Source organism: Alishewanella sp. HL-SH06, from assembly GCF_052656265.1.
The window spans coordinates 2,789,559-2,846,590 of the sequence record NZ_CP199752.1 but is presented as its reverse complement, the minus strand read 5'-3'; the positions used below and the strand labels follow the sequence as shown (position 1 = coordinate 2,846,590).

Below are 57,032 nucleotides of genomic sequence, written 5' to 3'. Positions count from 1 at the left end.
GGGTGATGCCGCAGTACCTTACATCGCACACATTTTGCGTAAGAGATGTCTTGTTTAATGATGAGATCACTAATATCGGTAGCACCGCAAATTGCACAAGCATTAGTTTGAATGACTGCATTGCTCATGGCCAAGTTCCTTAATTAAATTTCGGGTAGTTTAATAACGATTGCTTGGCCTGTTGCGCCAGAGAATGTAGAGTCCAAAGGCGATCTGATGAAACGAGAGTAAAAGAGTCGATTTGTTGTTTCAAACGTGAAAAATCACTTTCCTCGGCTAGCCAAGGTGAATAATTAGGTTGATAGAGTAAAGCATCAGGTAAAAACCGGGTTTGCTTAGTGATTTCAGGCGTTACTTTTTTTTGCATACAAAACAACCTCTCTACCAATACCAAGTTTTGACAACGCGGAATATAACTCCGAAAGTAATTCGTGTTGTCCATTGTTCAACATATTTTTTTCAAAAGTCATGCGTTTGGTGTGACAAGCGCGGCCAACATCATCATTGCCAATGTAGTTATCACCCATTGTTAAGAATAGATCGATTGGAAAGGTAGCTTCTTGATGGACAACGTCAAAACCACAGTGATTTAATAACCTGCTTAATGATGTAAAATTAAAATAATTTAAATGATGTGGCGGTGCTACCCACCATTTGGCATAGTCCAAATGCTGGTTTAAAAGTGTTTGAAAAGGGTTAAAGTCATTGGGTACGATGATGCAAAGCAGGCCATCTTTGTTCAGTTGCTGATGAACTAAGGTCAAAAATGCGGCGGGATCGGGGATGTGCTCGAGCACTAAACTCATGTTGATTGCATCAACTTTGCCAAAAGTATCTGCCGTAGCAGGTGAAAAGAAGCCATTGAAAACGTCTAATCCAAGTTGTTTGCTAAAAGTTGCTGCTTGAACAGAAGGTTCAATACCAAAGACTTGCCAATTAAGCTCTTTGCCTTTTAATAAAAAATATCCAGGCCCTGAACCAATATCTAATATCGTTCGCTGTGAAGAAGACAAATGTTGAGACAAGATCCGATAGCGTTGTTCATAAACAAGATTCCACCATGGAAGGTCTTGTTGATATCGACTTAAATAAAGTGGTTTTTCCTGATCATAGTAATCATGCTGATAGACATCGATTAGCTCCTCAGGTGAAGGCAATGGCACAACATGCTTAAAACCACAATCGGTGCAATCAATAACATCAAAACCGTTATGGTTACAAACGAGAGTGCCGTGATGGCTTTTCCAATGTATGATTTTTGGTTCGGAAGTCATAGCAGTCTTTCTCCCGAGGCGGCATCCCTTTTTAGTGCTTTAAAAAGCCATTCGGCTCTATCCCAATCTTCTTCTGTATCGATATCTTGCACTTGCATTCTGGGCAGTTTATAGGCTAAAGCGTCTGAAGAAAAAGCAGATATTTGCTGTTGTACTGCAGTAAAACTTGACCAATAAAACTGACCAGCATCATGAAATGCCGGTTCTAGATCTTGAGAACGACTTGAATAATACTCAGGTTGAAACATGGTTACAGAGTCATCAGCAAGAATTTTGACAGCGCGCTGAATGGGAAAAGCATATGAAGTGACACTAAAAATAATTTGTTTGCTACTTCGCTTTAGTAGTTGCAAACTTTTGGCTAAATCGGCTGCTTGTACAAAGGGTGCGGTGGCATATAACGTGCAAATATAAGTAGGGTGCCCTAAGTGCTGTGCTACCCATTCTGTTGCATGTTTAACAACAGCGCCAGTACCCGTAAAATCATCAGCTAAGGTGTCAGGTCTAACGAAGGGAACTTCTGCACCATACTGTTTTGCTATAGCGGCAATTTCGGCATCATCGGTGGAAACGATAATATGTTGGAAAACACCCGAGCTCTTCGCTGCTTCAATAGACCACGCTATCATAGGCTTACCACAAAAATGTTTAATGTTTTTTCGTGGTATGCGTTTACTGCCTCCGCGTGCGGGGATAATAGCGATATTCATATGGCTTTCCAAATCTAAACAAATAGGATAATAATTATTTATGCAACCTGCGTTGATGCATAAATAAGCTCTTGTATTATGTAAAACTGCTGCTCAGTTGTTAATTCGGGAAACAATGGCAAGGTAATCGCTTGTTGATAATAGTGTTCGGCTTGTTCGCAATAACCTCTTTGAAAGCCCATTTTTTTATAAAACGGCTGGAGATAAATCGGAATATAGTGCACATGGCCGACAATACCTTTATTGCGTAAATGTTCCACACAGGCTTTATGTTTATCGGGAGTTATTCCTGATAGTTTAACGATATACAGATGGTAACTGCTATAACACGCAGCCTGCACTTGCAAAGGGATAATACTGGGGTGTGCATGCAGTAGTTGATTATATTGCAAAGCTAATGTGTTACGTGCAGTGATAAATTGCGTTAATTTTTTAAATTGGCTTAGACCTAAAGCGGCTTGGATATCGGTCATCCGATAGTTAAACCCTAACAGCAGTTGTTGATAATACCAGGGGCCGTGACTTTCTTCCGTGAACTCTTCACTTTCTGAAGTAATCCCATGACTGCGCAACATTTGCATTTTACGCGCTAAATCGCTCTGATTCGTCAGCGCCATGCCACCTTCACCAGAAGTAATAATTTTTACCGGGTGAAAACTAAAAATACAGATGTCAGAATACTGACAACTGCCCACTGGTCTATCTTGATATTGAGCGCCAATAGCATGCGATGCATCTTCGATAACCTTAAAACCGTATTTCGAAGCCAATATTGCGATTTTTTCCATTTCACAGGATTGACCTGCAAAATGCACCGGGATCACCAGTTTGGGTAGCATGTTGCTTTTATTCGCTTCAACAAGCTTTTCTTCTAACGCGTGAATGCTCATGTTGGCGGTATTAGGGTCGATATCGACAAAGTCGACAGTTGCACCACAATACAATGCACAATTTGCCGAGGCGACAAAGGAAATGGGGGAAGTCCAGACACGATCACCAGGTCCAACGCCAAGAGCTAAACAAGCAATATGCAAAGCTGAAGTAGCGCTGTTTACGGCTACTGCGTGATTCGCCCCACAATATTCACTGATAGCTTGCTCAAAAGCGGGAACTTGTGGCCCTTGAGTTAGCCAGGTTGAGTGTAATACTGTTGTGACTGCCGCGATATCTTCGGCATCGAGTTGCTGCTTACCATAAGGGATCATAGAGCCGCTTCCAAATTAAATTGTGCAATTTGGGCAACGGATAAAAAATCTGGGTTAGTGTCAGAAACATACTCAAAGCCATCTTCAACGGGTTGGCCTTGTTCGTTAAGCCCGTTAGAAGTAAAGTCATTACTGCGATTAAAAAACTTAATTGCAGGCGCAATCACAAAATGGTCTGAAAACTCGTAAGTATGATAGGACATGTCACCCGGACACATCATTTCATGTAACTTTTCACCAGGGCGAATGCCGACAATTTTAATGGGTAAATCAGGGGCCATAGCTTTGGCTAAATCAGTAATGCGGATAGAGGGTATTTTGGGTACGAAGATCTCACCGCCAAGCATCCGTTCGAAGTTTTTTAATACAAAGTCAACACCTTGCTGCAAGCTGATCCAAAATCGCGTCATATCTTGATGCGTAATAGGGATATGGTCGCTGCCTTTTTCAATGAGTTGTTGAAAAAACGGCACTACCGAGCCACGAGAGCCTACGACATTGCCATAGCGCACAACGGAGAAACGGGGGCGACTTCCTCCCACCATATTATTTGCGGCGACGAATAATTTGTCAGAAGCGAGTTTGGTGGCACCATATAAATTAACTGGGTTAGCGGCTTTATCAGTGGAGAGGGCAATGACTTTTTCAATATTACAGTCGATTGCAGCATTAATCACATTTTCTGCACCATTGATATTAGTTCGGATACATTCAGTAGGGTTATATTCTGCTGCGGGAACTTGCTTCAGTGCAGCGGCATGTATAACGTAATCAACACCATGCATCGCTCTAACTAAACGGTCACCATCCCTGACATCACCAATAAAATAACGCATGCAGCTTTGGTTAAATCTTTGCTGCATCTCATATTGTTTCAGTTCATCGCGTGAATAAATGATGATTTTTTTTGGTTTAAAGCGGTCAATAAGCGTTTGGGTATATTTATGCCCGAAAGAGCCGGTACCGCCAGTGATTAGGATCGTTTTACCATCAAACATTGTCTGCCCACCCATTTTTCTCGTTATTTACGGTAAAGCATAAGACATGCCATTTGTAATTACTCTAAAGCAAAAATATAAAAAGTCTTGTAAAAACAGCAGGTCAGTTAAATTAGTTTAACCCGTTTCTGAGCAGATGCAAGTTAATCGCTGCAGTTGTATTTTAAGTAGGGCCTTAAGATGTTTCTGCAAGTATTTTGACAGTGTCACTCATTTGAGTTAACACCACTTTAGGGCTAAACTTAATTAAGATTTGATAACGAGGCATGCTGATGAAAATTACAACGCCAAGCAATAACATCTTAAATAATGTGTTGCAGCAACAACAGAAATTAGCCCAGCAAGAAGCCAGTGGTAAGCGTATTACCAGCGCTGCCGATGATGCGGCGGGGTTGCAAATCAGTAATCGGTTGAACAGCGCGATAAACGGTCAGCAGCAAGGGCAGCGAAATATTGCCGATGGTGTTGCTTTTGCGCGGGTTTATGAGCAAGCGGTGCAAGGGGTTAGCGATAACGTGAATGAAATTGAGCGGTTGGCAATTGCAGCCGGTAATGGCATTTACAGCGATGCTGACAAACAAGCGCTGCAAAGCGAAGCGAACGGTTATTTGGCTAATATCCAACAAGGTTTAACCACGGAGTTTGCCGGTAAGAAACTTTTTGAAGATACGGCGCTTAGCTTTAATGCTGGCAATAGCAATCTACAATTACAAACCCAAGACTTAGGCGCAGCGCTGAACAGTCAAAACTTGTTCAGTATTGATTTAACTCAGCCACAAACGCTGACAGCCGTGCGCGCTGTGGCAGAGCAGTTAAATGCGTTGCAAACTGAGGTCGGGGCTAGCATTAATGCCTTTGATAGTGCTTCTCGTGCGGTATCAGGTCAGCAAGTTGCCACCTCTGAAGCGCGTTCACGTATTGCTGATCTTGATTATGCCAAAGCTAGCAGTGAGCGGGCGGCGAATAATATTTTATCGCAAAGCTCGGTGAATGTGGCCATGCAAGCGCGCGTGAGTTCAGAGCAGGCGCTGTCGCTGTTAAGTTAAACAGGATGATGCTTCATTTTACTAAACGCTAATTTTTTGACGCCCTGTCAAAAAATTAGCGTTTTACCTTGCAAGGCTGCACACAGCTTGTACAATAAAGTCAATTATACTTATAAACTGTGCGCTTATGTCTGATAACCCTCATCTTTATCTGGTTGATTTACAACTAAATCGCTGTGAGCGTTTGTCTACCGTCTGCAGTTTTATTGGTGAAGCTCATCAGCTTGTTAGCCCTGATGATTTAGCCAATACCCTACAACATCATCCGGCTTCGGTGGTTGTGTTAGGGGCGACCGATCAATTAGATGCCAGTGCGATTATTCGGCAATTTCCGGCAAGTGCGTTTTTAGTTATTGGTGACAGCCAAAGTTATTTATTAGAGCAAGCCAACGTGATTGGCGTGTTAAGTGAGCCTTTTTCCTACAATAGCTTAACGCAGCTTTTGCGCGATGCGCAGCAATACCATCGTTTATTACCTACTCACAAACAGCAAGATAATCAAGTACGCTTCGATGGTATGGTCGGGCAAACACCGGCCATGCAAAAAATTCGTTTTTTGATCCAGCAAGTAGCCAAAACAGAAGCAAACGTTTTGGTGCTTGGGCCTTCAGGTACCGGTAAAGAAGTGGTCGCTCGGAATATTCATTTATTATCGAACCGCGCCAATGGGCCCTTTGTGCCAATTAATTGCGGGGCAATTCCGGCTGAATTGTTAGAAAGTGAGTTATTTGGTCATGAAAAAGGCGCCTTTACTGGGGCTATTTCTACCCGCAAAGGCCGTTTTGAGTTAGCACAAGGCGGCACCTTATTTTTAGATGAAATTGGTGATATGCCACAGCCCATGCAAGTGAAATTGCTGCGGGTGTTGCAAGAGCGAATTTTTGAGCGCGTAGGCGGCAGCCAAACGCTGAAAGCCGATGTGCGAATTATTGCGGCAACCCATCGCGATTTAGAAGTGATGATTACAGACGGCGGTTTTCGGGAAGATTTATATTACCGTTTAAATGTGTTTCCTATCGATACGCCTGCGCTGTGCGATCGTGCAGACGATTTACCGATTTTAATTACTGAATTACTTAACCGCCAATATGCCGCACATCAAGCAAAAGTGAAGTTTACTGAACGCGCACTCGACAGTTTAAAGTTACACAGTTGGCCAGGTAATGTGCGCGAGTTGGCTAATTTGCTCGAACGTATGGTGATTATGTATCCGGATCAGATCGTCGATGTGGCTGAGCTACCGAAAAAATATCAGCACCTAGATGTTGAATCTTATCAGCCGGTGTATCCAGAAGCGTTACAAGAGCGTGATCTGTTAAATGCGTTATTTCAAAGCGATGACAGCAGCGACAGTGAGGAGGCCGCCGGTTTTGAGACAATCGCTACATTTACCTCTGTTATCACTCAAGATACCTTGCCGGAAGAAGGCTTAGATTTAAAAGAGTTTCTCGCTGAATTAGAAATTCGTTTTATTTCCCAAGCACTAGAGCGCCACGATTTTGTAGTGGCACGGGCAGCCGATATTTTAGGTTTGCGCCGCACCACCTTGGTTGAAAAAATGCGTAAATATAATCTAGGTAAAGAAGAGTAACTCTGCAGCACTTTGAGCCTGCTGTCAGATTGTTGACGCATAAAGCTGTTTAAACTCAATGATTTAATCATGGCACATTCTCTGCATTGCTCCTGTTAAGATCCGCCAACTGCTTCGCCGTTGGCCCTTAGCAGCAGGAGCCACTCTATGTCAGTATTAACCGCAACCAGCCACTTGAATGAAGTATCAAGTGCGACTGTGCATCCTTTGATCGCGCCCGCAAAAAGCAGTGCGCGCTCGCAAGAGCAGCGGTTAAAACATATTCTGCAATGCTTACCCTCTGGCGTGGTGTTGCTTGATGGTTGGGGACGCGTGATTGAAGTGAATCATGTCGCGGTAGAGATGCTTGGCGAGCCTTTGCTCGGTGAATCATGGCTTAATGTGATTAACCGCTGCTTTCGACCTCGCAGTGATGATGGCCTAGAAGTGTCATTAACGGATGGGCGGCGCGTAAAACTGCAAATCAGTGCTTTAACGCCAGACTCTGGGCAGCTTATTGTGTTGACTGATCTCACCGAAACGCGTGAGCTGCAAAATCGCTTAAGTCATCTGCAGCGTTTATCCACACTGGGTAAAATGATGGCGACGCTCGCGCATCAAATTCGCACCCCTTTATCTTCTGCCATGCTGTATGCAGAGAATTTACGTAGCCCAAAACTGCCTAATCAATCACGTGAACAATTCCAAGATAAGTTACTGGCGCGCTTGCACGATTTAGAGCAGCAGGTGAACGATATGCTGTTATTTGCGCGCTCAGGTACGGCACAAGCTGTTGCGAGTATGACATTGCAGCAATTATGCGATGAACTCGTACTGCGCAGTGAAGCATTACTTAACCATCATCATGCCGTGTTTAAAATTAGCCTGACGACACCGCAAGCCAGTTTATTAGGTAATAAAAACAGCCTGGTTGAAGCCTTATTAAACTTACTGCAGAACAGTTTACAAGCTGCAGGCGATAACGCGCAATTGTGCTTAGCGCAGCAAATTGGCAAGGCGGGGCAGTTAACCTGGCAATTTAGTGATAATGGCCCGGGTATTCCCCCAGCCGTGCAAGCGCAGATGTTTGAGCCGTTTTATAGCAATAAAGCCGGTGGCAGTGGTTTAGGTTTAGCGGTGGTGCAAGCGGTGGTGCATAGCCATCAGGGTAGTATTAATTATGTTGATTTAGCAGCAAGGCAAGAGGGAGCGTTAAGTGGCGCCTGTTTTGAGATCAGCTTACCTATTCATCATAGTGCCTCAGCTGCTAAGACTAAGGAGTAATGCCATGTCAGATCTGAAAATATTAATTGTGGAAGATGATGCCGGTTTACGCGAAGCCTTAATCGATACACTGAGTTTGGCTAATTATCAGGTGCTCAGTGCCGCCAGTGCCGAAGAAGCCTTGCTGCTATTAAAAAAACAAAGTGTGCAGCTGGTGATCAGTGACGTGCAAATGGGCTCGGTATCCGGTTTAACCTTGTTAAAAACCTTACGCGAACAATATCCGCAATTACCCGTACTGATGATGACGGCCTATGCCACTGTGCAAGATGCGGTTGAGGCGATTCGTTTAGGGGCGATTGATTATTTATCGAAACCGTTTTCACCTGAGGTGCTGGTCAGTACGGTAGCGCGTTATGTGGTCGCTGAGCCAACAGACAGCTTTACGCCGATTGCCGCGGCCGAGCAGAGCAAAGCCTTGTTACAATTGGCCGAGCGGGTGGCGCATTCTGAAGCCAGTGTGATGATCTTAGGCCCCAGTGGCTCGGGAAAAGAAGTGCTGGCACGGTATATTCATCAACAATCAGCCCGTGCAGCTGAGCCTTTTATCGCCATTAATTGCGCAGCGATCCCCGATAATATGTTGGAATCTACCCTATTTGGTTACGAAAAGGGTGCGTTTACCGGCGCGGTGGCGGCGTGTCCGGGTAAATTTGAACAAGCACAAGGCGGTACCATCCTGCTGGATGAAATTACTGAAATGCCGATGAATTTGCAGGTGAAACTCTTACGAGTGCTACAAGAGCGCGAAGTAGAGCGGTTGGGCAGTCGTAAGACTATTAAGTTGGATGTGCGCATTTTAGCCACCAGTAATCGAGAGCTTGCTCAAGCGGTAGCCGATGGCCTGTTTCGTGAAGATTTGTATTATCGTTTAAATGTCTTTCCGTTAAGTTGGCCTGCATTAGCCCATCGCCCGGAAGATATTGTGCCATTGGCGGAGCATTTATTGCGCCGGCATTGCCATAAACAACAACGGCCAACCTGCCAGTTGAGTAAAGCGGCTAAGCAGCGTTTAACCCAGCACAGCTGGCCAGGGAATGTGCGCGAGCTCGATAATGTGATCCAGCGTGCTTTAATTTTACAAGGCGGTATTGAGATTGCGGCGGCTGATATTTTATTAGAAGTGCCGGGTTCACTTGGGCAAAGTGCCGTGCCACGCGTGCAAGGTATTAGTGCGACCATGGCAGATAGCACTGATTTTAAAACTGAAATTCATGAGCAAGAGCATAAGCTTATTCTCGCCACGCTACAGGCTTGTGCTTTTAAACGCAAAGACGTAGCAGAAAAACTCGGTATCAGTGATCGCACTTTGCGTTACAAATTAGCGCGGATGCGCGAGTCAGGTATTGATATTCCGGCTTAAGCTAGCCTCATACGTCATTTCACTACAAAGCCTTACGCTGCTTGGCAACGAATGCCGATGCTGCGTAAGGCTATCTTGTTATAACCCCTGTTTTCCCTGTGTTTGGCGAGTTGGCACAACTTCTGCTTAGTCTGTTATATCCTCGTAAATAACAAAATTTTGACAGGCAGCATTATGGAAATTAAAGGTCAGGCGTTATATGCCCAAATGCAAAGCATGGCAACCCAAGCACGTGCTTTGCCCTTCGAAGCCGATCCAAGCATGGCGGTGCAGCCGACAAACAGCAGCCAGTCAGATTTTTCTACCTTGTTTAAAAACGCGCTAGGCAGTGTTAATGAATTACAGCAACAAGCTGGTGCAATGCGAAATGCCGTTGAATTGGGCGATCCAAAGGTGTCATTGGCGCAAGCCATGATTGCATCACAAAAATCCTCTTTGGCTTTCGAAGCGACCGTGCAAGTTCGTAATAAAGTGGTCGAAGCCTATAAAGAAATTATGTCGATGCCGGTCTAATTAGACAGACAGCGCAAGCAGGAGAAGTATGGTGGCAGATAATCAATCGACAGAACTGGCGTTAACCAACACCGATTTTAGTAATGACAATCAAGCGCAAAACAAGGCGGGCTTTTTAAGTTCCCTGGGTGGAAGTGGTGATTTGCTAAGACAGGTGACGTTGATCGTGGCGTTAACCATTTGTTTGGGTATTGCCATCTTGATTATCCTGTGGGCTAAAACCCCTGAAATGCGGCCACTAGGCACTTACAACACGCAGGAGCTTATCCAAACGCTCGATCATTTAGACGCGCAAAAAGTGAAATACAAATTAGAAGGTAACGTTATTTTAGTGCCTGAAGATTCTTTACAAGATGTGCGCTTAGGTTTGTCTCGTGCAGGTTTAAACCAAGAACCGTCATTGGGTACCGAGTTTTTATTACAAGACAGCGGTTTTGGGGTGAGTCAACGTTTAGAAATGGAACGGCTAAAACACAGCCGTGAGCAACAGCTAGCGAGAACTATTGAAGAGCTTCAAAGTATTGCCAGAGCTCGGGTACTACTGGCTATTCCTAAAGAAAACGTGTTTGCTCGACAACAATCCTTACCGTCCGCCACGGTCTTAGTCACTGCACGTGGCGGCCGAGTGATCCGCGATAGTGAAGTTGATGCGATTGTCGATTTAGTTGCCTCAGCCGTACAAAGTTTAGAGCCAAGTCGTGTCACCGTTACCGATCAAAATGGCCGTTTACTAAATAGCGGTTCTCAAAGTGGCAGTTCAGCCCGCAATCGTCGTGAATTAGAAATGCAACGTAGTCATGAAGATGAGTATCGTCAGAAAGTTGATTCCATCTTATTACCGGTACTGGGCATGGGAAATTATACTGCGCAAGTTGATTTAATGATGGACTTTACCGCTGTTGAGCAAACCCAAAAACGCTATAACCCAGATTTACCAGCAATTCGCAGCGAAATGGTGATTGAAGAAAACAGCGTTGGCGGCGGCAGTGGCGGTATTCCTGGCGCGTTGTCCAATCAACCGCCGATGCCTTCGGCAATTCCTGAACAAGCTACTGGGGGCAGTTCACAAGCGGTGATCCCGGGGCGCAATAGTCGTGAGTCTACTCGTAACTTTGAGCTTGATACTACAATTAGCCATACCACTCAGCAAAGTGGTGTTATACGTCGCTTAAGTGTGTCGGTTGCGGTCGATTATAAACAAGGCGTCCCTCAAGACGACGGCACCCTTGGCCCCGCCACTCCGATGGCGCAAGCAGAATTAGAGAATATTCGCCGTTTATTACAAGGTGGCGTTGGCTTTGATGTTCAGCGCGGTGATACTATTGAAGTGATTTCGGTACCTTTCGTTCGTGAACAAGTCGAAGCATTAACTGATGTGCCGATTTATGAACAAGATTGGTTCTTGCAAGTCGTTAAGTTGGTGATGGGTGGTTTGGTTATCATTGTGCTGCTACTCTTTATTGTACTGCCAATGCTGAAGAAACTCATGAACCCAACTGAAACCGTTGATACTTATGATGAACAAGCTATGACAAATGGTTTAGATCTGGGTAATGATGACGATATAGCTGTGGCACAATTTGATGAGAAGTCAGTCGGATTTGCCCCAGATGGCACCCTGATGTTACCCGATTTACATGGTGACGAAGATTTATTAAGAGCGGTGCGTGCCTTAGTGGCAAACGAACCAGAGCTGTCCTCATTGGTAGTTAAGAATTGGTTATCTGAAGATGAATGAGAAAAAAGAAGTTAAAATCTTTGATGTCAATAAGTTAGATGGTGTCGAAAAGGCCGCTATCTTATTACTGAGTTTGTCAGAAGAAGACGCCGCGCAAATTCTTAAGCATTTAGAGCCGAAGCAGGTTCAGCGGGTTGGTATGGCGATGGCGCAAACTACTGATTTGAACCAAGGTAAGATTTCAGCGGTACATCGGCGTTTTATCGAACAGATTCAGAATTTCAGCACCATTGGTTTCCAGAGCGAAGAGTTTATCAAGCGAGCATTAACGGCGGCGTTAGGTGAAGAGAAAGCGGCAAACCTGATTGACCAAATTGTTCTTGGTGGAGGGGCCCGCGGCCTCGACTCGTTAAAATGGATGGATTCAAAGCAGGTTGCCAATATTATTCGCAACGAGCACCCGCAAATTCAAACTATCGTTTTATCTTATTTAGAGCCGGAGCAATCGGCCGAAATCTTATCGCAGTTTTCAGAAAAAGTGCGATTAGACTTAACCATGCGCATTGCAAACCTTGAAGAAGTTCAACCCGCTGCGTTGCAAGAGTTGAATGAGATTATGGAGAAACAATTTGCCGGTCAAGCAGGTGCACAAACCGCGAAAATGGGCGGCTTAAAAGCAGCGGCCGATATCTTGAACTACCTAGATACCAACTTAGAAGGTCAGCTGATGGATTCTATCCGTGAGCATGACGAAGAAATGGCGCAACAAATTCAAGATCTGATGTTTGTGTTTGAAAACCTGATTGACGTTGATGATCGTGGTATCCAAGCCATTCTGCGTGAAGTACAACAAGATGTATTAATGAGAGCCTTAAAAGGCACCGATGAGAATCTGAAAGAGAAAATCTTGAAGAACATGTCGAAACGCGCAGCTGAATTATTACAAGACGATCTAGAAGCGATGGGCCCAGTTCGGGTAAGTGAAGTTGAAACCGCGCAAAAAGAGATTTTATCGGTGGCACGACGCTTGTCTGATGCCGGTGAAATTATGTTAGGCGGCGGCGGTGGCGAAGAATTCGTTTAAGCGCGAGGGCTAGATGAGTAAAGATGCGTTTCGATATAAAAAACCTTTTTCGCCTGACGAAGAGGTTTCCGATCTGCTGCAAACTTGGGATACCCCTGATATGACGGCAGATACCGAAATGCTGCCAGGGCATACTAATGCACTGAATTTAAGACGCCCAAGCCCAACAACTACCTCTGACCCAGCCGAGGAAGAAGAAAGCTTTAAACCGCTCACTGCGGCCGACATGGAGCAACTGCGCCAATCGGCTTATGATGAAGGCTTTGCCGAGGGTAAAGACGAAGGCTTTAGTAAAGGGTACAACGAAGGCCGTGAACAAGGGCAACAAGATGGCTTAACGCAAGGTTTGGCTGAAGGCAAAAAACAAGGCCTAGCGGCGGCGCAGCCCGATATCGATGAAAAATTGGCGCAACTAACGGCGTTAATCGAACAATTACAGCAACCGCTGGCCGATTTAAATCAGCAAGTTGAGCAGGCATTAACCGAGTTAGCTTTAGCAATGGCCAAAGTAGTGATCGGCGTTGAAGTCAAAACCAATCCTCAGGTGATTCTGCAAGCCTTGCAAGAAGCCACTGCGGCCTTACCGATGCAAGCGGGTCAACTGCTGATTAAACTGCATCCAGAGGATTTAGCCATTATCCGCGAACATTATTCTGCAGATGATTTACAGCAACGCCAATGGCAATTACGTGCTGAGCCATTGGTAGAACAAGGCGGTTGCTTGGTAGAAGCCGAAAAATCCAGTGTCGACAGAAGTTTGACGCAACGTCTACAAAGCAGCTTGGAACACTTCCTGCATCAGTCCTCTCCAGAGTAAACCGCTTTTTATCTGACAATGCTGCTTATGCAGCACAACACAGGGGTTTTATGACTGAACCTGTCAGCTTGCTTAACCGTGTTAAGCAGCAACATCAGTATATACATCAGAGCCGGCCGATGGTTTCTGGCCGCTTAGTGCGTGTAGTTGGCTTAACGCTGGAAGCCGTGGGCTGCAGCGCGGCTATTGGCCAAGCCTGTTTAGTCGACAGTGCTCGCGGCCAAATTATGGCGGAAGTGGTGGGTTTTGCCCAAGAGCGCGTGTTTTTAATGCCGCAAGATGATATTGACGGTGTGGTGCCGGGCGCTCGGGTCACGCCGCTGTTGCAGCACAAAGGTGTGCCGCTCAGCATGGCATTGCTGGGGCGGGTGATTGATGGTGTGGGCCAACCGCTGGATGGCAAAGGGCCAATTACAGCAACACACTATGCTACAGGTAAAGGTAAACCGATAAATCCGCTACATCGGCGGCCAATTAAGCAGCCGCTAGATGTCGGGATCCGCTCTATTAACGCCATTTTAACCGTTGGCAAGGGTCAGCGTATGGGTTTATTTGCCGGCTCTGGCGTTGGTAAAAGTGTGCTGCTGGGCATGATGACGCGCGGCACGGCTGCGGATGTCATTGTGGTGGGCTTAGTAGGTGAGCGGGGACGCGAAGTAAAGGAATTTATCGATGAAATTTTAGGTGACGAGGGTAAGAAACGCTCTGTCGTAGTTGCCGCACCGGCCGATGTGTCACCGTTAATGCGTTTAAAAGGTTGTGAAACGGCGGTGCAAGTCGCTGAGTATTTTCGTGATCAAGGCCTTGATGTATTACTGCTGATTGACTCTATTACGCGTTATGCCCAAGCGCAGCGCGAAATTGCTCTAGCTGTGGGTGAGCCACCCGCCACGAAGGGCTATCCACCTTCTGTGTTCGCCAAATTACCGGCACTGGTTGAACGTGCAGGTAATGGCTCGGGCAATCAAGGCTCAATAACCGCTTTTTATACCGTGCTATCAGAAGGTGACGATCTACAAGATCCGATCGCCGATGCGTCACGCGCTATTTTAGATGGCCACATTGTGTTGTCGCGCAGTCTTGCCGATGCCGGGCACTTCCCGGCAATTGATATTGAAAAATCGATCAGTCGAGTCATGCCCGCGGTAACCAGCGAGCAACACCAGTTGATGGCGCGCAGTATTAAGCAGTTATATGCCAGTTATCAGCAAAGCAAAGATTTAATTGCCATAGGCGCTTATGTACGAGGCAGTGATCCGCAGTTAGATTTGGCCATCAACATGTTGCCGCGCATCAATACCTTCTTACAGCAAGGCATGAAAGAAATTGTGCAATATGATGAGTGTCTGACGCTGCTTAGTCAGTTGGCTCCCCAACCGAAGCGAGCTAACTAATGGCCAATGAACGTTTAACGTTGTTAATTAAAGTACAAAAAGAGCGTGAGGAAACCTTGCAGGCGCAATTTGTACGAGCACAGCAAGCGTTTGTGCAGGCTGAGCAAAAATATCAAGGCTTAGCTGATTATCGCACTGAATATATTCAGCAAAGCTTGCAGCAAGGCAGTGCCGGCCTCGGTGGTCGCCAATATAATCAGTATGTAAGTTTTATCAGTAAGTTAGATCAGGCATTAACTCAGCAAGGTCGGGTAGTACAGCAAAATCGTAACGCGGCAGAGCAGCGGCGGCAAACCTGGTTAAAAATGCAGACCAAGCGTAAAGCTTTAGAGATCTTGGTTGAACAAGCTCGACAAAAAGAATTTCAACTAGCAGAAAAACAACAACAAAAACTGGCCGATGAATACGCGGCGCAACGTTTTTATCAACGTACTAAACAGACAGAGCAGTACTAAACCATTACAAACAGTTAAAAGTGGCGCGGTTTTTGTATGGTATTTGCATATAAATAGGCTTACACAGCAGCTTAGATGCAGGCGGAGTAACAGATGACTCAAGGCTTACAGTTTTCCCTAATGTTTAACGGCTTAGACAGCACGCCTTCTGGCGAGCAGGCTGCACCTGGGCAATTTAATGACCCGGCCAGTGCGCAGCAAGCCGGCGTGTTTCAACAATTGCTGCAAGATAAGCAACAAAAGAGTACTGCAGGGCAAAATGTTGCCGCCAATTCGCGCCAAGCTGACAAAGCTCAAGCGACTTCTTTAGAAAGCAGCGAGTCCACAAAGTCTAGCATTACTAAGCCTGCTGTAACGACAGCCGATAATCGTGCAGTTGTTGCTGAGCCGAAAATGTTAACCGATCCCATGCTATTGGATAGCGTTGACGCATTAAGCGAACTCGCCCCTGATTTAGATATTGCCGAGCAGTGGTTGGGGTTAATTAAACAATCTACGGATACCAGTACACAGTTACGTTACCGAGCGCAGGTGGCTGCTGAGTTTTTTCAAATTCAACCCAAACCAGATTTTCAAACTATCGGGCCTGTACCCTTACCCGAAGATAGCCTTTTTAGCGAAGTAGATGCGCAGTTTTTTAGTTTAGACATGCCTGCTGGCGATGTTGAATTAAACACTTTTACTGCGGCACAATTGGCCGCGAGTATGCTACCCAAAGAGGCACTAACTGCTGAACAGCAAGCGTCAAATGCAGCAGCAACCGATGTAATAGACACCAATGCAGCCGTATTAGCTAAGCTCTCGTCAAGCGACGAGCAAAAGGCCACAGCGCTTGGTCATGATAGCGCGAAATCGGCATTGAGTAATGCCTCAGCGGCAGCAACTACCTTGAGTGATAAAGCGCTTACTCAAGCTCAGCAGGATGAGCAAGCGCAAGCTGCGGCATTGTTAGCCTTAAAGCAAAAAACCAGTGCCACACAATTTACGCTAAATGACAGCCCAGTAACTGATCGCCTGACACCGATTATCCCGATAACGGATGATGCGGCGCTGACCGAGGTTATTGACTCAAACTTAGGTGATGTTGCGCCAGAGAAAGCGGCCGATAAAGCCGCAGCGCTGGCGTCGTTAGAGCCTTTAGCAGTAAAGGCAGAGACCAAAGTGGTGCTGGATGAGCAAACGGTTCAAGCGTTAACGGCAAAACAACAAAATGAACAAAGTTTACAAACCGCTGAGCTTAGCTCAGTTGACCTTGAGCTAGAAAACTCGCGCATTACGTTGCCAGAGCAAGCGGTTGCAATTAAGTCAGCGGCCAGTAATCAATCTGAAACCGGCGCTTTAAATAAGATGGCCAGTCAGAGCAACTCTGTCAACACCATAGCGAGTCAATCCGTTAGTTCACTGGCCGCTGCAGCTCAGCAAAATGACAGTAACGCCGACATTTTGACCGCTGAAGCGGAGCAAACCGAGCAGGCGTTAGCCGACTTAGAGACACAATTGGCCGCCAGTAACAGCCTAAATAGCAAAACCAGTCAGGTAGAGACGCCGCAGGCGAGCGTCTCGGCAGTAAATTCTACCGCGATACCTTCAAGCGATCAGAGCGCAGCAACTGCGGCTATGCAAAGTGCGCCGTTACAACCTGTTTCGCTAAATAATGTGACGGAAGATCAAGCTGAGCCTATTATTGTTACTGCCCCGACAGCCGAGTTAACTAAAGTGCCTACAGCCAGTGTCGAGACTGCCGCAAACACCAAGTTAAACACCCTTGAGAATGTGGCCAAAAATGCCACTAACAGCGAGCAACAACATGAGCAATCGGGCCAGCAACGCCAAGATGCTCGCCAGTTTGCCACGGTAAACCTAGAAGTGAGTTTGGCCCAGCAAGCGAATAACGTGCCAGTCGCCAGTAGCAGCTCACCGACAGCAAGTGAATTAGCCAATAATATGCTGCGCGCTGAGGGTTTCGCTGGCGCTTTAGAACAACAAACGCGCGCTAATCAAAGCAAAGCCCCTGTAGCAACCTTACCCACCAGTATGCAGCAGCTACAATTACAGCAAGATGCGGCTGGTCAGTTACGAGAACGCGTGCAAATTATGGTAAGGCAAAATATTCAGGTGGCGGATATTCGTTTAGATCCCGCCGAATTGGGGCAAATGCAAATTCGCGTTAACTTACAGCAAGAACAAGCTTCGGTGCAGTTTATAGTGCAACAAGCCAATGCTAAAGAGCTATTAGAGCAACAAATGCCGAGATTACGTGAATTATTGCAACAACAGGGCATTCAATTAGGCGAAGGTCAGGTGCAACAGCAATCGCGACAAGACCGGCAATCTGCTGATTCTGGCTCGCAGCAAGGCCAGGGCCAAGGTTCGGCGCTGTTTGATGATATTGATGGCCCAGTGCAAGAGCGCAGTGTCGAGGTGCAACATAGTGAGCGTATCGTGGATTACTATGCCTAAGCAGACTGAGATGATTTAGCCGTTTGGCGGCTGAAAGTAAGTCGATTTCACAGTTATCACGGCTTTTCGTTTACAACAGCCGTGACTGGTGAGCATAATACCAGTAATTTAGTCAGTTTTTTGACGGCAAAGGGAGCCATACAGAATGGCAGATAATGAGTTAGAGATTGTTGATCAGGGAGCCAAAAAGAAAAAGCTTATGATGCTGATTGCGCTCGTGGTGGTATTAGCGGGTGCCGGTGGCGGTTATTTTTTCTTTATGGGTTCAGATACACCCGCTGCCAGTGCTGAAGTGGCTGAAGAAGGGAGTGGAACTGCTGCCGACGGTACATCGGTGGTGCAGGGTACGGCGCTTTATGTGCAATTGCCGCGACCATTCGTATTTAACGTAGCCGGTTTATCGCGAGATCGCTTAGTGCAAATCCGGGTGCAATTAATGGTGCGAGGCGAAGCAAATCAAGCGCTGGCGCTGAAGAATATTCCGTTAATTGAAAGCGCCTTATTAGCCACCTTTAGTGCTGCTAATGCTGACGAGTTAATTTCAGCTACAGGCAAAGAAGAATTAAAGAACAAAGCGTTAATTGATTTACAAAACGCCATGCTGGATGTGGTGGGTTCTGTGGTGATAGCCGAAGTGCTATTTACCGGTTTTGTTATGCAATAAGAGTGAGCAACCGTGTCCGATTTATTGTCCCAAGATGAAATTGATGCGCTATTACATGGTGTCGATGACGTAGAAGAAGAAGATATCGAAGGGATTGAAGCCACAGAAGGGCGTCAATCTATTCAATTCGACTTCTCTTCGCAGGATCGTATCGTCCGTGGTCGGATGCCTACGCTTGAGATGGTAAACGAGCGTTTTGCTCGGCACATGCGCATTAGCTTGTTTAATATGATGCGCCGCACTGCCGAAGTGTCGATTAACGGCGTGCAAATGATTAAATTCGGCGAATATGTGCACACACTATTTGTGCCAACCAGTTTAAACATGGTGCGTTTCCGCCCCTTAAAAGGTACGGGCCTGATTACCATGGAAGCACGGCTGGTGTTTATCTTGGTAGATAACTTCTTTGGTGGTGATGGCCGCTATCATGCCAAAATTGAAGGGCGTGAATTTACGCCTACCGAGCGTCGTATCATTCAGATGTTATTAAAACTCATTTTCGAAGATTATAAAGAAGCCTGGGCGCCAGTAATGGATGTGTCCTTTGAATATCTGGACTCGGAAGTGAACCCCGCCATGGCGAATATCGTCAGCCCCACTGAAGTCGTGGTGGTCAGCTCATTTCATATTGAATTAGATGGCGGCGGCGGTGATTTCCACGTTGCTCTGCCTTATTCAATGCTAGAACCGATACGCGAGTTGTTAGATGCCGGTGTGCAAAGCGATAAAGAAGACACCGATTTACGCTGGTCTAGAGCCTTGCGTGATGAAATTATGGACGTCAAAGTCGATCTCAGCACCAAAATGCTGGAAGTTGACTTGACGCTGCGGCAAATCATGGAATTAAAAGCGGGCGATATTATTCCGGTCGAAATGCCAGAGCATATTACCGTGCTGGTAGAAGATTTACCGACGTATCGTGCGAAGTTGGGGCGTTCTCGCGATAATGTCGCCTTGAAGATTTCCGAGAAGATTAAGCGACCTGAATCGGTTAAGTCTGAGCTACAAGTGTTCACCAAAGGTGGCCGTCGCTTAGACAATGATGCAGATATTTCAGAATTAGAGGCCGATTTATATATCGGTGAGCGGGAAAGAAGGTAACAACGATGGCTGAAGATCAAGACACAATGGACGAATGGGCAGCAGCGATGGCTGAGGCTGAAGGTGGTGATGCAAAAAAGGTCGATCTTGAAGAATTAAAAGACGATAAAGGCAATTCGCTAGATAAGCGTAAACTCGATACTATTTTAGATATTCCCGTGACTATTTCGATGGAAGTAGGCCGCGCTAAAATCAGTATTCGTAATTTGCTGCAACTGAACCAAGGTTCGGTGGTGGAGCTCGAACGGATCGCCGGTGAGCCATTAGATGTGTTAGTTAATGGCACCCTGATTGCGCACGGTGAAGTGGTGGTGGTTAACGACAAATTTGGTATCCGATTAACGGATGTGATTAGCCAAATTGAGCGGATTAAGAAGTTACGTTAATGCGTAATAGTAGCTTACTTTTCGCCTTAACCTGTTGCCTGTGGCTGCCTCTGCAGGCATTAGCTACTGCGCCGCCTGCAACAGACTCACCGCAGCAGCGCGCTGCGGCCACGGTTAAGCCTGCGGTCAACAAGCCAGAGCTGGCTGAGCCGGTACCCGCTGAAGTAGTCACGGACGAGTCTAACCCCTTAGTAAAAGACACCAGCGCGCCATTAGCAGCACCAGCGGCTGACAATAACACAGCAAGCGATCGTACAGCTCGGCTGAAAGCGGCCGAGAATAATAGTGCAGCAACACCCAGCTCGATGACCTTGATGAAAATCGTCATTTCTCTGGCGCTGGTGGTTGTTTTAGTGATTGGTTTGGGGTGGTTGTTTAAAAAACTGTCGTTACGCCTGCCAGGTACTAAACATATTAAAGTCATTTCATCTCTGCCATTAGGGCAGCGTGAACGTATCTTAGTTATTGAAATGCAAGGCAAACAACGTGTTATTGGCGTGACGCCACATAACATTAATTTGCTGTTTGAATTAGAAAATCCGCTTCCCGAAGAAAAGTTGGCATCAGACTTTCATACACAGTTGCAATCATTCCTGAAAAAATAGATTTTTCCATGTTGCGATTGTTGTTTCTGTTGTTGTTAGCTCTGCTAAGTCCTGATCTGTTGGCCGATAATGGCAGTTTATCGGCACTGACTGTAACGACCAATTCTGATGGCTCACAATCTTACAGTGTCACACTGCAAGTACTGGCCATCATGACCGCGCTCAGCTTTGTGCCGGCGATGGTGATCATGATGACCAGTTTTACTCGGATCATCGTGGTGCTGGCCATCCTGCGCCAAGCTATCGGTTTACAGCAAACTCCGTCTAACCAAGTACTTATTGGCATCACGCTGTTTTTAACGTTTTTTATCATGGCGCCGGTGTTTAAAAACATCAATGAGCAAGCCATCCAACCTTACCTTGCTGAAACCCTGGATCCGATGCAGGCACTTGATGCGGCCATTGTGCCTTTAAAAGCCTTTATGCTGCATCAAACGCGGGTTAAAGACTTGGATACCTTTGCGCAGATTGCGGGCTTAGATGTGGCTGTGCAGCCGCAAGATTATCCGATGACTATTGTTATCCCGGCTTTTGTCACCAGCGAATTAAAAACGGCGTTTCAAATAGGTTTTATGTTATTTATCCCGTTCTTGATTATCGACCTTGTGGTAGCCAGCGTCTTGATGGCCATGGGTATGATGATGTTGTCACCTATGATTATTTCCTTACCCTTTAAGTTAATGATGTTTGTGCTGGTCGATGGCTGGATTTTAGTGATGGGCACCTTGGCCACCAGTTATGGAGTCGGCACATGAGTCCAGAGATCTTTGTTGATGTGTTGCGTGATTCATTATTTATCGTGATCTTACTGGTCAGCGCCATTATTTTGCCATCATTGTTTGTCGGTTTAATTGTGGCAATCTTTCAAGCGGCGACCTCGATTAACGAACAAACTTTAAGCTTTTTACCGCGTTTAATTGTCACTTTATTAGCGTTGATGTTCGGCGGGCATTGGTTGGTTCGGGTGATCATGGAATATACCGTCGACTTATATCAAAGCATTCCAACGGTAGTGGGCTAATGGAAATTTTGATGGCAACGCTTTTACAGGCTATTGCTGATTTTCTGCTGCCGCTATGCCGAGTGACAGGTATGTTGATGATTATGGCTGGCTTGGGCGTGCGCACTATCCCCACGCGGATCAAAACCGGTTTAGTGGTGATGATCACGCTAGTGATGATGCCAATGTTGCCAAAAACGGTTTACCCAGAGTTGATTTCTTTTGCCATGGTTTTAGAAGTGCTGTTGCAAATTACCATTGGCTTTGCCCTTGGTTTTATTTCGTTGATGTTTATTAATACCTTTGTGTTGGCAGGGCAATTACTGGCAGCGCAAACCGGTTTAGCCTTCGCATCAATGGCCGATCCGGCGAGCGGCATGACGGTTCCGGCTATCGGTCAGTTTTATCTGATTTTAGCCACCTTGTTGTTTTTTGTGTTCGATGGTCATTTGATTATGATCCAGATGCTAGTGTTTAGTTTCGATACTCTGCCGATTAACGGTCAATGGTGGGATGTGACGCACTACTGGACCATAGTTGAGTTTGGCGGTTGGATGTTTGCCACTTCGCTAGCAATTGCCTTAGCACCGATTGTCGCTATGTTGATGGTCAATTTATCGTTTGGCATCATGACCCGAGCTGCACCGCAGTTGAATATCTTCTCGATTGGTTTCCCTGTAACCATGCTTTCAGGCTTGCTGATTTTATGGTTAACACTCGATACCTTTTTATTCCATTACGATAAACAGTGGCAGCATGTAATTGATTACAGCTGTCGGCTGATCAGTTGCTAGGAGGCTGGCATGGCAGAAGATTCCGGCGCAGAAAAAACCGAACAGCCCACGCCCAAGAAGCTGCAAGACGCAGCAGAAAAGGGCCAGATAGCCCGCTCAAAAGACCTTGGCACGGCTTTTGTGCTTATTGGCAGCGCCGCAGCTTTATTGGTGTTTGGCAAGATGTTAGCCATGGCCGTGCTGACGATTGGTCAGCGCATGTTACGGTTGGATGAAAAAGATATTTTTGAGACAAATTCCATGTTCACTGCCTGGGGGGATGCGGGTGGCGAGCTTATTATGCCCTTAATCGGCATATTTTCTCTGATCCTTATTGCCGCATTTTTAGGTAATACCCTCTTAGGTGGCTTTAACTTTAGTTGGCAAGCCGCAGGCCCTAAAGCCAGTAAAATGGACCCGATGAAAGGTTTAGTGCGCATGTTCGGTCTACAAGCTTTGGTCGAGCTGGGTAAAAGCTTTTTAAAAGTGGCAGTAGTGGTGGGTGTGGCCTTTTTTCTGTTAAAGCTGTTTTTTATGGATATCATGGCGCTGTCGTTAATGAGCGAACCGAATAATATTGAATCAGCGTTATATTTCTTAGGATGGTTGTTTTTAGGGCTTTGTGCTAGTACTTCGTTAATTGCTATCGTCGATGCCCCTTATCAAAAGTGGAATCATGTGCGGCAGTTAAAAATGTCGCTGCAAGAAATTAAAGACGAGCATAAAAACTCGGAGGGTAGCCCAGAGATTAAGGCGCGGATCCGTCGCACGCAAATGCAGATGTCGATGAAACGGATGATGCAGCAAGTCCCCACAGCGGATGTGATCGTCACGAACCCAACGCATTATGCGGTCGCGTTAAAGTATGATCAAGGCAAATTCCGCGCACCGGTGGTGGTTGCCAAGGGCGTCGATGATATCGCCATGCATATTCGAAAAATTGCCAATGGCCATAAAATCCCAGTGATTGAATCACCGGCGCTAGCCCGCTCGATTTATTACACGACTAAACTTGATCACCCGATCCCCGAACAATTATTCGCGGCTGTGGCGCAAGTGCTCGCTTATGTTTTCCAATTACGCTTGTATCGTAAAGGCAAAGGCACTCGGCCGAAAAATCTGGCGAAAGAGCTACCCATCCCTGATGAATTTAAACACTAAACACTAAACACTAAACACTAAACACTAAACACTAAACACTAAACACTAAACACTAATTAGCGAAGCGTGCCGATAAAGTGTCGGCACGGTTTTATCGCTCATTTAGCTGCTTTTCAATAACCTCACCTGATACTGGAACGTTTATTGCTTTAGCCTGTTGTTCCGTCATTAAATTGTCAGGTTATCCATGCAGTTGAGCCAGCTTTACAGTAAATTTGATCGATCCCAACTTCAACACCTTAAGGGTGTCGGCACGCCAGTCTTAATTTTGGCGGCATTGGCTATGGTGGTATTACCGCTGCCACCTTTTATGCTGGATGTCTTATTCTCTTTTAATATCGCGCTGGCGCTGGTGGTGTTGCTGGTCACCATCTATACCAAACGGCCGTTAGATTTCGGTATTTTTCCCAGCGTGATTTTAATTGCGACCATTTTACGTTTAGCGCTTAACGTAGCCAGTACCCGTGTCGTGTTGCTGGAAGGTCATAATGGCGGCGATGCGGCCGGTAAAGTCATTGAAGCCTTCGGCTCGGTCGTTATCGGTGGTAACTATGCCGTGGGTATCGTGGTCTTCCTGATCCTAATTATCATCAACTTTGTGGTAGTGACCAAAGGTGCCGGTCGTATCGCAGAAGTGTCTGCACGTTTTACCTTAGATGCGATGCCTGGTAAGCAAATGGCTATTGATGCTGATTTAAATGCCGGTTTAATTACCCAAGAAGAGGCCAAAGCACGTCGCGAAGATGTGACTAACGAAGCCGACTTTTATGGCTCGATGGACGGTGCCAGTAAATTCGTAAAAGGCGATGCTATCGCCGGTATCGTTATTTTGGTGATCAACCTGATTGGTGGCTTGTTTATCGGCATGATGCAGCACGATCTGAGTTTTGGCGATGCGATGGAAATTTATACTTTGCTGACCATTGGTGATGGCTTGGTTGCGCAGATCCCGGGTTTATTATTATCGATTGGTACTGCCATTATCGTCACCCGCCAAAACAAAGAAGGCGATCTGGGCAAGCAAATGACCAGTCAGTTGGGGGATAACACCCATGTGTTGTTTGTCGCCGCTGGCGTGATGACATTAATGGGCGTTGTGCCCGGCATGCCACACTTTTCATTCTTATCCCTAGCAGCGTTATTGGGCGGCGTAGCTTGGTATATTAAAAAAATTGCCAGTGAAAAAGCGACGGCCTTGCAACCGCGCGCAGCCACGGTTGGCCAACCTAAGCCTGAATCACAAACTGTGAAAGAGATCGGTTGGGACGATGTGCATGGCGTTGATACCATTGGTTTAGAAGTGGGTTATCGTTTGATCCCGCTTGTAGATAAAGCCCAGGGCGGCGAGTTGTTAAATCGGATTAAAGGCGTACGTAAAAAGCTATCACAAGAGTTGGGCTTTTTGGTACCGCCAGTCCATATTCGCGACAACCTTGATTTAGAGCCGAACAGCTACCGGGTGGCTCTGATGGGCGTAACCAATGGTGAGGGGGAATTACGCCACGATAATGAGTTAGCCATTAACCCTGGCCAAGTGTTTGGTACGGTAAAAGGTATTGCCACCAAAGATCCGGCATTTGGCTTGGATGCAGTGTGGATCAGTAAAGATCAGCGTGAACATGCTCAAACACTAGGTTATACCGTGGTCGATGCGGCCACCGTTGTTGCTACGCATCTTAGTCAAATTTTAACTAATCATGCCGCCAGCTTATTAGGCCATGAAGAAGTTCAAAATTTGTTAGATATGCTGGCCAAGCACTCACCTAAGCTAGTGGAAGGCTTAGTCCCTGAAACACTGCCACTGACAACCGTAGTAAAAGTGCTGCAAAACTTATTACACGAGGGTGTGCCTATCCGTGATATGCGCACAATTGTACAAACTTTGGTGGAATATGGCGCAAAAAGTCAGGATGTTGATGTGTTAACTGCGGCTTGTCGTATTTCTTTACGTCGGCTTATTGTGCAAGAGGTGGTGGGCAGTAAACCTGAGATCCCGGTGATTACTTTTGCGCCTGAGCTTGAACAAATGTTGCATCAATCCATGCAGGCTGCGGGTAACGATGGCGCAGGTATTGAACCCGGGTTAGCCGATCGCATTCAGCAGTCATTACAAGAAGCGCATCAAAACCAAGAGTTGACCGGTGAAAGTGCCATTATGCTGACGTCAGGAATTTTACGCTCAGTCATGGCACGATTCGTGAAATACACTATCCCAGGACTACGAGTGTTGTCATATCAAGAGATCCCCGATGACAAACAAATTCGAATCGTTAGTGTAATCGGTCAGCAGAATTAGGAGTAACTCATGAAAATTAAACGCTTTGTTGCCAAAGATATGCGCAGCGCCCTGGCAGAAGTCAAAGAGTTCCTCGGCGCCGATGCAATTATTTTATCTAATAAAAAAGTCGCTGGTGGTGTTGAAATTGTTGCGGCGATTGATGCAGAAGCCCCAGCAGCAACACCTCGCCAAGCCACGCCATCACAGGCTTCTAATACTGCAGAAACGATAGCAAGTGCCAGTGCACGCGCCGAGCCTCGCTTTAGTGTCAGTGTTGATGACGAGCCAGAAGCGGATCCAGCAGATTCATTACGCGCCTTACTCGCCAGACAAATGATCAAGCAACAAGGTCGGGAACCGCAAGCCCCCGCAGCGGCACTAACCAAGCAAAAGGTTGCTGAGCCGGCGTTACAAAAAGCCCCACAATTTGAACGTCAAAATTCTGGCAATACTCAAGCTCAGTCAGCACAATGGCAAGAAATTAGTCAAGCCCAGCAAGCTCAAGCACAATTAATGCAGCAACAGTTCGCCCAAATGCAAACTGAGATGCTGTCGATGCGCCAATTACTGCAGCATCAAGTCTCGGGTTTAATGTGGCAAGATTTAGCTCGGCGCGAGCCCGTGCGGGCACTTGTGATTGAAAATTTGCAACAAATGGGCTTGTCTGAGCAAATCGCTGATCAGTTAGCCTGTTTCATGCCCGATGATTTAAATGCCGCTGCTGCATGGAATACTGCGCTAGAATTACTCACAGGGCAGTTAAATACCACTAATGATGATATTTTGCGTCGAGGCGGGGTTATTGCCTTAGTCGGCCCAACAGGTGTAGGCAAAACCACCACCGTAGCCAAACTTGCCGCGGGTTTTGCCAAACGACACGGTGTTGATCAAGTGGCTTTAATTACCACAGATTGTTTTCGGATTGGTGCTTTTGAACAACTGGCGACATTTGGCCGCATTATCGGTTGCCCAGTTAAACAGGCGAAAGATAGCGAAGAGCTGGCGATATTGTTGAATCAGCTACAACAGCGTAAACTGGTCTTAATTGATACTGCCGGCATGAGTCAACGCGATGTGCGTTTAGCCGAGAAACTTGCGTCATTGGTCCATAATTCTCGTGTTAAAATAAAAAGTTATCTGGTATTGTCAGCCACAGCTCAGGCGCGCGTGATGCAAGAAAGTGTGCAACAATTTAAACGCATTGGCTTATCAGGTTGTATTTTCACCAAATTGGATGAATGTTTAAGTTTAGGTGAAGTGATCAATGTGGCATTACAAAATGCCTTGCCGGTCAGTTACCTAACACATGGCCAACGTGTGCCAGAAGATATTCGGATTCCTGACGCGGCCGATTTAGTAAAAGAAGCGGAGCAGTTACGTCAACAACACAGTGATAACCGCCATCAATGGTATCAAGACGACACAACGCAGGTAGCAGCTGCCTATGCCTAAAGATGTATTAGCCGATGATCAAGCCAGTGGCCTTAGAAAAATGAAAAAACAGATGGTAAAAGTGATTTCCATAACCGGCGGTAAAGGTGGCGTGGGTAAAACCAACGTTACATTGAATCTGGCTATGGCGCTGGCCCAGCTGGGGAAAAAGGTTTTAGTACTTGATGCCGATCTCGGTTTAGCCAATTGCGACGTGATGTTGGGCTTGCGCGTCGATAAAAATTTATCCCATGTCCTTGCTGGATCGGCTACTTTAGACGATATTTTAGTAGAGGGGCCTTACGGTATTAAAATTGTGCCTGCCACCTCCGGTAGTCAAAATATGACGGAGCTTTCTCCGGTAGAACATGCTAGTTTAATTCGTGCCTTCAGTGAATTACACACGCCGGTTGATGTATTATTAGTTGATACCGCCGCGGGTATCTCCGATATGGTGCTTAGTTTCTCTCGTGCCTCGCAAGATGTCTTAATGGTCGTATGTGATGAACCCTCTTCCATTACCGATGCTTATGCTTTAATGAAGATTTTAAGTCGCGACCATGGCGTCGATAAATTTAAAATTGTAGCGAATATGGTGCGCAGCCTAAAAGAAGGCCAAGAATTATTTGCTAAACTGACTCGTGTTACTGATCGATTTCTTGATGTCAGTTTAGAATTAGTGGCCACCGTGCCACAGGATGAAAACGTGCGCAAAGCTGCGCGCAAACAGAAAGCTTTTATTGAAGCCTTCCCAACAACACCGGCGAGTATGGCAATTAAAACCTTAGCGCTTAAAGCCGTGAAATGGCCGTTGCCAGGCAGTGCATCTGGGCATCTGGAGTTTTTTCTGGAGCAGTTAGTACAGCCACAGTCTGATTAGGGGGTTCTGTGAACAGTAAGCTTGCCGCTTATGGTGGCGTAGACCACATGCAACAGTTAGTGGAGCGACAAGCTCCGCTGGTCAAACGTATTGCCTATCACTTATTGGCCCGTTTGCCGGCCAGTGTGCAAGTCGATGACTTAATTCAATCTGGGATGATCGGTTTAATTGAAGCTGCGAAAAATTTCGATGGTAGCAAAGGCGCGAGTTTTGAAACCTTTGCAGGCATTCGTATTCGCGGCGCCATGCTAGACGAAATTCGTCGCGGCGATTGGACGCCGCGTTCAGTGCATCGTAATTCCCGTTTAATTGCCGACACCATCGCCGAGCTAGAAGCTGAGTTGGGTCGCGACGTTAAAGATTATGAAGTTGCAGAAAAACTTGCTATATCATTAGATGAATATCATCATATGATTAGTGATGTTAGCTCGGGTCGAATTATTGGTATTGAAGACCTTGGTATTTCTGAAGACGTGTTGGTCACTGCTGATGATAGCGATACCGATCAGTTATATCAGCATCAAGCTAACAGCGCCTTTAACGATGCACTTGCCAAAACTATCAGCAGTTTACCAGAGCGAGAAGCGTTAGTGCTGTCGCTTTATTATAATGAAGAACTAAACTTAAAAGAGATCGGGGCGGTGCTGGATGTTAGCGAGTCTCGTATCAGTCAGATTCATAGTCAGGCATTGGTGCGTTTAAAAGGCCGAATGCAGGCTTGGTTGTAATGCATCCATATTATCTGGATGACTTTCTCTTCGGAGGGGACTTTGAATAAAAATATGAAAATCCTTGTGGTAGATGACTTTTCTACTATGAGACGCATCATCAAAAATCTGTTGCGCGATCTAGGCTTTACAAATATTTCAGAAGCAGATGATGGCAGCACGGCTTTACCAATGTTACAAGGCGGAGATTTTGACTTCGTGGTCACAGATTGGAATATGCCGGGTATGCAAGGTATCGATTTGCTAAGAGCAATTCGAGCCGATGCTAAGCTGAAGCACATTCCGGTGATGATGGTAACGGCTGAAGCTAAAAAAGAACAAATCATCGCGGCAGCTCAAGCTGGCGTTAATGGTTACATCGTCAAACCTTTTACTGCTGCAACCTTACAGGAAAAGCTGGCGAAAGTATTTGAGCGGATCGGTTAAACCGTTTCTTGCCAAGGAGTAAAGCCATGCCTGTGAGTAAGGTCCCATTAATTACGCTTGAACAAGCAAAAGAACTCGTTCAGCTACTGGAGATTGGTGAGCAAGAAGTTGCTAATCAACTGGTGCAACAGCTAGGTACGCCTGGCTCGTCTGAGCTATTTGCTGAGGTCGGTAAAATTACCCGACAACTGCACGATTCCTTAAAAAACTTCCGAATTGATCCTGCTCTTAGCAATATTTTGCAAGAAGATATTCCTGATGCGAAAAAGCGCTTAAACCATGTTATTGATATGACAGAGCAAGCCGCTAACCGTACCATGGATGCCGTAGAATCTTGTTTACCGATTGCGGATGAGATCACTAAACAACTTGGGCAATTAATGCCGCAATGGCAAAAGTTGATGCAGCGCGATTTGCCCTTAGCTGAATTTAAAGCGCTTTGTCATAATATTGATGGTTTTTTACAAAAAACTTCGAGCGAATCATTACGTCTAAACAGCTTGTTAACTGACGTTTTGATGGCGCAAGATTTTCAAGATCTTACTGGGCAGATTCTTCGCCGTGTGATTGAACTAGTACGAGAAGTCGAAGAAAGCCTTATCGGTCTTGTTACTGCTTTTGGTAAATCCAGTTCGCAATTTCTGGAACAACAACCCGCAAAAAGTAAAACTAAAACGTTGGTTGCTGCCGAAGGCCCGATTATTGATGCCGCTGAGCGTGCAGATGTAGTAAATGGTCAGGACGATGTCGACGACTTACTGTCTAGCTTAGGGTTTTAACTGAGGTGTCTGCAGATGAGCTTTGATATGGACGAAGATATTCTTCAGGATTTTCTGGTAGAAGCCGGTGAAATTTTGGAGTTGCTGCAAGAACAGTTAGTTGAGTTAGAGAATAACCCAGATGACGCGCCGCTACTTAATGCCATTTTCCGTGGTTTTCACACGGTGAAGGGTGGGGCGGGGTTTTTATCGCTAACCGAATTAGTTGACGTTTGTCATGGCGCGGAAAACGTATTTGATATTTTACGAACAGGCAAACGCTCGGTAACGCCAGAATTAATGGACGTGATCTTGCAAGCGCTCGATTCGGTCAACAGCATGTTTACCGAAGTCAAAGCTCGGCAACCGTTAACGCCAGCGGCGGCTGATTTACTAGCGGCACTCCATCACTACAGTGAACCTGCCGCTGCAGATCCGGTCGCTGAAGCGCCAGCAGTGCCAGCGCCGCCAGCCGCAACGGCTCAAGCGGCTGCCGAAATTGAAGATGCGGGTGATATCGACAGTATTTCTGAAGCAGAATTCGAGCGTATGCTTGATGAGCTGCATGGCAGCGGTGCCCCCGGTCGTGATAGTGCGCCTACTGCGACAACGAGTGCTGATCTTGGCGCTGATATGTCTGATGACATTACCGATGACGAATTTGAAAACCTGTTAGACCAGTTACATGGTAAAGGCAGTTTTAACAGCGACACTCCAGCTAAAGTTCCTGCAGAGACTGAACCCGTCAAGCCAAAAACTGCTGCGCCAAAAGATGACGAAATTACTGACGACGAGTTTGAAGCCTTATTAGATCAATTGCATGGCAAAGGCAAAGCGCCAGTGACACCCCCGGCGGCTAAAGCTACGGAGCGTCCAGTTCCACCTGCACCGGTAACAACACCGCAAACGCCTGCCGCAACGGCTGCACCAGTTGTGGCAACGCCAGCGGATAAAGGCGCACCGCCGGCTGCCGCTGCAGCTGAAACAACGGTACGAGTCGATACTAAACGCCTCGATCAAATCATGAATATGGTTGGTGAGTTAGTGTTGGTGCGCAATCGTTTGGTAAGCTTATCTAGCTCAACGCAAAACGAAGAAATGACTAAGGCGATTGCCAACCTTGACGTGGTCACTGCGGATATTCAAGGCGCGGTGATGAAAACGCGCATGCAGCCCATTAAGAAGGTATTTGGTCGTTTCCCTCGTGTGGTGCGTGATTTAGCACGTTCTTTGAAAAAAGATATCGATCTAATTCTTGAAGGTGAAGAAACCGATTTAGATAAAAACTTAGTGGAAGCCTTAGCCGATCCGTTAGTCCATTTGGTGCGCAACTCGGTTGACCACGGCATTGAAATGCCTGATGTCCGTGCAGCTGCAGGTAAGGCACGGACCGGTATTGTGAAATTAGCGGCTACCCAAGCTGGGGACCATATTCTGTTGACCATTCAAGATGATGGTGCCGGTATGGATCCAGAAAAACTCAAAGGTATTGCCATTAAACGTGGTGTTATTGATACCGACGCGGCCGCCAGAATGTCGGATACCGATGCCTTTAATTTGATTTTTGCACCCGGCTTTTCAACTAAAGAGCAGATTTCAGATATATCTGGTCGCGGTGTCGGCATGGATGTGGTGAAAACCAAGATCACTCAACTGAACGGTACCGTGCATATTAGTTCGAAATTGGGTGAGGGCACTACGCTAGAAATCAAGGTGCCGTTAACCTTAGCTATTTTGCCAACCTTAATGGTGGTGGTAGGTAAACAAACCTTCGCTTTACCTTTAGCCGGTGTCAATGAAATCTTTCATCTAGATCTAGCAAAAACGAATATTGTTGATGGCCAGTTAACCATCGTGGTGCGCAACAGAGCCATACCCTTGTTTTACCTCGAACATTGGTTGGTCAAAGGCTCTGATAAAAAGCTGCGCCGCGAACAAGGTCATGTTGTGATCGTGCAAATCGGCCAGCAGCAGGTAGGTTTTGTGGTTGATCAACTGATTGGCCAAGAAGAAGTGGTGATCAAAGCGCTTGATGCTTTATTACAAGGTACACCTGGCATGGCTGGTGCTACCATAACTTCTGATGGTGGTATCGCCTTGATTTTAGACGTGCCAAACCTGCTTAAGCATTATGCTAAAAAGTCAAAAATAAAATTCGAGCGCTTTAAAACGCTACGTGGTTAAGTGAGTATTGCATGACTATTAGGGTATTAATCGTTGATGACTCAAGTTTTTTCCGCCGCCGCTTAACCGAAATGTTATCGGCTGATGCCGAGTTAGAGGTGATTGATACTGCAAATAATGGGCAGGAAGCCATAGCGAAAGCATTAGCGTTAAAACCGGATGTGATCACCATGGATATCGAGATGCCCGTATTAGACGGTATCTCTGCGGTTCGCGAAATACTGAAAACTCAGCGTATCCCTATTTTAATGTTTTCTTCGCTAACACATGAAGGCGCGAAAGCGACCTTAGACGCGCTAGAAGCAGGGGCTGTCGATTTCTTACCGAAAAAATTTGAAGATATTGCCCGCGATAAGCAAGAAGCTATCGATGTGTTACGCGATCGCGTTAAAGCGGTTGCAAGACGTCGCCCCCTAGGTCGCAGTACATTCGCACACTCTCCGTTAGCAAAAACTGCTATGCCAACGACGCGCACCGCCGATGTAACAACGCGGCCATTAGCTGATGCCAGTCGCAGCCTCGGGGCTCGCAGTGCCATGCCACGGCCTACGTTAACCCCACGCAGCTCTGCCGTGACCCAAAGCAGTGGTAAAGAATATAAACTGGTTGCCATTGGTACCTCTACCGGTGGTCCCGTTGCTTTACAACGTATTTTAACGGCGTTACCCGCTAACTTCCCGTTACCGATTATCCTAATTCAGCATATGCCTGCGGCTTTTACCGGCGCTTTTGCGCAGCGATTAAACTCGTTGGCCAAAATTGAAATTAAAGAAGCCGAAGACAATGAACTGTTGCGCCCAGGTGTGGCTTATTTAGCGCCCGGCGGCAAACAAATGTTGGTGGATGGCAATGAAAGCCAAGCGCGTTTAAAAATCAAAGATGATGATTCCCCGCGAATTAATTTTAAACCCAGTGTGGATGTCACCTTTGCTACTGCCGCAAGGGTGTTTCAGCAAAAAGTGCTGGCGATTGTATTAACCGGTATGGGGTCTGATGGTCGCGAAGGTGCACGTATGCTGAAACAGCAGGGCGCAACCATTTGGGCGCAAGATGAAGCCAGTTGTGTTGTCTATGGGATGCCGCAAGCGATTGCAGCAGCAGGATTAATGGATGCGGAAGTGCCTTTAGCTGATGTGGCTGCAAGAATATTGACGGAACTAAAGCATGGATAAGTTGGCGTTTATTGGCTTTATACTGGCGGTAGTAGCGGTTGCTGGCGGCTTTGTTTTAGAAGGCGGTACACTCAGTACCTTAATGCATTTACCGGCGTTTATTATTGTATTTGGTGGCACGCTGGGTGCAGTAATGTTGCAAACCCCATTTCAACAATTTCGCTTGGGCTTATCTATGCTGCCATGGGCTTTTTTACCCCGGGCGCTACCTGTACAACAAACCATGAACCGGATTGTTGAGTGGGGAAATTCAGCGCGCGCTAATGGCTTTTTGTCATTGGAATCGGCAGCACTAGAAGAATCCGATCCGTTTTTACATCGTGGTTTAAACTTATTAGTTGATGGTGCAGAAGCCGACACCTTACAAATCACCTTAGATGCTGAATTAAGTTTGACTCGCGAACGTTTACTGCGTGGCGCTCGTATTTTTGAAGCGATGGGTGGTTACAGCCCGACTATCGGTATTATTGGCGCGGTATTGGGGCTTATTCAAGCAATGAGTCATATCAGTGATCCTGATAGGCTCGGTTTGGGCATCGCCACTGCTTTTGTAGCCACCATTTATGGCGTTGGTTTCGCGAACCTTGTATTTATTCCTTTAGGGAACAAATTAAAAAACTTAGTTCAGCAACAAAGTCTTTATCACGAGTTGATTATTGAAGGCTTAGTGTCTATTGCCCAAGGGCAAAATCCGCGGACTATTGAGCGGAAACTTGCCGCCTATCGACCAGGTTAATGTATGTATCGACATCGAGGTTCTCAGCAACAAACTGAACGCGAAGATCTTGATCGTTGGCTGGTGTCCTATGCTGACTACATGACTTTAATGTTTGCCTTATTTGTTGTGCTTTATGCGTTATCTTTAGTCAAAAATGAAGAGTTTAGTGTACTCACCGATTCTATTACCAAAGTTTTTGATAAAACGGTCAAAGACCAAACCGCCGCCACCGGTGAAACCTTATTACCGTTAAGCAATAAACAAAGTGATTTTCCATTGTACGGTACTTCCCTTGAACCGGCGCAAGGGCCGGAACTGGTTGCCGACTCAGCGACCTTATCTGATGTCAGACAACGCTTTTTAGGCAGCGCCTTACAATCCATAGAGCAAGAGTTGACACAGGCGCTAAGTAATTTAATTGAACAAGGAGTCGCTAAGCTTCTGCAAGATGAAGATTGGTTGGTGATCGAGCTAAACAGCGGGTTATTATTTGCGTCAGGCAGCGCCACTGCAACAGAGTCAGCCAGTACTTTGTTAAAAGAAATTGGCAAAATCATTAATCCAATCAATAACTTTTTAAGAGTCAGAGGCTATACTGATAATATTCCTATCCGTAATGAAGTGTTTTCATCTAATTGGGAATTATCCGTTGCACGTGCCACTTCAGTGCTACGCTTATTAGAAGAGTCTGGTACGCCATCGCATCGTATGGCAATTGAAGGCTTCGGTCAGTATTATCCCAGTGCCGATAACAGTACCGCCAGCGGTCGGGCTGAAAATCGTAAAGTGGTGATTGCCATTTCTCGTTATGGTTATCGGCCCGAGCAGCTAAGCCCAGAAGCAGATGCCGCCTTAGAGCAGCAACTGCGTCAAGTCACTCAAGAAGATGGTTCTATTCAAGTTATTGCTTTACCTGGGGGCGGGATACGTATTACAACGCGTCAGGAAAACCCTGACGCCGTGCCGCAAGGACAGGATCCTAAATAGTGGTTATTTGGACAGTCGCAAATCAAAAAGGTGGAGTAGGTAAAACCACCACCACAGTGACGCTTGGTGGCTTATTGGCCGAGCGCGGTCATCGTGTGCTGTTAGTCGATACCGATCCCCATGCTTCTTTAACCTACTATTTTGGTATTGATGCCGAAGAGCTAGAAGTGAGTGTGTTTGATATTTTTATGCGCGGTAAACAGATTACCCGTGAAGAAATATTACAATCGCTGTGCCCGACTCAGGCTGAAGGTTTAGATATTCTGCCCGCATCCATGTCGTTAGCGACTCTCGATCGTGCCATGGGCAATAAAGGGGGTATGGGCTTATTACTGAAAAAAGCCTTACAGTTAATTGCCGCCGATTACGACTATGTATTGATTGATTGCCCCCCGGTTATGGGGGTTTTAATGGTCAATGCGCTGGCGGCATGTCAGCGCGTGTTAATACCGGTACAAACCGAGTTTTTGGCACTGAAAGGTTTAGAGCGTATGATTGCGACCATGGCGTTAATGCGCGGCTCTAAACAAGCTTTATCTTATACTATAATTGCCACTATGTACGACAAACGTACCCGAGCCTCGCTAGAAGCTTATAAAGCGTTAAAAGAGACGTATCAGGATCAGGTGTGGTCTTCTGTGGTTCCTATTGATACGAAGTTTCGCGATGCGTCGTTAGCACAAACGCCCCCGCATATGTTTGCCAGCAATGCTCGTGGTGTATTTGCTTACAATACGTTGCTGACTTATTTGCTGCAATTAACGCCGGAGGCTTAATATGAGCCAGTTAATTGCCAGTCAAAAAGTGATTCAAGGCTATTTAGATTCGTTATTAACCGAAGACGATGATCGCGCTGAGGTCGCCGTTAGTGCTGTTGCGGAAAAACAACGTGCTGAATTAAACACATTATTAGCGCAAGCTGTTACTGCGAAGCCCGTGGCTGCGACAGCCGCCGCGGTTAATGTAAAAACGCCGGTTGAACCCGTTTTAGCACCGACCAAACTGGCCGTGCAGCACACTGAGGTTGCCAGTAACAGAGCGATCCCCATAGCACAGCGTTTAGCGGCTAATACCGTCGCTGCTGCCTCCGATACAACGGCGAAAGCGTATCGAAAAGAACGGTTTCAAGTATTATTTTTTAATGTGGCCGGTTTAAAAATTGCAGTGCCATTGACTGAACTTGGTGGTATTCATGAGCTTAGAACCATTACCAGTTTATTTGGCAAGCCGAATTGGTTTCGCGGCGTGATGTTGTATCGTGAACAAAAAATCAATGTGGTCGACACCGCGCGCTGGGTCATGCCAGAAAAATATAACGAAACTCTGGAACAAGAGTTAAACTATAATTATCTCATTATGTTAGGGTCAAGTAATTGGGGGCTGTGTTGCGAAAGCCTAATTGATACCATGACCTTAGAACCTGAAGAAGTGAAGTGGCGTGAACACAAAGGCAAGCGCCCGTGGATCGCCGGATTGATCAAAGAACATATGTGTGTCTTACTTGAAGTTGACGAGCTAATCGCCTTGCTAAACCAAGGCCTCGATATCAACGCCCGCAGAAATAGAGCACGAGGAGCTGTAGATGAGTAATAAAGTTTCCCAATCGGCAGATAAAAAACAGGTTGTCGACGAAGTGTTGCAATGGGTAACCTTCCGTTTGCAGGAAGAAACTTATGGCATCAATGTGATGCAGGTCCAAGAGGTGCTGCGTTACAGTGAGATCGCACCTGTACCTGGCTCACCAGAGTATGTACTGGGCATCATTAATTTACGCGGAAATGTTGTTACCGTTATTGATACGCGGGCTCGATTTGGTTTACCTCCAGCCGAGGTCACCGATAATACTCGTGTGGTGATTATCGAAGCAGAAAAGCAAGTAATTGGTATTTTGGTCGACAGTGTCGCCGAAGTGGTTTACTTAAAACAGTCTGAGGTGGATAGTGCACCGAATGTCGGTACCGATGAAAGTGCACGTTTTATTCAAGGTGTGTCTAACCGCGATGGTGAGTTACTCATTTTGGTTGACTTGAATAAAATGCTAAATGATGAAGAATGGGACGAGATTAACAGCCTTTGATGAACATACCCGTTTGGTTAGTCTGGCCGTTGTTAGGCCTAGGCATAGTCAGTGTGCTGTTTCTGGCCTTGTGGCTTCGTAAGCGTTTGGCACAAGTTGAGCGTAAAGTCAGTCTACTGAGTGCTCAGCTTGAGAGCAGCCAGCAACACGCGGCCACAGCGCAGGCTGAGCTAGAAGAGCTGCGCTCAGGCGTGATTGGTGTTGGCCAGCGCGTACTCAATTTACAAGAGTCGCAACAGCGCTTAAAAAACCAATTAGCTGAGTTACACGAACAGCATCAAGTGATTGCACTAAGCGATCCAGAGAGTAAAATTTATAGCCGAGCCATGAAGATGGTGGAGCTGGGCGCGGATCTCGAAGAAATTATCCGTGAATGTGAATTACCACGCGCTGAAGCCGAATTGTTGGTCAATTTGCATCAACAAAAACAAGGTTAAGCCAAGCAGAGGTCGCTATGAGTGATCAGCCAGAGCAAAGCGCTACCGCGCTAAAATATGACGGCGCCGGCGCGCCCATTATTATTGCAAAAGGGCATGGCCAGTTAGCAGCTGATATTATTGCCCTAGCGCGTGAGCACGGTGTATTGATACATGAAGATGCCGAGTTATCTCGGCTGTTAAGCCAATTACAATTAGGCGATCAGATCCCTAAGGCCTTGTATCTGATTATCGCCGAGTTAATTGCTTTCTCCTATGTACTGCAAGGCAAGTTTCCTGAAAACTGGCATAACATTCATCAGCGTATTGACCTAAAAGCCTAACCCGCATGTTCTTGTTGTAGCCAAAGGGCTATTCAGCCGTTTCTGGCTTTTGCCATACTAGCGCTTTAAAGTGCTGACGACACATCGAAACATAACTTTCATTACCGCCAATTTGTACTTGCGAGCCCGCTGTCGCTGCCTGGCCATGTTCATCTAACCGCACCACAAAATTCGCTTTACGACCACAATGACAAATAGTTTTTAATTCAATCAATTTGTCCGCCCAAGCTAAAAGTGCCTGGCTTCCAGCAAAGGTTTCACCCAAAAAATCTGTACGTAAGCCAAAGGCCAACACCGGCACATTTAGCTCATCTACTACGTCTGTCAGCTGCCGCACCTGTGTTTTTGATAAAAACTGTGCTTCATCAATCAACACACAATCTAAACGACCTGCGGCTTTTTGTTGTTGCAGTGTAGTGAAAAAGTCGAATTGGTGATCAAAAATGTGCGCATCCATGGCCAAACCAATGCGCGAACTGACTTTACCTAAACCAAAGCGATTATCTAAAGCAGCGGTGAAAATGGCCACCGTCATGCCGCGTTCTTGATAGTTATAGGCACTTTGCAGTAAAGAAGTGGATTTGCCGGCATTCATTGCCGAATAATAAAAATACAATTGAGCCATTACGGTACCCTAAAAATGCTGACGGCGCAGTATAGCAACTTACTATAGAAAATCAGCTAGCTGCGCTTCAAGCCTAGCAGGATTTAACTGCCTGCTGCGGCTTAAATTAACCGGCAGCAGGGCGTTGGTATGGTGTTAATGATCTGCAGTTTTCACCCTTTCTTGCGGTTTTTCAGCGCGCTTAACGGCGCTGTCATCTGCTTTTTTATTGTTTTGTGTTGGTTTAGCGGGTTGCACTATTGGAAAGAATAAATTTAACGGATTTTGTTTTATTTGTTCGAACACACTTTTCAATAACAACGAAAACTTACCAATTTGCGTGCCGCGTGCGCGCAATGCCACGGTTAGGGCGAGAGTAAAGCTCACCCACAAATTAACAAAACCAATTAATAACACCATCACTAAATAAAACAAAAAGCCGAAGAGGCCCAAATCGCCATCGACTGTGCTGTAGCCTAAATTGGCTGAAGCAAAAGCGACATGCCGAATATCCAACGGTAAATCAAGCAAGTAGCCTAAGTAGCTGGTCATGCCCAATAACACACCAAAAAAGAAATTACCGGCCAAGGCGCCATAGTTTTCATGCCAATATTCGGCAAAAGCTTTACGCGCGCGCTGCGGTAGGAGCCGTTTCAGTAAAGGGTGTTGGTATAGCCGTAAATTTAATTCAAGGTAATTGGCGCGGTTTTCAAAAAAACCGGCAATAATGCCCGAGCAGAATAACCAAACCCCTGCAATAGCCGCAAAAAACAGTGAGCCATGCCAAGGCGAGATGGCATCTAACTGATAAGACACCGCCGCAGCATCTAAAATGGGGCGATCTTGCCAATACCAAAAGCTCAAGGCAATAATTGAAGCGGTTATCACGGCAATACTGACGTTACCCCATACTGCAGCCCACTGCGACCGATTTACGTCAATCAGTAAGGTGGCCAGTTTTTTATGGGCTGCCCGGCCGTTTTCACCTTTTTCAACTTCAGCGGCAAAACTGGCCGCAGTCATGGCTGGCTGCTTGGTGGCGACAGTCAGGCCTAACATATGAATGAGCACAAAACCTAGGCCATAATTTAAACTGGCCAGCGCAGCGTTAGAGAAGGGGGATAACCCCAGCGCTTGGATATGAATTTTAATCAGTGCCATCACGGCAATAATCACGCCTGCACCTGCGGCTGAGGCCACTAAACCAAAAAATTGGCTTTTATCGCGGGTGATGTAATGTTCACCATGACTGCTTTTGTTCACGCTGATACTTTTCGATAACAGCTGAGTACTGCTGCGCCATAGCGCACGCACGCTTTTTTTCTCGCGGCTGGTATACAGTAACTGCTCGGTTAACTCTAAAGTATGCCGGTGCAGCTCGGCGCGATCCTGACCGGTAATCAATATCACTAATTGTTCTATCCGGCTTAGCGTTTGCTCTAAGCGTTCTAACAGATGAGACACGGCCACCGTGCTGCCTGCTGCTGCCGCACGGCGTCTTAAGCGGTCTATTTGCTCATAGCATTGCTCAACCATCACGATGTAATGTGCACAGTCGTAGAGCGGTAATTCGACATCCGGTTGTTTTTGCCGATAATGGCCCACTAACATATTCAGTTCACGATGCAGCGCAATAAATGCAGAATCAATGTTGTTGAGCCGCTTATCTAATCGCATCAGATCCGGCTCCATCTCTTCTGCAGCGATCCAGACACTGAGCATTTCCAGTGCGCACAAGGCATCTTCATGCATGTGCTCTTCAAATGCCGTTAGTTTTTCTTTGCTGACTACGCTTAGAAAAAAGCTGCTGAACTCGGTAAACAAGCCTGGGCCATCAACATGCTCTTCATCATCAATAACAATTTTTTTAAAGACTTCGGCCAGCACATCTTTTAATTCGCTCAGATCCCGCGGTGCTGGGTTCACTTTTTCATAGAGGCGGCTAGATAATTCGCGAAAAAAACCGCGACGCGAAAAAACGCCAAGGCTGACTAATGCCGGATAGATATGCACACTGCACAGCCAACTGAACAAGTTGTTGGCAATCATTTCACTTTCAGCGAGATTTTGTTGCAGTGTTTCTAATAATTTTTTAGCGCGTTTTTTGCGCTCAAAGCTAAAGCGTGACTCGTTTACCCAGCCCACTAAGTGTTTTAGCAGGGGTAATCCTTCTTTTTCAGCGGCTAAAGCGCGAACGAGCATCAGCGCATTTAATTTATCCATTAACACCTCATACCCTATACAAGCCTATACTGCGTCGTTTTCATCAGCTGTTTGCTCTGCATAGCCACAGCATTTGCCAGTGCGCCCTTATGATACCGCAGTGTCATCTAGCTTGCGTAGTTTAAATTTACATTAGCCTTTAGACCTTTATTGGTTGTTTTACCTTAAAACAGGCATACTACCCAACAACAATATCGTTGATTTAAGGAAATAAAAGATGGAAAAGTGGTTATTATTGACCGTTTTTGCGCAAGTCGTGCTAACCAGCGTGGTCATGGTGCTGATGGGGCGGCGACGTTTCAAAGCGGCTCGTAACAAACAAATTAACATGGCCGCTTTTCAAACCATGGATTTACGTGGCGCGGATCAACAAGTCATAGCGACAGGCCGTAATTTCGATAATCAATTTCAGATGCCCATGCTGTATCTATTTAGTGTGTTATTTATATTGCAGTTTGGTTTGGCCGATTTGACCTTTTTGTTGCTCGGTACGGCCTTTGTGCTGCTACGTATCGCACATACCGTGGTGCATATTGGTAGCAATACCTTGCGTCCACGTTTTCGGTTATTTGTCTTAGGTTGTGTGGTGCTGTGGGTGATTTGGGGCCGTTTGCTGCTATTGGCATTATAGTTTGTGCATTTGTTAATAAAATACACCGGCTTGTACTTAGGCCTGAAAATAAAGGGTTAGTGCCTTAACCAACCAAAACAAAAATAGCAGGTAACGCAGAACTAACCCTAGAGTACACTGGGGTTTAGCTGCTATGATTAACCAAGACTAACCCTTGATTTACCCTGAAGCGGTAGATCAGTAGTAGATGAGGTTATTTTGCTAAAAGCGTTATGCGGTTTGTTATGTTTAGGTGCTAGCTTTACAGTTTTTGCCGAGCCTTCGCCAGAACTATTAAAAGAGTTTGACCAGTTCTTTCAAGAACAAGTGCAGCAACAGCAAGTGCCTGGTGCCGCCTATGCTATTGTTTATAAAAACAAGATTATCCGCGCTAAGGGTTTTGGTGTACGTGAAGTGGGTAGCAAGCTACCCGTTGATGCTTTTACGGTATTTCGAATTGCTTCTGTTTCTAAAACCTTCGCCGGCGGGTTAGCCAGTATTCTTGCATCGCAAGGTCATTTTAAATGGGATGATCCGGTTAATCGCTATTTGCCTGATTTTTCGTTTAAAACGCGTTCGTTTAATAATAAATTAAAAGTAGAACATTTACTGTCGCAAAGTACTGGGGTAATTGCCAATGCTTATGACAACCTGATTGAGGCTAATTTTCAGCCTGAACGCATTTTACCGCAATTTCAAAAGTTAGATCCGCTGTGTACACCCGGCCAGTGTTATGGCTATCAAAATGTCTTGTTCAGTTTAATTGAACCCATTATGCAGCAATCGACCTCGCAAGATTATGCCAGTTTGCTACGGCAGAATATTTTTGAACCACTGCATATGCCAACGGCATCGGTGGGCTATCAGGGGTTTTTAGATACTGAAAATCGCGCCATTCCCCATGTGAAAGCTAAAGGTAAATGGTATCCTCGTACCGTTAGCGAAAGTTACTATCGTTTTGCACCTGCTGCAGGGGTCAATGCTAGTGCTATCGATTTAGGCTATTGGTTAATTGCGCAATTAGGTTATAACCCCGAGGTGCTAAATAGCGAACAACTGCAATATATGACGAACAAGCGTGTTCGCACGGTTCGCGATCTGCGCCGTCGTCAGTGGCGTGAGCATATTACCGATGCCCATTATGCCCTGGGCTGGCGCGTTTATCAGTTTGGTCAAGAGCAACTGGTGTATCACGGTGGTTGGGTTCAAGGCTTTCGTGCCGAATTAGCGTATTCTAAAGATCGTGAGTTGGGCTTAGTGATTTTATTAAATGCGGAATCGAATGTGGTTGCAGAATTAAGCACGCATTTTTGGTCAACCATGTTTACGGCAATGCAAAAAGAAGACAAAGCCAGTTTACTTGCAGGTTGCAAACTTTCCGAGAAAAACAGCACAAAAAAAGCGTCTAGCTGTTAAGCCTTGGCAACTTTCTGATATAAATCTAAATAGAAATCACATTGAATTGCTGGCGCTTGCGCCAGTAATTCTGCTTTGACTGCAGCACTGAACTTCCAACCTAATGGCACCATTGTGATTAACTGCATTAAATCGGTTGCCGTTAACTGCATTAGCTGAAAACTCAACCGTTCTCTTGTAACATGCTGAAAATCTGTTATGTCAGTAATGGCATCATTGTGCAAACGTACTTCGCTATAAATCGCTTGTTTAAGTTGCAGCAAATGCTCAGGGGCGGGGGTAACGGTAAGTAAGTGACCACCCACTTTGAGCACACGGCTCAGTTCACTGGCTAAAGAGGGCGCATAAATACGCACTATGGCATCAAAATAGCCTGCGGCAAAAGGCAAGCTATAGGCACTAGCGACCGCAAAATGAACCTGTGTATACTGTTTTGCTGCCGAGCGAATGGCGCTTTTTGAAATATCGATACCATGCTGTTCTTCAAGAGTTAATTGTTGCTGTAATAGGTTACTGTAATAGCCTTCACCGCACCCTAGATCCAACAACTTAGCGGCTTGAAGAGGTTTTAACGTGGCGCCAACTTGCTCGGCCATGGGCCGATACCAATCGGCTTGCAAGAATGCGCGGCGGGCTTGCATCATCTCTTTATTATCACCTGGATCTTGCGAGTTTTTTTGCTGTACTGGCAATAGGTTAACGTAGCCTTCTTTGGCCTGATCAAAACTATGTCGATTGACACACTGATACTGTTTATTATTTAAAACTAAAGCTTGTTGACACAGTGGGCACAGGTACATAGTTAAACCAAGATAGCAAAAACGCTATTGTAGCAGCAGGCAAGCTTTCGCCGCAAAGCCTTGGTATACTGCGGAAAATTATGTGGGGGGTCTATGCAAGAATTGGAAATGTGGTCTTTAGATGAATTATGTGACCATGCCTTTGATATATTTGAAGAATTAGCAGCCGATAACCTATCAGCTGAAGATTATCAGTTTTATCAGCAGCATTATGAAGCACGCGGCTATGTCGATTTGGTGGTACCAAGCAGTGATTGGATTGACACCGTCAATCAAGAACTTGAACCCGAACTGCACTACGAAGCACAAATTGGTGTAACGGGCGAGAACGGCAGTGCCGACTTGGTATTAGCCCGTATTTTGTTAAGTCGCGAAAAGCATGAAACCCTGTGCCATGCGTTGTGGCGTGGGCAATAAAACGAATGATTCGGTAAGGGTGTTTTAGCTAAAAGGTTTAGTATTGGAGTCTCTATGTTATTGCAGGTACAACAGAGTCAGGTTTTGCTGATTGATATCCAAAGCAAATTGGCTCCAGCTATTGCTGATCAGGCGCAGCTGAGTCAGGCTGCCGCTTGGGTGTTACAAATTGCCAGCTTATGTGACGTGCCGGTAATAGCGACAGAACAGTATCCTGCTGGCTTAGGTCATACTATCCCCTCATTGCTCGAGTTACTTCCTAGTGGCGCGGTGCATGAAAAAATTCATTTTAGTGCTATGCGTGAACCCGAGATTGTTGCGGCTGTTGCCGCACAGCAACGGCCACAAGTGGTGGTGCTTGGCACAGAAGCGCATGTTTGTGTGTTGCAAACGGTGCTAGACTTACTTGCTGCCGGCTATCAAGTGTATTTGGTCTGCGAAGCAGTCGGCTCGCGTACGCCTGAAAACAAACAGCTGGCGCTTAGTCGCATGCAACAAGCCGGTGCAGTAGTGATCAGCAAGGAAATGTTAGCCTTTGAATGGCTAGAGCGCGCCGGAACAGAGTTGTTCCGGCAAATTAGCAAAGGTTGGATTAAATAACCGCGTGTTGGCTGCGAGACTAAAGACGTTATTGACCGAGCAGCTGTTCTAGCAAAAGCGCCAATCGTACCGCAGCTTGTTGTAAACGTTGCTCTAAATTAGCTTGATACTGTGCTAAATAGCTGTCGTCAATTAACATGCCTGGCCGATAATGCTGATAAATATCAAAGGTTAACCGTGCAGATTCATTTGCCCAATCTAACACGCTGCCTTGTTGCCACAGCGCGGTGTTTTCTGGGTTAATTTGCAAAAATAACCATTCTTGTCTCTGGTAATCTTCGTCATAACCGAGTTTGTGCAGCATGCTGCTATCCCAAATGCCGTGTAAATTAGCCGGCGTTTCTGGGTTATAAAAATACACAGCAGTGCGATTGCCGCCAAGATCATCGGCGTAACTGACATGCAGTGGCTGATGTAAGTCGCCAATATAATGCGCTAAAAATAACAAGGCTTGCCAGTCAGTCGCATCTGCGGTTAAACGCTGCTGCATATCGGCGATAGCCGATAAAATACAGCCTTGTTCAGGGCAGTGGTCATGCTTAATTTCTTGTTCTGGGCGCGGCATATTCACATAGTGATGGGGCGCACTCCAACGATATTCCTCTTCACTGCGCACTTCATCTGGCCACGCGCAAGCACTGGCGAATTCGGTATGGGGTGAGGCGGCAACTAAGCTCGCCACGTGCTGTTGGGTTTGTACCGACAGTAATTGTAAGCTCATATTACAGATCAGCGCATGCCCGGTGCGCCCAAAACCAAAGCTATTGAAGCTTATTAACAGTGCACATAACACTAAAAAACTGCGCATATTTATTCTCCAACCAGTTGAGTAATACTAAAGCGGCTGGCCGCTTCACCGATCTTTTGTTGCACTTCGTTTAACGCCCCTTGCATGTCCTCGGCTAAGGTGTAAGGCGGGTTAATCACCAACATACCACTGCCCGTCATGCCATGCCCATGGCTATCGGCATGTAAATTAAACTCAATACGTAACTGATTTTTAATGCCAGTAGCAACAAGGCTATTTATAAAGGCTTCAACCGCGATGCGTTCAATCACCGGATACCAAATGGCATAGGTCGCTTGCGGAAAGCGTTTATAGGCTTCTTGTAAGCCTGTAACCAAGTCTTGATACTCGGTTTTTAACTCATAAGGCGGGTCTATTAACACTAAACCGCGCTTGACCAAGGGCGGCAGCATCGCTTTAAAGCCGGCATAAGCATCGGTATTTTCAATACGCGTATAACGGCGGCGCACAAATTGGCTTTTTAGCACCGGAAAGTCGGTAGGATGCAGTTCAGTGGCTTGAATATGGTCGTCATTACGCAGCATTAACGCGGCAATTTTCGGCGAGCCCGGATAAAAAGCCAGTTCGCCATCGGGATTAAGTTGGTTAATTAGCGCGATATAGCGTTTTAATAAGGAGCTTTGCGCTTCGTATTGCCAAAGTTTAGCAATACCGCCTTGGTATTCAGCGGTTTTTAGCGCGTGTTCGCTTTGCAAACTATACAGGCCCGCGCCGGCATGCGTATCGTGATAACACAGCGGTTTATCTTTTTTTAGCAGGTAGTCTAAGATGGCTACCTCGGTAAGATGTTTTACCACATCGGCGTGATTACCCGCATGGTAGCTGTGACGATAACTGAGCATAAAGAAGAGCCTTGCTTTGCCATTTAAGGCGCCAAGGATACTGCGTTAACTTAAAAAAACAAGTGTTAAAACCATGGCACTAATAGCAATCGCTTTGCAGCATACCCACGCGGACTCGGTGCAAGAAAAAACCAAGTATTGTCGGCGCCTAACTGCTAAAATCTGCGGCATACAGCAAGCGATAGCAAAATGCTAAAGAAACGGGAATGGGTATGTCACAACAACGGCCAAAAGGCGGCAAAGCAGCGGATCCGTTGCAAAAGCCTTGGATGAAAAACGCGAAATCAGCAGCAAATAAAGCAAAACGTCCGGTAGCCGCATTAAAACCGCAAACCGCTAAGCCGTTGAAAACCGTGTTGGATAACGAAGGTAAAATTTACGGTGAGAATGCCTGTCGGGTCATGTTTCAACAACGGCCAGAGTCAGTAATCCGTTTGTATTTATCGGCGCAGCTGGCACCAAAGTTTGCCGATATGATGAAGTATTTAGCCGCAGCGAAAAAAGCCTACCATATTGTTGATGATGCCGAGCTTGAAAAAGTAGCCGGCAGTGGCCATCACGGTGGCATAGTGCTGCTGGTAAAACGTAAAGCGCAGCAAAAACTCGCCGACTATTTACAACAAAAAGGCCGCAAGCAAGATTGTTTGCTGGCGCTAGATGGCGTGGGTAATCCGCATAATTTAGGCGCTATTACCCGCAGCTGTGCCCATTTTGGCGTGGGCGGCATTATTATGAAGCAGCCTGAGTTATTACAATCGGGCGCGGCGCTGCGCACCGCTGAAGGCGGCGGTGAATTTGTCGATGGTTTAAGTTGCGACAATCTGCCACTGGCACTGAAGCTCTGTAAAGAGGCAGGTTATACGCTTATTACAACCTCTAGCCATGGCGGCAGCTCGTTATATAACACGCCATTACCGGCCAAAGTGGTGATCGTGTTTGGTGAAGAAATGTTTGGTGTATCGCAACATGTCGCCAAAAACGCGGACATCGCGCTGCAAATACCTGGCACCGGTAAAGTGGAATCGCTTAACGTGAGCGTGGCCGCAAGCTTAATTCTGGGTGAGTGGTATCGGCAACAAAGTTAGGGCGCGTTGTAGTATCGGTAACAGCGACGATTAGTAGTGTCGCTGCTGTCCATCTTTAAGGGGTATTCGCCAGTGAGCTTAGTGCTTTGGGTAAGGTGGAGCCGACATAACTAAAACGTGGGATCAGTTCGCCTGCAATATCAACGTTTTCACTAAACATGGTGGCGGGGCGAGCCCACAGGCCAAAATCGCCGTATAGCGCACGATAGATCACTAGCCATTCGGCGGTTTCGCTATGCATAGCCAAGTCAACAACTTGGTAATAACGCCCTTTGTAGTGTTGATAATAGCCTTGTGGCAAGTCAGGCTTAGTGTTGTTGTTCATGCCAGCCCTCAAAAATGATCTGTGCCGATAGGCTGTCTACTTTATCTTTACTCAGATTACGGTAACCGCCTTCTGCAAATAGTCTACTGCGCGCATCTGCGGTGGATAAACGCTCATCATGTAGCGCGACGGCTAAACCAAAACGGCCATGGAGGCGGTTGGCGAATTTACGTGTTCGCACAGTAAAGTCTTGCTCAGTACCGTCCATATTAAGCGGTAAACCGACTAACAATAACTGCGGCTGCCAGTCTTTTATTAAGCGCTCAATCTGCTCCCATTCCGGAATGCCATCACGCGCTTTTAAAGCAGGAAGTAAGGTAGCACTGCCGGTTAATTCTGAACCGACAGCGACCCCGATACTTTTGGTGCCATAATCAAAACATAAAATGGTGCGATGTTGCATTAAGCGTGGCCAGCCTCGTTGGTTAATTGCCAAGGTTTAATGCCAATGGCCGCGGTTGCGGATTGCCATTTTTCAGCATGGATCAAATCAAAAATGATATGATTATCGGCAGGCACTACTAGCCAGCTATTATCTGCAATTTCTTGCTCTAACTGGCCGGCGGTCCAACCGGCATAGCCCAGCGCCAAAATAAACTTCTCTGGCGCAGCGGCGGTGGTTAAATCCATCAAAATATCTTTTGAGGTAGTGACCATTAAGCCGTTTTCCAATGGCATACTGCTATGATAGCCCGGTTTAGCGGTATGCAATACAAAGCCACGATCACTCTGTACTGGGCCTCCAGCACAAACTTGGCTACTGGCCACCGGGCTGTCGGCATCAAAGGTTATTTCGAGTTGTTTTAATAAATCAGCCACGCTGACCGGGAGAGGGTGATTGATAACAATACCCATAGCGCCTTCATCATTGTGCTCACAAACATAGGTTACACTGCGTTTGAACATTGGATCGTCCAAAGCAGGCATTGCAATGAGAAAATGGTTCTGAAATCCTTGCATACAACCTCCGCGATATCATTACGGCGTTAAGCGTGCTGCCAGGCGCTGTTCAATGGCGTCAAACAACATGCCAGTAATACTGATCGGAAAAGCGGCTTCGATTTCCCGAATACAGGTTGGACTGGTAACATTGATTTCAGTTAATTTATCGCCGATAACATCTAGACCGACGAAGATTAACCCTTTGGCTTTTAGTGTTGGGCCGATGGCTTTAGCGATTTGCCAATCGGTTTCAGACAAGGCTCGAGCTTCACCTCGACCACCCGCGGCCAGATTGCCGCGTGTTTCCCCTGAAGCAGGGATCCTTGCTAAGCAGTATGGCACAGGTTCACCATCGATCACCAATATTCGTTTATCACCTTGGGTAATTTCTGGAATAAAACGTTGTGCCATAGCGTAACGACTGCCATGTTCAGTCAGCGTTTCAATGATGACACTGATATTCGGATCGCCCGGTTGTAAGCGGAAGATCGATGCGCCGCCCATACCATCTAACGGCTTCAAAATAATATCCTGCTCAGTTTTATAGAAGGCTTTTAAACGCGAAGGATCACGGCTGACTAAGGTTTTAGGCGTAAACTGACTAAACCAGCTGGTGTAGAGTTTTTCATTGGCATCACGCAGGCTTTGCGGCTTGTTAACGATCAAAGTCCCCAAGTCTTCTGCTCGCTCTAGCATGTAAGTGGCATAAATATATTCGGTATCAAACGGTGGATCTTTACGCATCAGGATCACATCAAGTTCGCTCAGAGCGATATCCTGTTCTGTGCCAAATTGATACCAGCTATGTTGATCTTGTTGTACCCGCAGCGTAACCGTGCGGGCACGCGCTTGGCCTTGTAATAAATACAAGTCGGCCATTTCCATATAATGAATTTCATAACCACGATTTTGCGCCTGCAGCAGCATGGCAAAGCTGGAATCTTTATTGATGTTGATTTGGCTGATGGGGTCCATCACGATACCCAGTTTTATCGTCATAACATTTAACCTTAGGCAAGATCGCCAAATTGCAATTGCAAGGCACTAATGGCGGTTAGTGCAGCCGTTTCTGTTCGTAAAATGCGCGGTCCAAGCTGGATACCCGTAAACTGGGCTTGGGCCGTAGCGATAACTTCGGTATCCGTAAAGCCGCCTTCCGGGCCAATAACCAGCCGAATTGTTTGCGCTGGACTTAATGTTTTAATGGTGGCGCTGGCGCGCGGATCCAAGGTGAGTTTTAATTCTTTTGTTTGTTGGGCCAGCCATTGCGCTAAAGAAATGGCCGGATGCACCCTTGGCACAACACTGCGACCACTTTGCTCACAGGCACTTATGGCAATTTTTTGCCATTGCTCGTTACGTTTAGCCAAACGTTCGCCATCCAGTTTTACGCCACAACGGTCGGTAAATAGGGGGGTAATTTCAGTCACACCTAACTCAACGGCTTTTTGAATAGCAAAGTCCATGCGATCGCCGCGTGAAATACCTTGACCTAAGTGAATAGATAGCGGTGACTCAACCGGGTTAGCCTGTTGTGCCACAACCTTTACCTGCACTTGCTTTTTGCTAACATCAACAATGTGGCTGTTGTAATTAAAACCATCGCCATTAAAGAGTTGTATGGCTTGGCCCGTTTGCATGCGTAACACGCGAGACACGTGATTTGCTGCGTCATCATCAAGCAGCAGTGTTTGATGAACACTCAACGTTTGAGGAGTATAAATACGAGGTATACGCATGCCGGCGGTTCCGATGCTAAAAGCGTTAATGTTAGCAGCCTGAGCTGCGGGTTCAAAATAAAAAACCGCTGCGAACAGCGGTTTTGCAAAGTGGCCGTAAACAACTTAGCGCACGGGCACGTATTCGTAAGTTGATCCAAAGCCCAGTGGCAGATCTAATGCCCAGAACCCAAGCAAGAAAGCCGTCCACAATACAAGCATCACTACCGAGAACGGCAGCATCAGTGCAACTAAGGTACCAATACCACTGTTTTTAACATACTTTTGGCAGAACACTACAATCAGCGGGAAGTACGGTAACAGTGGGGTGATGATATTCGTTGATGAATCACCTACCCGATAAGCTGCTTGCGTTAAGTCAGGCGAAATGCCTAACTCCATCAGCATAGGCACCATAATAGCGCCAATCAGTGCCCATTTAGCCGACGCTGAACCGACCACTAAATTGACGAAGCCAGATAAGAATACAATACCCACCAGCGTCATACTCAAAGGTAAGCCCATAGCCTTTAAAGCATTAGCGCCTTTTACGGCGAGTAACACACCTAGATTAGACTGGTTAAAAGCGTATAAAAATAGTGCACAGAAAAATGCCATCACAATGTAATAGCCCATACCGCTCATAGCATGGCTCATGCCCTTGACCACATCGCGGTGATTTTTAACCGAGCCAGACACATAACCATATACAATACCTGGCACTAAAAAGAACACAAAGATAATGGTCACAATCGATTTCATTAGTGGTGCGGCGGCAGTAAGCAATGGGTTTACACCGGCTAATACCTCTTCTGGTTTAGCTGCCCAAGGTGTTTGTTCTGGTACCACGATACTTAAGGCAAGTAAGGCGATAACCGCTAACATCGACAAGCCTGCTGCTCGTAAACCACGAGACTCATTAGGCGATAAGGCTTCCATGGTCACCATTTGTGACGTATCACCATCAACTTTAGTTGTTTTTAAGCGAGGTTCAATTACTTTATCCGTCAAGACCCAACCAATGACAATAATTAAAAAGGTTGACGCAGTGGTAAAGAAATAGTTATTCAGCGGGTTGATGGTGACGCTGGGGTCAAGAATTTGTGCTGAGGTTTGTGTTAATCCGGCGAGTAACGGATCTAGGCTCGATGGCACAAAGAAAGTAGCTGAGAAGCCGCCGGATACACCCGCGAAGGCGGCAGCAATACCGGCTAAAGGATGACGGCCTGCAGCATAAAATATCACTGCGCCAAGCGGCACCACGAGCACATAGCCTGCATCAACCGCAACGTGACTGAGTACACCTACCGCAACAAGTACTGGGGTCAGTAGCATTTTCGGGGTAACGGATAAAATTGAGCGTAGGCCAGCATTAATAAAACCGGTATATTCGGCAACGCCCAAACCTAGCATCGCAACCAGTACCACACCCAGCGGCGGGAAGGTGACAAAAGTATTGACTATATTGGAGGTGAAGTTCGTTAACGCTTCACCCGAAAGCAAGTTGACTATGGCGATTTGTTGACCAGAGCGAGGGTCCAGCTCATCAAAGCTCACCCCCGACAGTAACCACGAGGTTACCCAAACAATCACCATTAACAATGCAAATAATACGGCAGGATCGGGCAATTTATTACCCACCACCTCAATCGTATTGAGCGCACGATTCATCCAGCCATTGTTATTGGCTGCGGTTTGTTCAGACATAACATATCCTTTTTTTATTTTTTATTGTGTACTCACTGTTACAGTGAATGACCCTGGAAGGTACAACTTACCAATAATCATACACAAAACTTGGCGTCAGGTAAGCGGCAAATCAGCTGAACGGTCATTTAAAAAAGAAAAAAGGAGAGCTCAGCTCTCCTTTTTTTAGTTTTTATACAACAATTGCTTATTTTGCGTACTGACGCAGTAACTCGGCTTTATCGGTTTGTTCCCACGGGAACTCGTTGCGGCCGAAGTGACCATAAGCGGCCGTAGGCAGATAAATCGGTCTTTCCAGTTGCAACATTTCAATTAAACCATGTGGGCGAAGATCGAAATGTTCACGCACCAGTTTGATTAACTCATCTTCACTCAGTTTACTGGTGCCGAAGGTTTCTAAGCTGATGGAAGTTGGTTCAGCTACGCCAATGGCATAAGACACTTGTAATTCAAGACGTTCGGCTAAGCCGGCAGCCACTAAGTTTTTCGCGACATAACGTGCAGCATAAGCCGCTGAGCGGTCAACTTTTGATGGGTCTTTACCTGAGAAAGCACCACCACCGTGACGTGCCATACCACCGTAAGAGTCAACGATGATTTTACGACCGGTTAAACCACAGTCGCCCATCGGACCGCCGATGACGAAACGGCCAGTAGGGTTAATAAAATATTTGGTTTTGCTGGTGAGCCATTCTGCAGGTAATACTGGCTTAATAATGGTTTCCATAACGGCTTCACGCAAATCAGCGGTGCTGATGGTGTCACAATGCTGTGTCGACAAGACTACTGCATCAATACCGATGGGCTTACCGTCTTCATAAATAAAGCTTAACTGCGATTTCGCATCGGGACGTAACCACGGTAAAGTACCGTCTTTACGTACTTGCGCCTGACGTTGTACTAAACGGTGCGAATAAGTAATAGGAGCAGGCATCAAAACGTCGGTTTCGTTGCTTGCATAGCCAAACATTAAACCTTGGTCACCTGCGCCTTGCTCGCTTGGATCGGCACGGTCAACACCTTGGTTGATGTCAGGAGATTGTTTACCAATTGCGTTTAACACTGCGCAAGAGTCAGCATCAAAGCCCATGTCTGAATGGGTATAACCAATTTCACGCACGGTTTTGCGAACGATCTCTTCGATATCAACCCAAGCTGAAGTAGTGATTTCACCACCCACAAGCACCATACCGGTTTTAACGAAGGTTTCACACGCAACACGTGCTTTACTGTCTTGTTCTAATATTGCATCCAGCACTGCGTCTGAAATCTGATCGGCAATTTTATCCGGATGTCCTTCAGAAACTGACTCAGACGTGAAAATATGTTGTGCCATTAGTTGTTTTCCACCACGTTGGTTAATGCGGAATGCGCCAAAGCGCCTGTCTAAAATTACGCCTATTTGCAAAAGCTTGTACCGGCAAGCAATGCCAGTGCAGGTTGCAAAGTGATGGGCGCCAAAAAAATAGCCGCTAATTTTAGTGAAAATTGCGGGTAATTACCAGTAATATTTGACGCCCAGACGTCTTTCTTTCCGTCAATTACGCCAGGCGCTGTTTTTAGATCAGATGCCAAGGAAATAAAGGCATCTAGCAAGATTAACATTTGCCATCTGCCGGCAGCTGAGTGAAAATAGTGGTAATTTAAGCAGCAAGCTAGGCGCTTAACTTGCCTTGCGCCCAATTTTCAGGAGTAAACATGCCATCTCGTAAACAACTTGCTAATGCTATCCGTGCACTCAGCATGGATGCGGTACAACAAGCTAAATCGGGCCATCCAGGTGCACCCATGGGCATGGCAGATATTGCCGAAGTACTCTGGCGAGATTACTTGAAGCATAACCCAACCAATCCAAATTGGGCTGATCGTGATCGCTTTGTGTTATCAAACGGCCATGGCTCAATGCTGATTTATTCTTTACTACATCTTAGTGGTTATCAGTTAAGCATTGACGATCTAAAACAATTTCGTCAATTACACTCTAAAACCCCAGGGCACCCAGAATACGGTTATGCCCCCGGTGTAGAAACCACTACGGGTCCATTAGGGCAGGGTATTACCAACGCCGTAGGTATGGCTTTAGCAGAAAAAGCCTTAGCCGCACAATTCAATCAGCCAGGTTTTGATATCGTTGATCACTTTACTTACGTGTTCTTAGGCGATGGCTGCTTAATGGAAGGCATTTCGCATGAAGCCTGTTCTTTAGCCGGTACTTTAGGCTTAGGTAAGCTGATAGCCTTTTGGGATGATAACGGTATCTCTATCGATGGCCACGTTGAAGGCTGGTTTACTGATAATACTCCAGCACGCTTTGAGGCCTATGGCTGGCACGTTGTGCCGAATGTCGATGGGCATGATCCTGAAGCAGTAAAAGCGGCGATTGAGCAAGCGCGTGCGGTTACCGATAAGCCTACCTTGATTTGTTGTAAAACGGTGATTGGTTATGGTTCGCCAAATAAAGGTGGTAGCCATGATTGTCATGGTGCACCGCTGGGCGATGCCGAAATTGCCGCTGCTCGCGCCTTTTTACAATGGCCACATGCGCCTTTTGATATTCCTGCTGATATTTATGCAGATTGGGATGCGAAAACCACAGGCCAACAAGCAGAAGCTAAGTGGCAACAGCTTTTTGCTAGCTATCAAGCCGCTCACCCCGCTTTAGCTGCGGAGTTTTTACGTCGTAGTAGCGGTGCATTACCGGCAAATTGGGCTGAGCAAAGCCAGGCCTATATCGCCAAGCTACAAGCTAACCCGGCAACGATTGCCACGCGCAAAGCATCGCAAAATGCACTAAATAATTTTGGCCCCTTATTGCCTGAGTTTATGGGCGGTTCGGCTGATTTAGCCGGTTCTAACCTGACTATTTGGTCGGGCAGTAAGCCCCTGACTGCCAAGGATGCCAGCGGTAATTATGTTTATTACGGCGTGCGTGAGTTTGGTATGTCAGCCATGATGAATGGTATTGCCTTGCATGGCGGCTTTGTACCTTATGGTGCGACTTTCTTAATGTTTATGGAATATGCACGCAATGCCGTGCGCATGGCCGCATTAATGAAGCAACGGGTTATTTTTGTTTATACGCACGATTCCATTGGTTTAGGTGAAGATGGTCCAACACACCAACCGGTAGAGCAACTGGCTAGCTTACGTGTTACCCCTAATTTAATGAATTGGCGTCCTTGTGACCAAGTTGAATCAGCGGTGGCTTGGCAACAAGCTATTGAGCGAACTGAAGGACCAAGCAGCTTGATTTTTACGCGTCAAAACTTGGTGCAGCAAACCCGTAATGCTGAGCAATTAGACGCGATTAAACGCGGTGGTTATGTGCTATTAGATAGCGCTGATACACCTGAACTGATTTTTATTGCTACAGGTTCAGAAGTTGAACTGGCCATGCAAGCAGCAAAACAATTACAAGCTGACGGAAAAGCGGTACGTGTTGTTTCCATGCCATCTACTGATGTGTTTGAGCAACAAGATGCTACATATCGTGAAGCCGTTTTGCCAAAAGCCGTGACTAAACGTGTTGCGGTAGAAGCGGGCATTACAGATACATGGTATAAGTATGTGGGTTTGAACGGTGCCATCATTGGTATGAACTCTTTTGGTGAGTCAGCACCGGCAGAGCAATTATTTGCTCACTTTGGTATTACTACCGAAAAAGTACTTGAGGCTGCTCAGCAATTACTGAGTTAAGTTAAGCTTTTATAACGGCTCATGTTGAGCCTGTGCTGTTCATCTCAACGCTAATGGGGCGAACAAGGCCTCGTTACGCCAGCAAGGATGCATGAGGTAAAGTGGTGATGAATTGCATCATCACTCTGCTTCATTTCATATTAGCACGGCGCGTTAGGTGCACAGTATTACCCGCAGATAAGGTTCTTGCAGTTACGTTTATGGCAATAAAACTGGCAATAAACGGCTTTGGCCGTATTGGACGCAATATCTTACGTGCTATTTATGAAAATGGCTGGCAAAAGCAATTTCAAGTCGTCGCGATTAATGAATTGGCCGACGCAGCTGGTGTCGCACATTTATTAAAGTATGACAGCTCGCATGGTCGATTTGGTTATGCTGTGCAATCGTTTCCTGGGGGGATAACGGTGGCTGGCGATAATATTGCCCTGTTTGCAGAGGCCGATCCGCTGGAATTACCTTGGCGCGAATTAGCAGTAGATGTGGTACTGGAATGCACCGGCATTTTTTCTACGAGAGAGCACGCACAGTGGCATCTCGATGCCGGTGCCAAGCAAGTGTTATTTTCACATCCCGCGGCAGCGGACATTGATGCCACTATTATTTACGGTATTAATCAGCACTTACTCGAACCGAGCATGCAAGTTATTTCAGCCGGTTCTTGCACCACCAATTGTATTGTGCCCGTGATTCAGGTGCTCGATCAGCATTTTGGTGTGGAAAGCGGTACCATCACAACGATTCATGCCTCGATGAATGATCAACAAGTAATCGATGCTTATCATCCCGATCTACGCCGCACGCGAGCGGCCAGTCAATCGATTATACCGGTGGATACCAAATTAGCCTTGGGTATCGAACGCATCATGCCACACTTGGCCGGCCGTTTTGAAGCCATTGCAGTGCGGGTGCCTACGTTAAATGTCACGGCAATGGATTTAAGCGTTACCTTAGATCACGATGTCAGTATTCATGATATCAACCGGGTGTTACGCGAAGCCAGCCAACAAGCATTGCGCGGTATCCTAGATTATACTGAAGAGCCTTTAGTTTCTGTCGATTTTAATCATGATCCGCATTCCTGTATTGTTGATGGCTCGCAAACGCGGGTTAGTCATAAACGATTAGTTAAGTGTCTAGTTTGGTGCGATAACGAGTGGGGTTTTGCCAATCGTATGTTGGATACCGCCAGAGCTATGGCAGGGTAAGCTTTTTGCAATGGAGAATAAAATGTCAGTAATTCGCATGTCCGAACTGGATCTTAGCGGTAAAAGAGTGTTAATCCGCGAAGATTTAAAT

The 57,032-nt window shown here is 46.2% G+C and carries 60 protein-coding genes (2 of these 60 cut by a window edge); 42 read left to right on the top strand and 18 right to left on the bottom strand.

Annotated features, from left to right (window positions below):
• The 6 genes in view from ACUJFK_RS13085 to pseB are tightly spaced (at most 38 nt apart) and all read right to left on the bottom strand, a layout consistent with a single transcriptional unit that may run on beyond the window.
• Positions 1-128, bottom strand: the 5' end (the start) of a protein-coding gene (locus ACUJFK_RS13085) for a class I SAM-dependent methyltransferase (protein ID WP_445425142.1). Its footprint begins 712 nt before the window's first position; the window shows 128 of its 840 coding nt (coding positions 1-128); it begins with the start codon at positions 126-128; its stop codon lies off the left edge, out of view.
• An 11-nt stretch (positions 129-139) separates the two neighbouring features.
• Entirely contained in the window at positions 140-367 is a 228-nt protein-coding gene (locus tag ACUJFK_RS13080) for a hypothetical protein (RefSeq protein ID WP_445425141.1), read from the bottom strand.
• Positions 345-1,274 (bottom strand): class I SAM-dependent methyltransferase, encoded by a 930-nt coding sequence (locus tag ACUJFK_RS13075; RefSeq protein ID WP_306178070.1) that lies wholly within the window; start codon positions 1,272-1,274, stop codon positions 345-347. Before ACUJFK_RS13075 ends, ACUJFK_RS13080 begins: the two co-directional genes overlap by 23 nt.
• The gene (gene pseF / locus ACUJFK_RS13070; protein ID WP_445425140.1) at positions 1,271-1,984 is read right to left on the bottom strand and encodes a pseudaminic acid cytidylyltransferase; all 714 of its coding nucleotides are present in this window, start codon (positions 1,982-1,984) and stop codon (positions 1,271-1,273) included. Before pseF ends, ACUJFK_RS13075 begins: the two co-directional genes overlap by 4 nt.
• Before the next feature lie 38 nt (positions 1,985-2,022).
• Positions 2,023-3,189, bottom strand: a complete 1,167-nt coding sequence (gene pseC, locus ACUJFK_RS13065; protein WP_306178072.1) for a UDP-4-amino-4,6-dideoxy-N-acetyl-beta-L-altrosamine transaminase — start codon at positions 3,187-3,189, stop codon at positions 2,023-2,025.
• Positions 3,186-4,187, bottom strand: coding sequence for a UDP-N-acetylglucosamine 4,6-dehydratase (inverting) (gene pseB, locus ACUJFK_RS13060; protein WP_445426786.1), 1,002 nt, complete (start codon positions 4,185-4,187; stop codon positions 3,186-3,188). The genes pseC and pseB overlap by 4 nt, the downstream gene beginning before the upstream one ends.
• A gap of 272 nt (positions 4,188-4,459) precedes the next feature.
• On the opposite strand from pseB, the gene ACUJFK_RS13055 reads away from it, so the two are divergent.
• The 34 genes from ACUJFK_RS13055 (at position 4,460) to ACUJFK_RS12890 (ending at position 37,940) form a co-directional block, all read left to right on the top strand.
• Complete coding sequence (locus ACUJFK_RS13055) at positions 4,460-5,233, top strand: flagellin (RefSeq protein WP_445425139.1); 774 nt, start codon at positions 4,460-4,462, stop codon at positions 5,231-5,233.
• 127 nt (positions 5,234-5,360) lie between these two features.
• Positions 5,361-6,824, top strand: a complete 1,464-nt coding sequence (locus ACUJFK_RS13050) for a sigma-54 dependent transcriptional regulator (RefSeq protein ID WP_306178074.1) — start codon at positions 5,361-5,363, stop codon at positions 6,822-6,824.
• A gap of 147 nt (positions 6,825-6,971) precedes the next feature.
• Positions 6,972-8,087 (top strand): sensor histidine kinase, encoded by a 1,116-nt coding sequence (locus ACUJFK_RS13045; protein ID WP_445425138.1) that lies wholly within the window; start codon positions 6,972-6,974, stop codon positions 8,085-8,087.
• A 4-nt stretch (positions 8,088-8,091) separates the two neighbouring features.
• A complete protein-coding gene (locus tag ACUJFK_RS13040; protein ID WP_445425137.1) occupies positions 8,092-9,450 on the top strand; it encodes a sigma-54-dependent transcriptional regulator in 1,359 nt (452 codons plus the stop codon).
• A gap of 174 nt (positions 9,451-9,624) precedes the next feature.
• On the top strand, positions 9,625-9,963 hold the full coding sequence (fliE, locus tag ACUJFK_RS13035; RefSeq protein ID WP_306178077.1) for a flagellar hook-basal body complex protein FliE: 339 nt from the start codon (positions 9,625-9,627) through the stop codon (positions 9,961-9,963).
• A gap of 28 nt (positions 9,964-9,991) precedes the next feature.
• On the top strand, positions 9,992-11,701 hold the full coding sequence (fliF, locus tag ACUJFK_RS13030) for a flagellar basal-body MS-ring/collar protein FliF (RefSeq protein WP_445425136.1): 1,710 nt from the start codon (positions 9,992-9,994) through the stop codon (positions 11,699-11,701).
• Positions 11,694-12,725 carry a flagellar motor switch protein FliG gene (fliG, locus tag ACUJFK_RS13025; protein ID WP_445425135.1) on the top strand — a complete coding sequence of 344 codons (1,032 nt, stop codon included), beginning with the start codon at positions 11,694-11,696 and terminating at the stop codon, positions 12,723-12,725. The genes fliF and fliG overlap by 8 nt, the downstream gene beginning before the upstream one ends.
• Before the next feature lie 13 nt (positions 12,726-12,738).
• Complete coding sequence (gene fliH / locus ACUJFK_RS13020; RefSeq protein ID WP_445425134.1) at positions 12,739-13,542, top strand: flagellar assembly protein FliH; 804 nt, start codon at positions 12,739-12,741, stop codon at positions 13,540-13,542.
• A gap of 50 nt (positions 13,543-13,592) precedes the next feature.
• The gene (gene fliI, locus ACUJFK_RS13015) at positions 13,593-14,936 is read left to right on the top strand and encodes a flagellar protein export ATPase FliI (protein WP_306178080.1); all 1,344 of its coding nucleotides are present in this window, start codon (positions 13,593-13,595) and stop codon (positions 14,934-14,936) included.
• Entirely contained in the window at positions 14,936-15,391 is a 456-nt protein-coding gene (gene fliJ / locus ACUJFK_RS13010) for a flagellar export protein FliJ (protein ID WP_236129265.1), read from the top strand. The genes fliI and fliJ overlap by 1 nt, the downstream gene beginning before the upstream one ends.
• Positions 15,392-15,484: 93 nt before the next feature.
• Positions 15,485-17,851, top strand: coding sequence for a flagellar hook-length control protein FliK (locus tag ACUJFK_RS13005; protein WP_445425133.1), 2,367 nt, complete (start codon positions 15,485-15,487; stop codon positions 17,849-17,851).
• Positions 17,852-17,996: 145 nt separating this feature from the next.
• The gene (gene fliL / locus ACUJFK_RS13000) at positions 17,997-18,515 is read left to right on the top strand and encodes a flagellar basal body-associated protein FliL (RefSeq protein ID WP_445425132.1); all 519 of its coding nucleotides are present in this window, start codon (positions 17,997-17,999) and stop codon (positions 18,513-18,515) included.
• Positions 18,516-18,527: 12 nt separating this feature from the next.
• Positions 18,528-19,616 (top strand): flagellar motor switch protein FliM, encoded by a 1,089-nt coding sequence (gene fliM / locus ACUJFK_RS12995; RefSeq protein WP_306178082.1) that lies wholly within the window; start codon positions 18,528-18,530, stop codon positions 19,614-19,616.
• A 5-nt stretch (positions 19,617-19,621) separates the two neighbouring features.
• Positions 19,622-20,002, top strand: coding sequence for a flagellar motor switch protein FliN (gene fliN / locus ACUJFK_RS12990; RefSeq protein WP_226751832.1), 381 nt, complete (start codon positions 19,622-19,624; stop codon positions 20,000-20,002).
• The gene (fliO, locus tag ACUJFK_RS12985) at positions 20,002-20,607 is read left to right on the top strand and encodes a flagellar biosynthetic protein FliO (RefSeq protein WP_445425131.1); all 606 of its coding nucleotides are present in this window, start codon (positions 20,002-20,004) and stop codon (positions 20,605-20,607) included. Before fliN ends, fliO begins: the two co-directional genes overlap by 1 nt.
• Before the next feature lie 8 nt (positions 20,608-20,615).
• Positions 20,616-21,362: a flagellar type III secretion system pore protein FliP gene (fliP, locus tag ACUJFK_RS12980; protein ID WP_226751834.1), complete on the top strand. Its 747-nt coding sequence runs from the start codon at positions 20,616-20,618 to the stop codon at positions 21,360-21,362.
• Entirely contained in the window at positions 21,359-21,628 is a 270-nt protein-coding gene (fliQ, locus tag ACUJFK_RS12975) for a flagellar biosynthesis protein FliQ (protein ID WP_226751835.1), read from the top strand. The genes fliP and fliQ overlap by 4 nt, the downstream gene beginning before the upstream one ends.
• Entirely contained in the window at positions 21,628-22,401 is a 774-nt protein-coding gene (gene fliR, locus ACUJFK_RS12970; RefSeq protein ID WP_445425130.1) for a flagellar biosynthetic protein FliR, read from the top strand. The genes fliQ and fliR overlap by 1 nt, the downstream gene beginning before the upstream one ends.
• Positions 22,402-22,410: 9 nt before the next feature.
• On the top strand, positions 22,411-23,541 hold the full coding sequence (gene flhB / locus ACUJFK_RS12965; RefSeq protein WP_445425129.1) for a flagellar biosynthesis protein FlhB: 1,131 nt from the start codon (positions 22,411-22,413) through the stop codon (positions 23,539-23,541).
• Between the two features lie 187 nt (positions 23,542-23,728).
• Positions 23,729-25,837 carry a flagellar biosynthesis protein FlhA gene (gene flhA, locus ACUJFK_RS12960; RefSeq protein WP_445425128.1) on the top strand — a complete coding sequence of 703 codons (2,109 nt, stop codon included), beginning with the start codon at positions 23,729-23,731 and terminating at the stop codon, positions 25,835-25,837.
• A gap of 9 nt (positions 25,838-25,846) precedes the next feature.
• The gene (gene flhF, locus ACUJFK_RS12955; RefSeq protein ID WP_445425127.1) at positions 25,847-27,271 is read left to right on the top strand and encodes a flagellar biosynthesis protein FlhF; all 1,425 of its coding nucleotides are present in this window, start codon (positions 25,847-25,849) and stop codon (positions 27,269-27,271) included.
• Complete coding sequence (locus ACUJFK_RS12950) at positions 27,264-28,130, top strand: MinD/ParA family protein (protein ID WP_445425126.1); 867 nt, start codon at positions 27,264-27,266, stop codon at positions 28,128-28,130. The genes flhF and ACUJFK_RS12950 overlap by 8 nt, the downstream gene beginning before the upstream one ends.
• 8 nt (positions 28,131-28,138) lie before the next feature.
• Positions 28,139-28,858, top strand: a complete 720-nt coding sequence (locus ACUJFK_RS12945) for an RNA polymerase sigma factor FliA (protein ID WP_371930733.1) — start codon at positions 28,139-28,141, stop codon at positions 28,856-28,858.
• A gap of 42 nt (positions 28,859-28,900) precedes the next feature.
• Complete coding sequence (gene cheY / locus ACUJFK_RS12940; RefSeq protein WP_226751841.1) at positions 28,901-29,284, top strand: chemotaxis response regulator CheY; 384 nt, start codon at positions 28,901-28,903, stop codon at positions 29,282-29,284.
• Positions 29,285-29,310: 26 nt separating this feature from the next.
• The gene (locus ACUJFK_RS12935) at positions 29,311-30,063 is read left to right on the top strand and encodes a protein phosphatase CheZ (RefSeq protein ID WP_445425125.1); all 753 of its coding nucleotides are present in this window, start codon (positions 29,311-29,313) and stop codon (positions 30,061-30,063) included.
• Positions 30,064-30,078: 15 nt separating this feature from the next.
• The gene (locus tag ACUJFK_RS12930) at positions 30,079-32,226 is read left to right on the top strand and encodes a chemotaxis protein CheA (RefSeq protein WP_445425124.1); all 2,148 of its coding nucleotides are present in this window, start codon (positions 30,079-30,081) and stop codon (positions 32,224-32,226) included.
• Between the two features lie 11 nt (positions 32,227-32,237).
• The gene (locus ACUJFK_RS12925; RefSeq protein WP_306178090.1) at positions 32,238-33,398 is read left to right on the top strand and encodes a protein-glutamate methylesterase/protein-glutamine glutaminase; all 1,161 of its coding nucleotides are present in this window, start codon (positions 32,238-32,240) and stop codon (positions 33,396-33,398) included.
• Positions 33,391-34,134: a flagellar motor protein gene (locus tag ACUJFK_RS12920; RefSeq protein WP_306178091.1), complete on the top strand. Its 744-nt coding sequence runs from the start codon at positions 33,391-33,393 to the stop codon at positions 34,132-34,134. The genes ACUJFK_RS12925 and ACUJFK_RS12920 overlap by 8 nt, the downstream gene beginning before the upstream one ends.
• 3 nt (positions 34,135-34,137) lie before the next feature.
• Positions 34,138-35,103, top strand: a complete 966-nt coding sequence (locus ACUJFK_RS12915) for an OmpA family protein (protein ID WP_445425123.1) — start codon at positions 34,138-34,140, stop codon at positions 35,101-35,103.
• Positions 35,103-35,879, top strand: coding sequence for a ParA family protein (locus tag ACUJFK_RS12910; protein WP_445425122.1), 777 nt, complete (start codon positions 35,103-35,105; stop codon positions 35,877-35,879). The genes ACUJFK_RS12915 and ACUJFK_RS12910 overlap by 1 nt, the downstream gene beginning before the upstream one ends.
• Position 35,880: 1 nt before the next feature.
• Entirely contained in the window at positions 35,881-36,693 is an 813-nt protein-coding gene (locus ACUJFK_RS12905) for a chemotaxis protein CheW (RefSeq protein WP_445425121.1), read from the top strand.
• On the top strand, positions 36,686-37,180 hold the full coding sequence (locus ACUJFK_RS12900; RefSeq protein ID WP_306178095.1) for a chemotaxis protein CheW: 495 nt from the start codon (positions 36,686-36,688) through the stop codon (positions 37,178-37,180). The genes ACUJFK_RS12905 and ACUJFK_RS12900 overlap by 8 nt, the downstream gene beginning before the upstream one ends.
• Positions 37,180-37,617, top strand: coding sequence for a DUF2802 domain-containing protein (locus tag ACUJFK_RS12895; protein ID WP_445425120.1), 438 nt, complete (start codon positions 37,180-37,182; stop codon positions 37,615-37,617). Before ACUJFK_RS12900 ends, ACUJFK_RS12895 begins: the two co-directional genes overlap by 1 nt.
• Positions 37,618-37,634: 17 nt before the next feature.
• Positions 37,635-37,940, top strand: a complete 306-nt coding sequence (locus ACUJFK_RS12890) for an EscU/YscU/HrcU family type III secretion system export apparatus switch protein (RefSeq protein WP_226751851.1) — start codon at positions 37,635-37,637, stop codon at positions 37,938-37,940.
• A gap of 28 nt (positions 37,941-37,968) precedes the next feature.
• Here the strand turns inward: ACUJFK_RS12890 and ACUJFK_RS12885 are convergent, their stop codons facing one another.
• The gene (locus tag ACUJFK_RS12885; protein ID WP_226751852.1) at positions 37,969-38,565 is read right to left on the bottom strand and encodes a thymidine kinase; all 597 of its coding nucleotides are present in this window, start codon (positions 38,563-38,565) and stop codon (positions 37,969-37,971) included.
• A 135-nt stretch (positions 38,566-38,700) separates the two neighbouring features.
• On the bottom strand, positions 38,701-40,767 hold the full coding sequence (locus ACUJFK_RS12880) for a site-specific recombinase (RefSeq protein ID WP_445425119.1): 2,067 nt from the start codon (positions 40,765-40,767) through the stop codon (positions 38,701-38,703).
• Positions 40,768-40,984: 217 nt separating this feature from the next.
• On the opposite strand from ACUJFK_RS12880, the gene ACUJFK_RS12875 reads away from it, so the two are divergent.
• Positions 40,985-41,398, top strand: coding sequence for an MAPEG family protein (locus tag ACUJFK_RS12875; RefSeq protein WP_226751854.1), 414 nt, complete (start codon positions 40,985-40,987; stop codon positions 41,396-41,398).
• A gap of 198 nt (positions 41,399-41,596) precedes the next feature.
• Positions 41,597-42,793 carry a serine hydrolase domain-containing protein gene (locus ACUJFK_RS12870; protein ID WP_226751855.1) on the top strand — a complete coding sequence of 399 codons (1,197 nt, stop codon included), beginning with the start codon at positions 41,597-41,599 and terminating at the stop codon, positions 42,791-42,793.
• On the opposite strand, the gene rlmA is transcribed toward ACUJFK_RS12870, so the two are convergent.
• On the bottom strand, positions 42,790-43,593 hold the full coding sequence (gene rlmA / locus ACUJFK_RS12865; RefSeq protein WP_445425118.1) for a 23S rRNA (guanine(745)-N(1))-methyltransferase: 804 nt from the start codon (positions 43,591-43,593) through the stop codon (positions 42,790-42,792). The genes ACUJFK_RS12870 and rlmA overlap by 4 nt on opposite strands.
• A 93-nt stretch (positions 43,594-43,686) precedes the next feature.
• Here rlmA and ACUJFK_RS12860 point away from each other — a divergent pair, with 93 nt between their 5' ends.
• Entirely contained in the window at positions 43,687-44,010 is a 324-nt protein-coding gene (locus ACUJFK_RS12860; protein ID WP_306178100.1) for a DUF440 family protein, read from the top strand.
• Positions 44,011-44,064: 54 nt separating this feature from the next.
• Complete coding sequence (locus ACUJFK_RS12855) at positions 44,065-44,610, top strand: hydrolase (protein WP_445425117.1); 546 nt, start codon at positions 44,065-44,067, stop codon at positions 44,608-44,610.
• A 28-nt stretch (positions 44,611-44,638) separates the two neighbouring features.
• On the opposite strand, the gene ACUJFK_RS12850 is transcribed toward ACUJFK_RS12855, so the two are convergent.
• Together ACUJFK_RS12850 and ACUJFK_RS12845 are read right to left on the bottom strand one after the other, a co-directional pair.
• Entirely contained in the window at positions 44,639-45,418 is a 780-nt protein-coding gene (locus ACUJFK_RS12850; RefSeq protein ID WP_445425116.1) for a S1/P1 nuclease, read from the bottom strand.
• Positions 45,419-45,420: 2 nt separating this feature from the next.
• Positions 45,421-46,260, bottom strand: a complete 840-nt coding sequence (locus ACUJFK_RS12845) for a 23S rRNA (adenine(2030)-N(6))-methyltransferase RlmJ (RefSeq protein WP_445425115.1) — start codon at positions 46,258-46,260, stop codon at positions 45,421-45,423.
• A gap of 206 nt (positions 46,261-46,466) precedes the next feature.
• On the opposite strand from ACUJFK_RS12845, the gene ACUJFK_RS12840 reads away from it, so the two are divergent.
• Entirely contained in the window at positions 46,467-47,345 is an 879-nt protein-coding gene (locus ACUJFK_RS12840; protein WP_445425114.1) for a tRNA/rRNA methyltransferase, read from the top strand.
• 55 nt (positions 47,346-47,400) lie between these two features.
• On the opposite strand, the gene ACUJFK_RS12835 is transcribed toward ACUJFK_RS12840, so the two are convergent.
• The 7 genes from ACUJFK_RS12835 to metK all read right to left on the bottom strand — a co-directional run bounded on the left by ACUJFK_RS12835 (position 47,401) and on the right by metK (position 53,373).
• Positions 47,401-47,670: a DUF1653 domain-containing protein gene (locus ACUJFK_RS12835; RefSeq protein ID WP_226751862.1), complete on the bottom strand. Its 270-nt coding sequence runs from the start codon at positions 47,668-47,670 to the stop codon at positions 47,401-47,403.
• The gene (ruvX, locus tag ACUJFK_RS12830; RefSeq protein ID WP_226751863.1) at positions 47,654-48,073 is read right to left on the bottom strand and encodes a Holliday junction resolvase RuvX; all 420 of its coding nucleotides are present in this window, start codon (positions 48,071-48,073) and stop codon (positions 47,654-47,656) included. Before ruvX ends, ACUJFK_RS12835 begins: the two co-directional genes overlap by 17 nt.
• Positions 48,073-48,630: a YqgE/AlgH family protein gene (locus tag ACUJFK_RS12825; RefSeq protein WP_226751864.1), complete on the bottom strand. Its 558-nt coding sequence runs from the start codon at positions 48,628-48,630 to the stop codon at positions 48,073-48,075. The genes ruvX and ACUJFK_RS12825 overlap by 1 nt, the downstream gene beginning before the upstream one ends.
• Positions 48,631-48,648: 18 nt before the next feature.
• The gene (gshB, locus tag ACUJFK_RS12820; protein WP_226751865.1) at positions 48,649-49,611 is read right to left on the bottom strand and encodes a glutathione synthase; all 963 of its coding nucleotides are present in this window, start codon (positions 49,609-49,611) and stop codon (positions 48,649-48,651) included.
• An 11-nt stretch (positions 49,612-49,622) separates the two neighbouring features.
• Complete coding sequence (gene rsmE / locus ACUJFK_RS12815; RefSeq protein ID WP_445425113.1) at positions 49,623-50,351, bottom strand: 16S rRNA (uracil(1498)-N(3))-methyltransferase; 729 nt, start codon at positions 50,349-50,351, stop codon at positions 49,623-49,625.
• Positions 50,352-50,456: 105 nt separating this feature from the next.
• The gene (locus ACUJFK_RS12810) at positions 50,457-52,037 is read right to left on the bottom strand and encodes an AbgT family transporter (RefSeq protein WP_226751867.1); all 1,581 of its coding nucleotides are present in this window, start codon (positions 52,035-52,037) and stop codon (positions 50,457-50,459) included.
• Positions 52,038-52,224: 187 nt separating this feature from the next.
• Positions 52,225-53,373 carry a methionine adenosyltransferase gene (metK, locus tag ACUJFK_RS12805; RefSeq protein WP_226751868.1) on the bottom strand — a complete coding sequence of 383 codons (1,149 nt, stop codon included), beginning with the start codon at positions 53,371-53,373 and terminating at the stop codon, positions 52,225-52,227.
• 362 nt (positions 53,374-53,735) lie between these two features.
• Between metK and tkt the strand changes: the two genes are divergently transcribed.
• The 3 genes from tkt to ACUJFK_RS12790 all read left to right on the top strand — a co-directional run.
• On the top strand, positions 53,736-55,733 hold the full coding sequence (gene tkt, locus ACUJFK_RS12800) for a transketolase (RefSeq protein ID WP_306178109.1): 1,998 nt from the start codon (positions 53,736-53,738) through the stop codon (positions 55,731-55,733).
• A gap of 200 nt (positions 55,734-55,933) precedes the next feature.
• On the top strand, positions 55,934-56,941 hold the full coding sequence (gene epd / locus ACUJFK_RS12795; protein WP_306178110.1) for an erythrose-4-phosphate dehydrogenase: 1,008 nt from the start codon (positions 55,934-55,936) through the stop codon (positions 56,939-56,941).
• Between the two features lie 22 nt (positions 56,942-56,963).
• Positions 56,964-57,032: the beginning of a phosphoglycerate kinase gene (locus ACUJFK_RS12790; protein ID WP_445425112.1), read on the top strand. It continues 1,110 nt past the right edge of the window; the window shows 69 of its 1,179 coding nt (coding positions 1-69); its start codon is at positions 56,964-56,966; its stop codon lies beyond the right edge, outside the window.

Bases quoted from the DNA above. Each gene is read 5' to 3' on its own strand.
- ACUJFK_RS13080 (WP_445425141.1), bottom strand. From the start codon at position 367: ATGCAAAAAAAAGTAACGCCTGAAATCACTAAGCAAACCCGGTTTTTA.
- ACUJFK_RS13075 (WP_306178070.1), bottom strand. From the start codon at position 1,274: ATGACTTCCGAACCAAAAATCATACATTGGAAAAGCCATCACGGCACT.
- pseF (WP_445425140.1), bottom strand. From the start codon at position 1,984: ATGAATATCGCTATTATCCCCGCACGCGGAGGCAGTAAACGCATACCA.
- pseC (WP_306178072.1), bottom strand. From the start codon at position 3,189: ATGATCCCTTATGGTAAGCAGCAACTCGATGCCGAAGATATCGCGGCA.
- pseB (WP_445426786.1), bottom strand. From the start codon at position 4,187: ATGTTTGATGGTAAAACGATCCTAATCACTGGCGGTACCGGCTCTTTC.
- ACUJFK_RS13055 (WP_445425139.1), top strand. From the start codon at position 4,460: ATGAAAATTACAACGCCAAGCAATAACATCTTAAATAATGTGTTGCAG.
- ACUJFK_RS13050 (WP_306178074.1), top strand. From the start codon at position 5,361: ATGTCTGATAACCCTCATCTTTATCTGGTTGATTTACAACTAAATCGC.
- ACUJFK_RS13045 (WP_445425138.1), top strand. From the start codon at position 6,972: ATGTCAGTATTAACCGCAACCAGCCACTTGAATGAAGTATCAAGTGCG.
- ACUJFK_RS13040 (WP_445425137.1), top strand. From the start codon at position 8,092: ATGTCAGATCTGAAAATATTAATTGTGGAAGATGATGCCGGTTTACGC.
- fliE (WP_306178077.1), top strand. From the start codon at position 9,625: ATGGAAATTAAAGGTCAGGCGTTATATGCCCAAATGCAAAGCATGGCA.
- fliF (WP_445425136.1), top strand. From the start codon at position 9,992: ATGGTGGCAGATAATCAATCGACAGAACTGGCGTTAACCAACACCGAT.
- fliG (WP_445425135.1), top strand. From the start codon at position 11,694: ATGAATGAGAAAAAAGAAGTTAAAATCTTTGATGTCAATAAGTTAGAT.
- fliH (WP_445425134.1), top strand. From the start codon at position 12,739: ATGAGTAAAGATGCGTTTCGATATAAAAAACCTTTTTCGCCTGACGAA.
- fliI (WP_306178080.1), top strand. From the start codon at position 13,593: ATGACTGAACCTGTCAGCTTGCTTAACCGTGTTAAGCAGCAACATCAG.
- fliJ (WP_236129265.1), top strand. From the start codon at position 14,936: ATGGCCAATGAACGTTTAACGTTGTTAATTAAAGTACAAAAAGAGCGT.
- ACUJFK_RS13005 (WP_445425133.1), top strand. From the start codon at position 15,485: ATGACTCAAGGCTTACAGTTTTCCCTAATGTTTAACGGCTTAGACAGC.
- fliL (WP_445425132.1), top strand. From the start codon at position 17,997: ATGGCAGATAATGAGTTAGAGATTGTTGATCAGGGAGCCAAAAAGAAA.
- fliN (WP_226751832.1), top strand. From the start codon at position 19,622: ATGGCTGAAGATCAAGACACAATGGACGAATGGGCAGCAGCGATGGCT.
- fliO (WP_445425131.1), top strand. From the start codon at position 20,002: ATGCGTAATAGTAGCTTACTTTTCGCCTTAACCTGTTGCCTGTGGCTG.
- fliP (WP_226751834.1), top strand. From the start codon at position 20,616: ATGTTGCGATTGTTGTTTCTGTTGTTGTTAGCTCTGCTAAGTCCTGAT.
- fliQ (WP_226751835.1), top strand. From the start codon at position 21,359: ATGAGTCCAGAGATCTTTGTTGATGTGTTGCGTGATTCATTATTTATC.
- fliR (WP_445425130.1), top strand. From the start codon at position 21,628: ATGGAAATTTTGATGGCAACGCTTTTACAGGCTATTGCTGATTTTCTG.
- flhB (WP_445425129.1), top strand. From the start codon at position 22,411: ATGGCAGAAGATTCCGGCGCAGAAAAAACCGAACAGCCCACGCCCAAG.
- flhA (WP_445425128.1), top strand. From the start codon at position 23,729: ATGCAGTTGAGCCAGCTTTACAGTAAATTTGATCGATCCCAACTTCAA.
- flhF (WP_445425127.1), top strand. From the start codon at position 25,847: ATGAAAATTAAACGCTTTGTTGCCAAAGATATGCGCAGCGCCCTGGCA.
- ACUJFK_RS12950 (WP_445425126.1), top strand. From the start codon at position 27,264: ATGCCTAAAGATGTATTAGCCGATGATCAAGCCAGTGGCCTTAGAAAA.
- ACUJFK_RS12935 (WP_445425125.1), top strand. From the start codon at position 29,311: ATGCCTGTGAGTAAGGTCCCATTAATTACGCTTGAACAAGCAAAAGAA.
- ACUJFK_RS12930 (WP_445425124.1), top strand. From the start codon at position 30,079: ATGAGCTTTGATATGGACGAAGATATTCTTCAGGATTTTCTGGTAGAA.
- ACUJFK_RS12925 (WP_306178090.1), top strand. From the start codon at position 32,238: ATGACTATTAGGGTATTAATCGTTGATGACTCAAGTTTTTTCCGCCGC.
- ACUJFK_RS12920 (WP_306178091.1), top strand. From the start codon at position 33,391: ATGGATAAGTTGGCGTTTATTGGCTTTATACTGGCGGTAGTAGCGGTT.
- ACUJFK_RS12915 (WP_445425123.1), top strand. From the start codon at position 34,138: ATGTATCGACATCGAGGTTCTCAGCAACAAACTGAACGCGAAGATCTT.
- ACUJFK_RS12905 (WP_445425121.1), top strand. From the start codon at position 35,881: ATGAGCCAGTTAATTGCCAGTCAAAAAGTGATTCAAGGCTATTTAGAT.
- ACUJFK_RS12900 (WP_306178095.1), top strand. From the start codon at position 36,686: ATGAGTAATAAAGTTTCCCAATCGGCAGATAAAAAACAGGTTGTCGAC.
- ACUJFK_RS12895 (WP_445425120.1), top strand. From the start codon at position 37,180: ATGAACATACCCGTTTGGTTAGTCTGGCCGTTGTTAGGCCTAGGCATA.
- ACUJFK_RS12890 (WP_226751851.1), top strand. From the start codon at position 37,635: ATGAGTGATCAGCCAGAGCAAAGCGCTACCGCGCTAAAATATGACGGC.
- ACUJFK_RS12885 (WP_226751852.1), bottom strand. From the start codon at position 38,565: ATGGCTCAATTGTATTTTTATTATTCGGCAATGAATGCCGGCAAATCC.
- ACUJFK_RS12880 (WP_445425119.1), bottom strand. From the start codon at position 40,767: ATGGATAAATTAAATGCGCTGATGCTCGTTCGCGCTTTAGCCGCTGAA.
- ACUJFK_RS12875 (WP_226751854.1), top strand. From the start codon at position 40,985: ATGGAAAAGTGGTTATTATTGACCGTTTTTGCGCAAGTCGTGCTAACC.
- rlmA (WP_445425118.1), bottom strand. From the start codon at position 43,593: ATGTACCTGTGCCCACTGTGTCAACAAGCTTTAGTTTTAAATAATAAA.
- ACUJFK_RS12860 (WP_306178100.1), top strand. From the start codon at position 43,687: ATGCAAGAATTGGAAATGTGGTCTTTAGATGAATTATGTGACCATGCC.
- ACUJFK_RS12855 (WP_445425117.1), top strand. From the start codon at position 44,065: ATGTTATTGCAGGTACAACAGAGTCAGGTTTTGCTGATTGATATCCAA.
- ACUJFK_RS12850 (WP_445425116.1), bottom strand. From the start codon at position 45,418: ATGCGCAGTTTTTTAGTGTTATGTGCACTGTTAATAAGCTTCAATAGC.
- ACUJFK_RS12845 (WP_445425115.1), bottom strand. From the start codon at position 46,260: ATGCTCAGTTATCGTCACAGCTACCATGCGGGTAATCACGCCGATGTG.
- ACUJFK_RS12840 (WP_445425114.1), top strand. From the start codon at position 46,467: ATGGGTATGTCACAACAACGGCCAAAAGGCGGCAAAGCAGCGGATCCG.
- ACUJFK_RS12835 (WP_226751862.1), bottom strand. From the start codon at position 47,670: ATGAACAACAACACTAAGCCTGACTTGCCACAAGGCTATTATCAACAC.
- ruvX (WP_226751863.1), bottom strand. From the start codon at position 48,073: ATGCAACATCGCACCATTTTATGTTTTGATTATGGCACCAAAAGTATC.
- ACUJFK_RS12825 (WP_226751864.1), bottom strand. From the start codon at position 48,630: ATGCAAGGATTTCAGAACCATTTTCTCATTGCAATGCCTGCTTTGGAC.
- gshB (WP_226751865.1), bottom strand. From the start codon at position 49,611: ATGACGATAAAACTGGGTATCGTGATGGACCCCATCAGCCAAATCAAC.
- rsmE (WP_445425113.1), bottom strand. From the start codon at position 50,351: ATGCGTATACCTCGTATTTATACTCCTCAAACGTTGAGTGTTCATCAA.
- ACUJFK_RS12810 (WP_226751867.1), bottom strand. From the start codon at position 52,037: ATGTCTGAACAAACCGCAGCCAATAACAATGGCTGGATGAATCGTGCG.
- metK (WP_226751868.1), bottom strand. From the start codon at position 53,373: ATGGCACAACATATTTTCACGTCTGAGTCAGTTTCTGAAGGACATCCG.
- tkt (WP_306178109.1), top strand. From the start codon at position 53,736: ATGCCATCTCGTAAACAACTTGCTAATGCTATCCGTGCACTCAGCATG.
- epd (WP_306178110.1), top strand. From the start codon at position 55,934: ATGGCAATAAAACTGGCAATAAACGGCTTTGGCCGTATTGGACGCAAT.